Raw genomic sequence first — 55,548 nt, forward strand, 5'->3', positions numbered from 1 at the left:
TCTCAGGTTCCCCTGGCTCCGTGGGGTTTTTTGGTGTTTGGGGGTGGACCCGGGTTTTCCCCCCCCCCCCCCCCCCCCGCCACCACGTCCTCCGTCAGCACGGGGGGAACGGGGTTGTCCGGGGGCAGTGCCCGCCCCGCCGAAGCGAGCAGGACCGCCCACCGCTCGCGCAGGACCGCGAGCAGCGCGGCCCGCTCGCGCGGGTCCGTCGCGCCGAACTTCCGTGTGGCATCGGCGATTTCGTCGAGTCGGGCCGCCAGGGCCGCGTCGGCCCTCCCGTCGTCCGCGCCGCCTTCGCGGCCCGCCCGTCGCAGCCAGGCGGCGAGAGCGCCCAGCGGATCGGGATCCTGCGGTCCGACGGGCGCTACCGGGACCAGCAGACCGGCGTCCACGAGCTGGTCCACGTACGCGAGGGCGGCCGCGCGGTCCTGCGGCGCGGCCAGCGCGTCCGCCAGTTCCGCGGGCGTGGCGGGCGTCCGGCACAGCTCGGCCACCCGCTCCAGCGGCGCGCTCGCCACGACTTCCACCTCATCCTCGTCGGTGACGAGGAAGCGGCCGACGGTGGAGGGGCCCCGGGTACGGGCGAAGGTGGCGCGCCCGTCGGCGGTACGGGCCGCACTCGCCATCCGGTGCGGGAGCCGGCCCCGCCTGCGCGGGTCGGCGAGCAGCGCCTCGCACAGCGCCGCCACCAGGCTCCGGCTGGTGCGGACGTGGTTGCCGGTCGGGCCCAGCAGATCGCCGTCCCCCCAGTCGGTGCCGGCCCGCTCCGCCGGGTCGGGACCGCCCGCGAGGGGCCCCCAGCCGACCGCGGTGAACCAGGACACGGGGCTGCTCCGGGTGGCGGCGCGCACGGCGTGCCGCAGGACCCCGGGCTCCTCCTTGCGGGCGCGGCGCCCGCCGGCCCCGGCCCCGGCGCCCGCCCGTTCGACGGCGGCCAGCAGGTCCGCGCCGGTGGCGGAGGCCGCGAGGGCGAGGGCGGGCTCGCGGCACCAGGCGGCGAGGGCGTCGCGTTCCGCCGCCAGCGCGGCGGGCGCCGATCCGGCGAGCCGGGCCCGTGCCGAGGCGAGACGCTCCCGTAACTCCAGCCACTCCCGCAGTTGCGGCACCCGCTCGGGCAGGTCGCCGAGGCCGGCCAGAACGCCGGCCCGGGGCTCCCGCCCGTTGTGCAGGGCCCGGCGCAGGGGCAGGACCACGTCCCGGTGGAAGGAGTCGGGGTGACCGCCGCGGCTCGCGTACAGGGCCTCGGTCAGTCCGGGCAGCAGGCGGGCCGACTCCCTCGCCAGATGCGTCAGCCGCTCCAGTCCCTCGCGGAAGCAGGCCGCGTCCGGGGACTGTGCGGGGTGGCTCAGCGTCGTCGCGCGCACCAGCGCGTACGGGGCGGTGCGCACGACGGGCGAAGGGGGTGTCATGGCGTCCCGGTCCTTCCTGTTCGGCCCGGTCGGGGAGGGGGGCGGCGGCGCAGTGCCCGTCCCGGCCGCTGCGCACGGGGCCGGGACGGGCGTCAGCGGGTCACGCTCAGACCACGCCGGGAAGGTGGGGCTGCTGGTGGCTGCACTGACAGGCGGTGGCGGTGGGAATGCCACAGGTGGAGGTGGACGAGGCCGCCGCGAGGGCCGAAACGCCCGCGGTGTCGCGCATCGCGGTGACGGTGATGCCGCCGAGGTCCAGGTCGTGGGCCTCGAAGGACGTGGCCGCGTCGAAATCTGCCATGAGAACTCCCAGGGTCGTGGGACTACGTGTGATGGCTGGATCCATATGACGGACGAGCGAGCGCAACGGTAGCTCCCGGGGTGATCCGGGCGCAGCGGACGCATTTCGACATTCCGATGTAACTGGACGTGAAGTCGAGGAAGTTGACCGAAAGGTGGTGGATTCGCGGGCCGGTCGGGGGCGGTCGAGGGGGACTCCGCCGGGCTTCCGTCGATATTCGGCCACCCGGTCTCGATCCGCCCCGGCCCAGGCTCCGTGGAACCCCGCCGTCCCCGGCGGGCGGACCGCGTGGACGCTCCGCGACGGGGTACACGCGCGGTCCCGGGGCAGCCGCCCCGCCGGAACCGGAACGACCCGGAGGGAGTGGACCAGTGGACGTGCCGAAGGACACCGCCACCTCCGCGAGGCGGGGCCGCGCCCGGCGCCGCGGAGTGCGGAAGGCCGCCGCCCCGCCGCCGTCGCAGCCCCCGCCCGCCCGTCCGCTCGTGCGCGCCCTGGCGATGCTCGCCGCGTTCGCCGGAACCGTCCTGTTCGGCATCGCCCTGGCCCGCGTCACCCTCGAACCGTCCGCGGCGTCGGCCGGCCTCGTGCACGGCAACGTCCGCCCGGGTGCGTCGATCAGGGCCTACCTCGACGGCGCGCCGGCCCGGGAGGCCGCCGAGCAGCTCGGTGGAAACCTCCTGCTCGGCGTCCCGTTCGGGGTGCTCCTGCCCGTCCTCCTGCCGCGGACCCGCGGTCTGCTGCGCGTGGCGTTCCCGACGGCCGTCGTGATGACGCTCGTGGAGCTCATCCAGGGCGCGCTGGTGACGGGCCGGGCCTTCGACGTCGACGACGTCATCCTCAACACCGGTGGCGCGCTCCTCGGTTATCTCCTCCTCGGCCGCCGCGCGAGCCGCGCGGTCCACCCGCGCCGCCACCACTGGTGGCAGCGCCGGCCCCGTCGCGGCCCCGCGGCGCCCGCGCTGCCGCCCCCGTCCGCGACGGGTGACGGCGAGCCCTGAGGGCCGAGCGGGGTCAGGCGCCGGGAACCGGCCCGATCATGCGCTTGCTGATCCACTCCAGGGGTCCCTGGAACAGGCCGTCGGCGTACTTGTAGCCGTCGTGCCCGGCGTTGGGGATGATGTGCAGGTCCGTCTCGACGGGGCCCTTGCCGATCTTCTCCTTGAAGGCCTTCACCTTCGCCCCCTCCTCCTTGTCGCCGAGCAGGAAGGAGATGTGGACCTTCGGGCCGCTCTTCTTGGCGAGCTGCTCCGCGAGCCGGCCGGGGTCGTTGGCGAGCCTCTCCGGCTCGTGGTCCTTCCAGAACGGCGAATCGGGCGCGGTGTCGGGCCCGCCCGCGACCGCCGTGCTGAACCGGTCCGGGTACTGCAGGACCATCTTCATGCCGACGTAACCGCCCGCCGAGGAGCCGAAGAAGCCCCACCCCTTGGGGTCCTTGTAGGTGCGGAAGTTCTCGCGCGCCAGGTCCGGTACGTCGTCGGACATCCAGGTGCCCATCTTCGGCTGCCCGGGGATGTCGCTGCCGTCCCAGTACTGGTCCAGCTTGGCGTTCAGGACCGGCATCATCACGATGAACGGCAGGGACTTGCCCGCCTCGACCTGCTGCGCGATCCGCTCCTGGAGTTTGAAGTCGGCCCCGAACCAGTAGTTCGTCGGATAGCCGGAGGCGCCCGGCAGCGCCGTCAGCACCGGGAACGCGCTGTTCTCGTACTTCTTCTCCTTGTACTGCTTCGGCACCCAGGCCCACACCCGGCCCTCGAAGCCCGACTTCGGCCCCTTGAGCGTGGTCCACATCACCTGCGTGCCGTCACTCAGCTCGCGCTGGAGGTTCCACTTGCGGACGTTCGTCGGCATCTGGACGTTGGAGGGCACCTGCGGCGCCGCGCTCTGCCCGCCCTTGGACTCCTTGGCGGGGGCCTTCCCGTTGAACGAGGCCTCCGTGGGGCCGCTGGAGCAGCCCGCCACGAGCAGGGAGGAGGCCAGGAGGGCGGCGGGCGCCAGGAATGTGGACCGGGACTTCACTCGATGACTCCAAACCCGTCAAACATCACCAAAACTACAATCGGGGAGGAAGAGTCATTTCCGCGCCGGGCGGTTCCGCCCCGGCCCGCGGGGCGCGGCGTGATCAACACCACGCCGGCGCCCCGCCGCGCACTACCGCTCGGTGTCGAAGGTGTAGAACTTGCGGTGGTCCATCAGGTCCGCCGGCGTCACGTCGTTCCACGGCCGCAGCTTGCCGTGGAAGTCCACCACGTTCGCCGTGGGTGCGGCGGGCAGGTACGCGGACTTGGGGTTCCGGCGCTGCCACTCCGACCACAGCATGTCGATGAAGGCGTGGTGCATCCAGAACACCGGGTCGTTGGGCGACGCCGCGCTGGCCATGTGCCCGCCCACCCACACGTGCACCTTGTTGTGCAGACCGGGGCCGCGCCAGCCCTCCAGGTGGTTGCGGAACCCGCCCGAGGTGCTGTTCCACGGGGCCGAGTCGTACGTCGGCATGGCGAGCACGGAGTTGACCTCGTCCTTGGTCGGCAGCTGGGCGCCGCCCGCGCCGAGGGTGCGCCGCAGGTACGTGCGCGCGTCCACGCCGACCGTGATGGCCCACTTGCCCCCCGCGTACGCGAAGGGTCCGTCGAGCACCTGCCCGTCGCGGGCCCGGTTGGTGCCGCCGAGGAAGTCGGCGGCCCACAGGGAGGAGGACGCCGTGCGGTCCACGGTCCAGTCCCAGTACGGCAGCGAGACCTTCGGGTCCACCTTCTGCAGGGCCGACTCGAAGTCGAGCAGGAAGCGGCGGTGCCAGGGGAGGAACGAGGGGGCGCGGTGGCCGACCCGGTCGCCGAAGTCGCTGTCGCTCATCAGGAAGCTGTTGTGGGCGTTCACGTAGCGGTCGTAGACGCCGGTGCGCTTGAGTTCGAGGAGCGCGTTGGTGAAGGCGCGCTTCTCCTCGGCGGTCAGCTTCGACTGGCTCTTGCGGACGGTCACAGGGCCTCTCCCTTCGGGGTGAAGGGGATCAGGTTCGCGCCCTGGAGGTCGCGTACGGCGGCCTTGGCGGCCGAGACGGGATCGGCGAAGGTCTCGTAGTGGTTGACCACGGTGACCCAGCTGTTGTCGGCGTTGCGCATGAGGTGCAGCTCTTTGCCGTCGATCTTGATGGTCGGCAGTCCCGGCATGTGCTGGCCGTCGTGGTGGGCGCCCGGGTCGAGGGTGATCTGGATGCGGCGGCCCTCGTAGACCTCGTCGATGCCGCCGGTGGGTATGGAGAGCGCCGAGCCGGAGGCCTTGGCGTTCGGGGAGGCGCTCGCCGCGGCGGAGCCGGAGCCCCCCTTGTCGCAGGCCGTCAGCCCCACGGCGGCGGCCGCGCCGACGGCGATGCCGAAGGCTTGTCTTCGAGTGATCATGTCCATGGCTTGTAGAAGTATCAGAAGCCCGTGCGCGGTTGAGCGGCGCCCCTGCGTAGACCCGGCCCCCGGATCGTCAACTATAGTTACGCGCAACGGGCGTCAACTATAGTTACGCCTGATGAAAGGGAGCGGTACGCAGTGGCGGACTCAGACGTCAGTCCCGAGGGACCGGACGCGACACGATCGGGCCGGGTACCGGTTCCGGGCCCCGGGGCCCCCTTCAGCGACCGCCTCAACTTCCTCTTCGACCGGGTCCGCCCACCGGGAGCGGAGGAGTACACCAACGCCCACGTGGCCCGCACCATCTCGTCCTACGGCGAGGACAGTTACACCCGCTCCCACATCAGCTACCTGCGCGCGGGCAAGCGGACCCCCACCATCACCATGGTTCCCCTGCTCGCCCGGTTCTTCGGCGTCGAGGCCTCCTACTTCGTCGAGGACGAGGTCACCCGCAGGATCACCACCCAGTTCGAGATCCTGCGCAGACTGAAGGAGAACGGGGTCGAGCAGATCGCCCTGCGCGCCATGGGCGTCTCCGCCGCCGGCCAGCGCAAGGTGCTGGCGGCCCTCGAAGCCGTACGGAAAGAGGAAGGTCTGCCCGCCGATCCCGAAAGGGACCTGTCGTGACCAGCGTCCGCCGCCCGTACGGGAAGGGGAAGCCCCATGTGGCCCAGGCGTCGTAAGCGCACCGCCGACCGCGAGGCCGACGAGGTCGAGCGCCGCAACCGCGCGTTCGTGGACGGTCTCGGTCTTCCCGCGGTCGACAGCGTCCTGGACCTCGTCCCGTTCATGGAGGAACGCTTCGACCGCTCGATCAAGCTCATGCCGTTCGCCTCGGACCCGGCCGACCCCGACTCGCTCGACGCCTCCGCCCCCTGCGGCCTGTGGCTCGCCACCGGCGACACGGACTACGTCTTCTACGACACGGCCATCAGCCGCGCCCACGCCGAGATCATCGTCGGCCACGAGTTCGGCCACATGCTGGGACGCCACCGCGGGGACACCCCCCTCGCCGCGGGCAACCTCGGCGGACTCATCACCGACATCGACCCCGCCACCGTCCAACTCGTCCTCGGCCGGACCCGCTACAACGAGCCGCAGGAGTTCGAAGCCGAACTGCTCGGCTCCCTCCTCCAGGAGCGCATCGCCACCCCCGTACGCGCCGCGGACACCCCGGAAGCCGACCCCATAGCCCGCACGCTGCTGCGCTGACCGAATAGGGACCCGTGAAAGACGTACTTCACCCCCTGTGCCTGGCCATCGCCGGTACGGGCTTCCTGATCCTCTTCCGCGATCTGCGGGGGAGCCGCCGCGATCCCGCGCTCGTCGCCCTGGCCTTCACCTACGGCTTCTCCGCGCTCAGCTACGCCGTCTCCCTCACCCCCGTCTGGGTGCGGATCGACGGCCTCCTCGGCGTCCCCAACATCGTCGTGCCGATCGCCCAGGGCTTCGTCATGCTCGTCCTCGCGCTCCAGGCCACCGTCCTGGCCCACTGGTCCAAGCCGCTCGACGCGGCCCGCCGCCGCAGCCGCCACCTGCTCCTCGCCGCAGGGGCCGTCATCGCCGCCATGGCCGTGCTGTTCGCCCTGCTCACCCCGGCCACCACCCGGCCCACCGACTTCTCCCTCTACTACGCCCACGACCCGGTCTTCCAGGCGTACGTCCTCCTCTACTTCGGCATGTACAGCGCCGCCGAGATCTACCTGGCGCGTTCCTGCTGGAAGTACGCCCGCACCGCCACCGACCGCTCCATCGCCTTCAGCCTGCGCCTCGTCGCCGTCGGCGCGGCCATCACCCTCGGCTACAGCGGCATCCGCATCGCCGCCGTCGTCGGGGTCTACACCGGATTCAGCGTCGACGGGCTCAACGGATTCGCCTGGGCCTGCGGGGACATCGGAGCCACCCTCACCCAGATCGGCTACCTCATCCCCACCGTCGCCCGGCGCACCACCAGCGCCGTCGGCTGGAGCACCGCACACCTGCGCTACCGACGCCTGGCCCCCCTCTGGACCGCCCTCGACCGGGCCGACCCCGGCATCACCCTGCGCCGCCCCGCCCGCCAGCGCCAGGACGTCCTGCGGGGCCGCAGCGCCCACTTCCCCCTGCTGCGCCGCCGCGTCGAGATCCGCCAGGGCCAGAAACTGATGCGCCGCTACCTCGACCCGACGGCCCGGGAACACGCCGAGGACCGCCGCCGCGCCGAAGGCCTCACCGGCGCCGAACTCGTCGCTGCCGTCACCGCCGACCAGATCCACGCCGCCCTCGTCCGTCACGGGGCCGACGACCCCGTCGCCACACCCGCCGAGTTCGCCGACGCCGCACTGCCCCTCGCCACCACCGAGGACGAACTGCTCCACCTCCAGCGCGTCGCCTCCTACTTCACCCCGCCCACGCCCGAGCGCCGCGACGCCTCCCGCGGCATCACCTCAGGAGCCCGCTCGTGATCCTCCGCCGCACCCTGATCGTCGCCTGCACGGCCGTCGCCGCGGCGGCGGCCATGGCCGCCACACCCGCGGCCGCGCGCAACCGCGCCGGCGGCGCCGCCCGCCCCCCGCGCGCGGACCTGCACCTCGCGCCCGCCCACGAACAGCTCGGCGCGCTGCGCCGGCGCACCGTCACCAGCCGGGCCCTGCTGGAGCAGACCCTGGCGCACATCGAGCGGACCAACCCCGGCCTGGGCGCCGTCGTCACCCTCGACGCCGACGGAGCACGCGCGGCGGCCGACGCGGCCGACCGCCACCTCGCCGCGACCGGCGAACCGCTCGGCGCCCTCCACGGCCTGCCCATCACCCTCAAGGACGCCCTGGAGACCAAGGGGCTCCGCACCACCTGCGGCTCCCCGGACCTCTCCGACCACGTCCCCGGCCGCGACGCCGACACCGTGGCGCGCCTGCGCGCCGCCGGCGCCGTCATCGTCGGCAAGACGAACGTCCCCGCGATGTGCCAGGACCTGCAGACCTCCAACCCCCTCTTCGGCAGGACCCGCAACCCCCACGACGGCACGAAGACCGCCGGCGGGTCCTCCGGCGGGCCGGCCGCCGCCGTCGCCGCGGGCCTGACCAGCCTCGAAGTCGGCTCCGACCTCGCGGGCTCGCTCCGCCTCCCGGCCGCCTACTGCGGCGTGTACGCGCTGCGGCCCAGCGGCGGGATCGTTCCCACCCGCGGGCACATCCCGCGCCCGCCCGGCTGGCTCACCAGCTCCGACATGCTCACCCTCGGGCCGATCGCGCGCGACGCCGAGGACCTGGACCTCCTCCTCGACGTCCTCGCCGCCCCCTCCCCGGCCGACGCCGCGGCCTGGCGGATCGACCTCCCGGCGCCGCGCCGGAGCCGTCTCGCGGAGTACCGCGTCGGCCTGTGGCAGGACGATCCGTACTGCCACGTCGACGCGGACACCCGGAAGCTCCTGGAACGGGTCGCCGCACTCCTGCGGTCCGCCGGGGCCACCGTCGACGACACCGCCCGGCCGGTGGACCTCGCCGGCAGCGACCGGCTGTTCCAGCGCCTCATGTACGCCACGGCGAGCGCCACCGCCCCCGACGCCGGATTCGACGAGGACGTCGCGGCCGCCGACAAGATCCCCGCCGACGACCCCCGAGGGCTCTTCCTGCACTCGCGGACCATGCGGCACCGGGACTGGCTGCGCGCGAACGAGGAACGCGAGGAACTGCGCGGCCGCTGGACCGACTACTTCGCCACCCACGACGTCCTGATCACCCCGGCCGCGCCGACGGCCGCCGTCGACGACCAGACGGACACGCCCGTCCCGGGCCGGTACATCACCGTCGACGGCGTGAAGCGCCCGTACTTCGACCAGACGGCCTGGCTGAACCTGGCCGGCCACGTCTCGCTCCCGGCCCTGGTCATGCCCGCGGGCCGGACCGCCGAAGGGCTGCCGCTCGCCGTGCAGATCATCGGCCCCTACCTGGCCGACCGCACGGTCGTCGCCCTCGCCGGGGAGTTGGCACGCCGGCTCCCCGATCCCGTGCGTCCGCCCGCCTTCACCGGCTGAGCGGGCCCCGAGACCGGGCTCGTTCTGCCCCCACGGGGGTGGGGCGGGACGAGCCCGCATGACGGAGGGGCCCCGGGTTCTCCCGGGGCCCCTCCGTACTGCCTTCCGCCGGGCCGACGGCCCCGCCAAGACATGAAGGGCCCGGATACCGACGGGGGATGCGGTATCCGGGCCCTGCGATCATCATCCTAGTACCCCGCGTCCCGATGCCGGGAGGCGGTCCCCCGCGTCGGTTCCAGGAACCGCGCCGACGACAGTGCCGAGGACCGCGCCGCCGACCGTGCCCTCGGCCGCGCCGACTGCCGTGGGCCGGGCCGGGCCACGCCCCGTCAGGACTGTTTCGTCCAGCGCTGCGAGGCGTGTCCGGCGCAGGTGGAGGTCACCAGACCGCTGGTCATGCCCAGGTCGAGGCAGCCGCCGCCGAGGTCCGACCGCAGGCTGCCGTCCGCCCCCGACCGCCACACGCGCCCGACGTCCTGGGCACAGTCGCCGACGAAGACGGCCTGGTTGAGACCGTTGGAGTACAGGCACTGCCCGGTCTGCTGGTTGGCCAGCTTGAAGCTGCCGTCGCCCCTGCCGCGAACCGTCCAGCGGGCCGTCGCGTCGGCGCAGTCCCCGGCGCTTGAGGCGCCGAAGACCTGGGTGACGCAGGTGCCGTCGTTGCCGTTGCGGTAGCGGCCCGTACCGGACGGGGCCGCAGGCGGTGCCGGCGGGACCTCGGGTGCCGTCGAGGCGCCACCGGCGGGAGGACGCGACGTGCCGCTCCCGCCCGCGTTCCCGCCGTTCCCGGAACCCCCCGATCCGTCCTGGCCACCGGCGTTGCCCCCGGCCCCGGCCCCGGCCCCGGTGCCGGTCCCCGCGCCGCCCCCGGCCGCGGCCGCAGGAGCGCCCGTACCGGGAGGTGACGCGCCCGCCCCGCCGTCCGGGCCGGGCGATGCTCCGGGGGATCCCGAGGGCGCGGAGGGCCCGGGCGACGCCGCGCCCGACGGACCGGATCCCGACGCCGACGGTGCCGCGCCCGCCGGGGCCGACAGGGAGGGGAGCGCAGTGCGCTCCGCCCCGGCCCGCGGTGAGGCGGTGTACGGAAGGTGCTGGATCGCCAGGGTCGTCCCGCCCGCGACCACCACGACGGGCAGGACGGCGAGGAACACACGGGTACGGCGGCGCCGACCGGGACGTTCCGGCCGCGAACCGGCCCCCGGGGTGACCTCCGGGGCGGCCTCCGCGCCGGGCGCCTTCTCCGGCTCCGTCCTCACCTCCGGCTCCGGCCCGGACGCTTCGCCGGACAGCGGCAGCGTCGGTACGTCGAGTTCCTGTACCCGGGCCGCGAAGGCGGACCGCTCGGCCAGCCGCTCGGCGATCGTTCCCGGCCACGGAGGTCCGTCGCCCGGCGCGTGCCGCGAGGCGCGTTCGAGGAGTTCGGCGGCCGTGGGCCGGCTCTCGGGATCCTTGTCGAGGCAGGAGGCGACCAGCTCGGCGAGGTCCGGATCCACCTCCCGCAACGGCTCCAGGCCGGGTTCCTCGTGCACGATGCGGTACAGCACACCGTGCCCCGACTCCTCACCGAACGGCGGCCGCCCGGAGGCCGCGTAGGCGAGGACGGAACCGAGGGCGAACACGTCGGTGGCGCCGCTCACCGCCCGCTTGCCCGACGCCTGCTCGGGCGCCATGTAGGCGGGTGTGCCCACGACCATGCCGGTCCTGGTCAGCTGGCTCTGCTCGGCCGCCCGGGCCACGCCGAAGTCGATGAGGGTCAGCCCGTCGAGGGTCAGCATGACGTTCGACGGCTTCACGTCCCGGTGCACCATGTCCAGCGCGTGCACGGCCGCCAGGCCCGCCGCCGCCTCCCGCAGCAGCGCCCACAGGGCCGTCGCGGGCAGCGGGCCCCCGTTCAGTTCGACGGCCTCCCGCAGGGTGAGGCCGGGCACGTACGAGGTCGCGAACCACGGCGGCCGTGCTTCGCGGTCGCTCGCGAGCAGCGGCGCGGTGGCACCGGCGGGCAGCCGGGCCAGGTTGTCGAGTTCGTGCCCGAAACGGCGCAGGAAGTCCGCGTCCTCCCCGACCACGGAGGCCAGCAGTTGTTTGACGGCGACGTACCGGCCCTCGTGGACCCCGAGGTACACCCGCCCCATCCCGCCGGCCCCGAGCCGGCCCGCCAGCGCGATCGCGCCGATCCGACGCGGGTCCTCCGCCTCCAGCGGCTCGGCCCCGCTCCCCCTCAGCTCCAACACGTCAGCCCCGTAGCATCGGAATCAGTTGCCAGAAAGCTACCCGATGCCCCGGAAGGACCAACGAGGGTGTGGGGGAGCGCACTTGCGAGGGCCCGCGGGTACGCGCGGCACGGGGCCGCCGGCGCCGCGACACCCGCCGGGGCCAGGTCCGCGCGGCCGGGGCGCGCCACGTATCCTTGGGGCATGAGGATGCACAAGAGCGTCGACGTGCGGGTCGACTCGATGCTCGACGACTTGCGGACGCTGGTCGAGGTCGAGTCACCGTCGCGTGATCTCGACGCCCTGGGCGCGTCGGCCAAGACGGTGGCGGAGGTCATCGAGGGCCGCCTGGGCGGGCGGGCCGTCCTGGTGGAGAGCGAGGCCGGGCCGCACGTGCACTGGTCCGGCGGAGGCGTTCCCCGGGTGCTGATCCTCGGCCACCACGACACGGTGTTCCCGCTGGGCACGCTGGAGCGGCGGCCGTTCCGCGTGGCGGACGGGCGCGCGACGGGACCCGGCGTCTTCGACATGCTCGGCGGACTGGTGCAGGCCGTGCACGGACTGGCCGCGCTGGACGACCTGTCGGGCGTGGAGATCCTGGTGACCGCCGACGAAGAGGTCGGTTCCGGATCCTCCCGCGCGCTGATCGAGGAGCGGGCCCGCGCCTGCGGTGCGGTGCTGGTGTTCGAGGGCGCGGCCGACGGCGGGGGACTCAAGACCGGCCGCAAGGGGTGCGGCACCTTCCAGGTGTCCATCACCGGCCGGGCCTCGCACGCCGGGCTGGAGCCCGCGGCCGGGGTGAACGCGCTGGTCGAGGCGGCCCACCAGGTACTGGACATCGCCGCGCTGAACCGGCCGGAGGCCGGGACGACCGTGACGCCGACCGTGGCATCGGCCGGGACCCTGGACAACGTGGTTCCGGCGGAGGCGACCGTGATCGTCGACGTACGGGTCGAGTCGGACGCGGAGAAGGAGCGGATCGAGTCGGCGTTCGCCGCACTGGTCCCGCACCTGGACGAGGCGCGGATCTCGGTCCGGGGCGCCGTGGGCCGGCCCCCGATGCCGGAATCGGCCTCGGCGGAACTCTTCGAGGTGGCCCGGCGCCTCCAGCCGGGCATCGAGGGCAAGGCCGTCGGCGGCGGCAGCGACGGCAACTTCACGGCGGCACTGGGCGTACCCACCCTCGACGGGCTGGGGGCGGTCGGCGGCGGCGCCCACGCCGATCACGAATACCTGGTGGTCGACGCCATGGTGCCGCGCGCCCACCTCGTCACGGGGCTGGTCGAGGCGATCCGCGCCTCCCGGGAGGCGTGAGCGCGCCACCTCCGGGCGCCGGACACGGCCCGGCGGGTGACGCCCGCTGCGCCGATGTGGGGTAGCTCCGTTGACAGCCCACCGCCCACGTGCGAAAACATCAGTAGGCCGTCTACGGCCCGTGCCCCGCACGACGTGCGACAGCCACCTCGACACGCGCTCGCCGCCCACGCGCCGGGCCCGCCGAGCCCGCCGCGTCGGATCCGCCGCCCCGCACCTGAGACCGCCGACCAGGGCACACACCACCGCATTTCGTGAACGAACGGTTTCCCTATGACCATGTTGCCCGCATCGCGCGTCGCCGGACGGACCTGGACGGTCCGCCTGACCGGCCACGCGGACCACACCGTCTCCGTCACCTGCAGCACGGGGGCGTGCCGTATGCCGCCCCGTTCCAAGGACACCGTGGCCATGCGGCGCTTCGCCGCCGAGCACATCAGGGCGCACGCCCGGCTGGCCACCGTACGTCCGAACGCCGCGTGTGCCTGCCGCGCGGCCGACTGCTCCTACCACGAGGACAGCCGGGCGTCCTGCACCGGATCGCCCCTGCTCGTCCTCATCCACAACCCGGCCGTGGGGCAGGTCTGGACGCTCGCCGAAATCTGCCAGGCCTGCGCACGCCTCATCCACCACATCACCGTCCTCGGGCGGGCCCAGGGCCAGGCGCCCGCGCCGAGGACGCAGCCCTCGGCCGAATCCGCCCCGGCGCGCGTGGCCGTGGCCGGCGGGTTCTCCTCGCCGGAGGCGGCCCCGGAGGCCGTCCCGCGCCGCCGCCCCCAGCGCGGCGGCCCCCGCCGCGCGCGCTGACGCGGGCCGCTCGCGCGGCGGAGGGACAGCGGGCGGCGGCTTCGGCGCCGCGGCGTGGGCCCGTCGGCGTCAGCCCGTGGGCGTGGGCGTCGCCGTGGGCGCGGCCGTGCGGCGGGCGAGGGCGTCCGAGGTCCGGACCGTCATGTAGAGCGAGGCCACGAGGGTGAGCACGAGGACGGCGCCCAGGGCGAAGACGCCGCCGCTCGACACGGCGGCCTCGCTGCCCGCCTCGTTGCGGGCCGAGCCGCCGAGGAAGGGGACGACGGCGAGGACGGCGATCCCCAGGGCGACCTCGCCCCAGATCACCTTCGGGAAGTGCCGCAGCGTCAGGTGCGTGAGCGAGGTCCGGTCGTCGTCGCGGCGGGCCTTGACGATGCGGGGCATGAGCCAGAACTGGTTGACGCCGCCGGCCGTGACCATGCCGAGGACCAGGAGGATCTTGACGAGGAGGAAGAGCCCGTAGGTCGTCGTCCACAGCTGGCTGACGGCCCCGACGTGCTTCCAGCTCATCCACAGGCCGGAGGTGAACACCGCGCCGACGCAGATCAGGGCGACGAGGGAGAAGCGCCGCCAGATGTCGGCCCAGAGCGCGCCGGCGTTCTCGCCCAGCCGGCCGCGGGAGGCGGAGAGCGCCGCGAGGAGCGCGAGGCCGCCGATCCACACCACGCCGCTGATGATGTGGGCCTGGCCGAAGACGAGGTCCAGGACCTTGTCCGCGTCCTTCGGCTTGGTGGCCGGGACCGCCGCGACGAGGGTGATCGCGAGCGTCAGGGGCAGCGCGGTGAGGACCAGGGCGTCCGTGTGCCGGCGTGCCTTGGGGAGGAACAGGGCGATCAGGACGGCCGCGGCGAGGACCAGCACGACGTTCTGGACGAGGTAGAGCGTGCCCTGGGCGATCCACGCCCCCTTCCCGGCGGGCGCCGTGAGGAAGTCCGCGATCCTGCCCGGAGCGAGGGCGTCACCGAACGGCATGCCCTTGCCGGAGCGGGCCACCCGGCCCGCGAGCTGGAAGTAGCCCGCGACGAGCAGGACGACTCCGGCCCAGGCCAGGTAGCCGGCGGTTCTGTGTCTGGTCACCTCGGCGTCCTCGTGCGGGACGTCGGCCCCCTTCAGGGCGGGGCGCACCGACGCGGCGTACGTCACCGTCGCGCCGATGGTTGCGCAGAGGCCGGCGAAGTAGCCGCTCTTGGTGAGGACGCGCCACAGGGGAGGTGTGGTGTAGCCGGTCGAGGCAGCCAGGTGTATGAGATTCATAAAGGGCAGGCTAACCTAACTTCCAACGGTTTCCGGCAGATGGGTTCAAGCCGTTATCTGATGAATCATCCGCAGTTGTGCGGGGCCGGCGGTTTGCTCCGCGGCCGGATCGGTGTGGTGTGGTTTGGGCCGGAAACCTGCTATCGGGAACGGATGTTCGGGCCGTACTAATTGCTCCTGGCCCGACCGGCCGTCCATCACCCGAAGGAGTCACCACCCATGACCCGCCTCCGCACCACCGGCATGGCCCTGGCCGGCGCCGCAGCGATGTTCGCCCTGACCGCGGCCCCCGCCCAGGCGGCCCCCGGGGACGTCACGACCTCCTGCGCGAGCGTGGTCACGCCCACCGGCTACGTCGACGTGAGCTGGGGGTACAGCGCGAGCTGCGGCACGCAGAGCTTCAACCCGAACATCAAGCAGATCAAGCAGCTGACCGGCCTCCCCGTCGGCACGGTGGTCCAGGCCTGCGCCTCCACCTACCAGCCCGTCGGCTGGATCCAGACCGGCTCGTACTACAGCGGCAGCTGCGTCTACGCCGCGAACGGCGGCTTCAACAACAACGCGTGGACGTTGAAGCGCGTCTCCTGACCCCGTCGACGCGCCGGCGCCCGCCCCCTCCGGTGACGGAGGGGGCGGGCGCCGATGCGTGGGGCGGGCGCGGAGCGGCGTCCGCTGCGCGCCGTCCCGGTCAGTCGCGGACGTCCGGGACCGGATCCGCGCTGCTGCGCTGGAGCGCGGCCTTGGAACCGGCGGCCGCGCCGAGGGCCCAGTCGGACAGGGCCATGGAGTCGGCGTAGCGTTCCTCGTCGTTCAGCAGGACGCCGATGATCGTCTTGCCGTTGCGGTTCACCGCGAAGACGAGGCACTTGCCCGCCGCCGTGCCGGTGCCGGTCTTGACGCCGATCGCGCCCGGGTAGCCGTATCCGGTGGGGCGCGGTTGCACCAGGAGGTTGGTGTTGCTCCAGGTGCCGAGGGCGGAGGTGCCGCCGCTGCTGTACGACGTGGTCTTCACCAGGCTCTGGAACAGGGTGTTGGTCATCGCGTACCGGGTGAGCCTGGCGAGGTCGCGCGGGGTGGTGCGGTTGTTCCCGGTCGGTGAGATGCCGTCGAAGGTGTCGTAGAGGGTGTTGGTCATGCCCAGTGCCTTCGCCTTGGCGTTCATCTTCGCGATGAAGTCCGCCTTGCGGGCGGCGATGGTGGAGCCCGAGCCGAACGTGTCCGCGAGCGCGTACGCCGCGTCGCAGCCCGAGGGCAGCATCATGGCGTACAGCAGCTGACGGACCGTCGGGGTGGCGCCCGCCTTGAGCTGGGCCGAACTCGCCCCTTCCCGGTAGACGTAATCGAGGTACTCCTGCTTGACGGTGACCCTCCGGTCGAGGTTCAGGCCGGGCAGGGTGGTCACCACCGCCGCCGTCATGATCTTCGTGGTGCTTGCCATCTGGCGCCTGGTGTCGGGGGCCTTGGAGGTGAGCGTGGCCCCGGTGGACGCGTCGAGGAGGAAGGCGCCGGCGGCGGTGAGGGGCGGCGCGGCTGCGGCGTGGGCCGGCACGGACACCGTGAGCAGGGCTCCGGCGGCGATGGTGACGGCGAGTGCCCCGCGTGCGCGGCGGAGCAGATGTGTGATCAAGTCGGCCCCCGTGGTGGGAGAAGAGAGGGAGGGGCGGAGCGCCGCTGCGCCCGCGCCCACCGGGAGGGTACGCAGTCGGGCACGGTCTTGGGCATACCGCTGCACCGGCGGATCCGGATCGGGCCCCCGCGGAGCTCCGTTCGCCGAAAGGGCGACCGCTGTCCGCATGAACTTTCGGGATGTCCGGACCGGGGTGCCGGGGGCCCCCGCGCTCGACCGGTACCTCTGGTGCGTCGTGACGGTGGCTGCCCGGCAGCCGGCCCCGGAACCGAGGATGAGGGAACCGCACATGAAGAACCGACTCCTGCTCGCCGGATCCGCCGTGGTGGCGGGCGTCGGCCTGTGCGCCGCGCCGGCCCCCGCCGCGGCGGCGCCGGCCCCGCTGAGCATCGGCGTGGCATGCGGTGACTCCGCGGGACTCGTCACCGCGGTCAACCGGGCGAACGCCCGGCCCGAAGGCGCCACGATCACCCTGGCGGAGAACTGCGCCTACCGCTTCGAGGACGGCTACGGGAACTCGGGCACCGCCCTGCCCGCCGTCACGGGCAGGATCTCCCTCATCGGCGAGCACACGACCCTGATCCGCTCCGTACGCGGGGGAGTGCCCCGCTTCCGGATCCTCGCGGTGAACGAGCGCGGCCGGCTCACCCTGAAGGGCGTCACCGTGACCGGCGGCCACACCGACGGCGACGGCGGCGGCATCGCCAACGAGGGAACGCTGTGGGTGGAGAACAGCAAGGTCGTCGGCAACCGGGCCGGCGGGGACGGCGGGGGCATCTCCAACGAGGGCGGCGAGGTGACGCTCGTCCACAGCGAGGTGCTCACCAACGTGGCCACCTCCACCGCCACTTCCGCATCGTCCGGATCCGGCCACGGCGGCGGCGTCGACAACGGCGGGACCGGCCTGCTCACGCTCAGGAAGAGCATCGTCGCGGGCAACACGGCGGACGGGGACGGCGGCGGCGTGCGGAACCGGGGCACGCTGATCGTCGAGTCCAGTCACTTCAAGCAGAACGAGGCCCGCGACGCCGGCGGAGCCATCGGCAACCTGGGCTCCGCCCGGATCGAGGACAGCAGGTTCCTGGAGAACCGTGCGGGCCTCGACGGCGGAGCCGTGGACAACGGCGGGATCGCGACGCTGGAAGTCCACGGGACGGCCTTCGTGGACAACAAGGCGGGCAGGGACGGCGGCGCCCTCGGCAACGAAGGCGCCGCGATGCTGAAGGAGAGCGAGGTCGAGGGGAACCAGGCCGGCCGGGACGGCGGAGGCATCCGCAACCTCCAGGAAGAGGGCTCCGTGTCCACCCGCCTGACGCTCGACCACACGAACGTCTCGGAGAACCGCGCCGCCCGCACCGGCGGCGGCACGCACAACTCGGCCGGGGCCGAGGTGGTCCTCACGGAGAGCGACATCACCGGCAACGCGCCGGCGAACTGCGCCGGCACGGTACCCGGCTGCTCCTGACGCCGGCCCGGGGGGAACCGGCCGCTCCGGGCCGCCGGTTCCCCCCGGGCCGGGGCCGCCGTGCCCCGGCACGGAACGGCGGGTTAACGTATCCCTTCATTCGAAGGGGACTGTGATGTCGCACAACACGGGGTGGGAACACCACCACCCGGGACAGCCCGCGCCGCAGTGGGGAGGCGGCTGGACGCCGCCTCCGCCTCCGCCGCAACCGGGCGTCATACCCCTGAGGCCGCTCGGGCTGGGCGACTTGCTCGGCGGAGGCTTCTCCGCCTTCCGCCGCTACTGGAAGCCCCTGACCGGGGTCATCCTCGGTGTACAGGGCATCGGGATCCTGCTGGTGGCCGCCGCGATCGGGTTCGCCGTCCTCGGCGCGGGCACCCGGTTCGACGCGGTCTTCGACCTCGGACCGGACGAGCGGCCCGCGGGCGCCGACGTGATGGCCCTGCTGGCGTACTTCGTACCGGCCGTGGTGCTCATGCTGGTCACCATGACACTGGGCATGGGGATGATCGCCGCCCTGTGTCCCGCGCTGATCCAGGAGGCGGTGCTCGGCCGCCCCACGACCTTCCGCGCGATGTGGCGGCGGTGCTGGTCCCGGCTGCCGTCCGTACTCGGCGTCGTCCTGCTCATCGGGCTGATCGCGGGCGGACCGGTCATCGTCCTCTACGCGATCTCCTTCCCCCTGATCATCATGGGCGCGGACGGCTCCGGCCCACCGCCCGCCGTGTTCCTGCTGTTCCTGGGCGTGCTGCTCTGGACGCCCGTGTCGGTCTGGCTCACGATCCGGTTCAGCCTCGCGCCCGCCGTGGCCGTGTGCGAGGGGCTCGGCCCCGTCGCGGCGCTGCGCCGCTCCGCCCGCCTCGTCAGCGGCGGCTGGTGGCGCGTGTTCGGCATCTCGCTGCTCGCGTACCTCCTGGCCACGGTCGTCGGCTACATCATCCAGCTGCCGTTCACCCTGATCGGCATGTTCGCGCTGTTCCCGGCCATGCTGACGGCGGGCGACGAGGCCTCGGACTTCACCGCGCTGGTCGTCGGCATCGTCGTGTACGCGCTCTTCGTGCTGCTCGGCGTGGCGATCAGCGGGGTGTTCCAGTTCGGCTACCCCCAGTTGGTCCTGTCCCTGCTCTACGTGGACCAGCGGATGCGCAAGGAGAACCTCGCCGAGGGCCTCATCGCCTCGGCCCACGCCGCTCCGGCGCCCGGCCGGGGCTGACGCCGGGCACCGCCCGCCCGGAAGCACGGTCCCGGGCGGGCCGGTTCATTCCTCCCCGTCGAAGCTCCAGGACTCGATGTCCCGGTAGTGGATCGGTCCCGGACCGCGCCCGATGTTGCTGCCGACCAGGTGCAGGCGTTCGGCCGGCCACGGGCGGCCGGTGAAACCGGTCAGCCCGGCGGCGGCCTCCACCGCGGAGGAGTGCGCGCCGCGCCGTGACCGGGCGAGCGTCAGGTGGGGACGCAACGGCCGTTCCTGGAAGGCGATCCCGCACTCCCGGACCAGGGCCCGCACGTCGGTGGCGAGCCGGTGCAGTCCTCCGAGCTCCCCGTCGATCCCGGTCCACAGCACCCGCTCGTCGAAGTGCCCGCTGCCGCGCAGGGCCAGCCGCAACGGCCGTCGGGCGGCCGCCAGCGCGGCGAGCGCCGGCCGCAGCGGCGGAACGGCCGCCACCGGGAGCTCTCCGAGGAACGCCAGCGTGATGTGCCAGTCCTCGATCCGGTTCCACCTCATGCGCGGGTGGGCGTGGTGGGCCGGACCCAGTTCCCGCTCCAGCTCTTCCTTCGCGTCGTCGGGCGGGGCGAGGGCGATGAACACGCGGACGGTCGGGGCCGGGCCCCGTCCGTCCGCCGGGGACTGCGTCGGGTGCTCGGGCGTTTCGGTCATCTTCTGTTCCGTACGTGCGGTGCGGCCGGGGCCGGGCAGCGCGGTGCCCCCGCGTCCCCACGCGGGGAGCCTACCGGGGCCCCCGGACCCCACACCTGCCGGGGCGGCCCGCCGGGGGAGCGGGACGGTGGCCGGGTCCCGCCGGTACCCCTTCCGTCCTCGGCCCCCGACGGCTATTGCTTGAGGCGACACGGCGGCGGGGGAGGACGGTGCGCGATGACGGGGCCGGCGGACACCAGCGGGAACGGCATGCGGCACGGCGGAGGGGGAGGCCGGGAGGCGGACCGGGCGGCGGCGCCGGACGACGGGCCCGCGATGACGTCGTTCGACGAGATCTACGACCGGCCGGACCCGAGGGACTTCTTCCGCGGCCTCGGCCGCTGGCGGTACCGGACCCCGCACCACGCGCAGGACGTCTTCCGCCGCCTGACGGCCGCACGCCGACGGGCCGCGGCCTCCGGGCCCCTCGCCGTCCTGGACATCTGCTGCTCCTACGGGATCAACGCGGCCCTGCTCAACCACGACCTGACCCTGGACGACCTCTACGCCCACTACACGTCGCCGCGGGCGGCCGGGCTCACCACCGCGGAGCTGATCGAACGGGACCGGGCCTTCTACGCCGCCCGGCGGCGCCCCGACGCCGTGCCGGTGATCGGGCTCGACCCGGCCGCCGGTGCCATCGCCTACGCGTGCTCCGTCGGCCTCCTGGACGAGGGGTTCGCCGTGAACCTGGAAACGGAGCCTGCCGATGCCCGTCTCCTGGCCGCCGTACGCCCGGTGGGGCTGATCACCGTCACCGGCGGTGCGAGCTTCCTGTCCCCCCGCACCTTCCGGCCGCTCCTCGGCGCCGTGCGGGAGGAGGTGTGGGTCGCCGCGTTCGTCCTGCGCACCGGCTCGTACCGGACCATCGCCGACGGGCTGGCACCCTTCGGACTGATCACCGAGAAGGTGGCGGAACCCACCTATCCGCAACGCCGGTTCACGAGCGCCGCCGAGCAGCGGCGCGCCGTCGACGCGGTGACCGCCCTCGGCGAGGACCCCCGCGGCAAGGAGGACGCCGGCTGGTTCCACACCGCCTTCCACCTCTCGCGCCCCTCACCGGACACCACGGCCGTCCCGCTCTCCACCTTCCTGCGCGACGTGTGACCCGGCGCCCGGCAGCCGACCCCCGGACGGACGATGGCATGATCGGCCCGTGACCAGCGAACACAACCGGCCCGCCGACCGCCGGACCCACGTCCTGTTCGACGTCGACGGCACACTGATCGACGCCCTGGACAACCAGCGCCGCGTCTGGCGGACCTGGGCGGAGCGCCACGGACTGGATCCCGACGAGGTGCACCGGATCGCCCTGCGGACACGGCCCGTGGAGACCTTCGCGCAGGTCGCTCCGGACCGCGATCCGCGGGAGTGCCTGGCGGCCCTGCACGAACTGGAGGACGAGGACGTCCGGTCCGGCGCCTACACGGCGTTCGACGGCGCGGCGGAGCTGCTGTCCCGCCTGCCGTCCGCGTCCTGGGCGTTGGTGACCTCGAACTACGAGCACCGGGTGCGCGGCCGCTTCGCCCGGACCGGCCTGCCCGTCCCGGCCCTGATCGTGGACGCGGCCGCCGTCGACGAGGGCAAACCCTCACCGGCCCCCTACCTCAGTGCCGCCGCCCGGCTGGGCGCCGACCCGCGGGACTGCCTGGTCGTCGAGGACGCCCCGTCGGGAGTGCTGTCGGGACTGCGCGCCGGGATGACGGTGTGGGGCGTCAACACCCCGGCCGCGGTGGAGGGCGTCCACCGCCACTACCCGACCCTGCGCGCAGCCGTCCCCGACATCCTCGCGTTCGCCTCCGGAGCGCGCGGGGAGGCGTCGCACCCCTCCCGGTAGCCCGCCGGCCCGCGGCGCGGCGGCTCAGCCCGTGAAGAGGGCCGTGAGACGGGCGTCGAGGACGTCCTGGGCCGCCCGGGGGGTGAGGTGGCCGATCAGGACGTGGGTGGTGAGCCCGTCCGCGAGGGCGAGGAGGGTGCGGGCCTCGCGCCGCGGGTCCACGGGGACGGCGCGGGCGGGGTCCTCGACGGCCTCCGCGACGAGACCCGCGAAGGACTCCTCCAGCGCGGCGTAGCTCGCCCTGAGGGTGCCGGCCAGGGCCTCGCTGACCGCTGCCTGGGCGACGAAGGCGAGCCAGACCCTGGCCTCGGCGCGGTGTTCCTCCCGCAGCAGGGCGACCTCCGTGGCCGCGTGCCCCAGGGCGGTGGCGGCCGACTGGGCCGGGCTCCTGACGAGGCGGGCCCGCACGCGGCGCCCGATCCGCTCGCCGATGTGCCCGAGCGCGAACACGAGCATCTCCTCCTTGGTGCGGAAGCACCGCTGCACGGCGCCCATCGACACCTGGGCGCGGGCCGCGACGTCGCGCAGGGTCACGCCCTCCAGCCCGTGCTCGTCGGCGAGTTCGCAGACGGCCTCGGCGACGATGCGGCGCCGGTCCGCGTGGTCCACCTGTCTGGGCATGTCCGCCGCCTTTCCCGGGAGGGGTCCTCTTCCGCTCCGGACTTTATCCGATGCGGGCGCATCGGTTCGCGGGCTACAGTTCCGATGCGCACGCATCGGAACGTGTGCGCGAACGTGCACGTGAAGGTCAACGGGAAGGAGGCGTGCCATGCGGGACGCCCTGTGGAGGATGTCGGCCGGCGCACAGGCGAAGGCGGTGCGCGACGGGGAGGTCTCGGCCCTCGAACTGGTCGACGCCCACCTGGAACGCATCGCCGAGGTCAACCCGATGGTCAACGCCGTGACCCGCACCCTCGCGGACCGTGCCCGGGAGGCCGCCGAGCGGACGGACCGCCGCCGGGCCGCGGGCGAGGTGCTCGGGCCGCTCGCGGGCGTGCCGTTCACCGTGAAGGAGAGCACGCCGGTCGAAGGCGTACCGACCACCTTCGGCGTCGAGCGCTTCCGCGACCTCGTCGCCCCGGCCGACGCGATCCCCGTGGCGCGGCTGCGTGCGGCCGGCGCCGTCCCCATCGGGCACACCAACATCCCGACCCTGATCCTGGCCGGGATGCACACGCGCAGCGAACTGTTCGGGGACACGGTCAACCCCTGGGACCCCGCCCGGACCCCCGGCGGCAGCAGCGGGGGCGACGGGGTCGCCGTCGCCACCGGTATGGCGGCCCTCGGGCTCGGCAACGACTCCGGCGGATCGGTCCGCATCCCCGCCCAGTTCTGCGGGGTGGCCGCGCTGAAGCCGACCACCGGGCGTTTCCCGGCCGACCGGCGCGTCCTCGGCCCGGACGACCCCGGCCCAGCGTCCCAGTTCCTGGTCACCGACGGCCCGCTGGCCCGCAGCGTCGCCGACCTGCGACTGGCCTACGAGGTGCTGGCCGGCCCCGATCCGCGCGATCCGCAGGCCGTCCCCGTGCCCCTCTACGGGGAGCCGCTTCCCGGCCCCGTGAAGGTCGCGGTCGTCGCGGACCCCGGGGGACACGGCGTGCACCCCACGGTCCGCGCCGCCGTCGAGGCCGCGGCCGCCGCCCTGCGGGACGCCGGATACGACGTGCGGGAGGTGCCGGACGTCCCCAGGCTGGACGAGGCCCTCGACGCCTACGGGCGGATCACCGTCACCGAGTTCGCCCCGGCCTGGCCGGTGGTGCGCGGGCTGCTCGGCGAGGGCGGCGACCGCTACATCGCCATGGCGATGGAACGTACCCCGCCCGCGACCGCGGACGAGCTGGTGAAGCTGATGGGCACCTGGTTGGGCATCCGCCGCTCGTGGGCCGCATTCCTCGACGAGCACCCGCTGTTGCTGGGCCCGGTGTTCACCGAGCCGCCGGTCGGGCCGGGCCTGGAATCCCGTGACCGGGCCGGCCGGGACCGGGTGGCCACGGCCATGCGCCTGTGTACCGCGACCAGTTTCGTCGGCGTGCCGGCCGTGGCCGTTCCCACCGGGGTGACGGACGGGCTGCCCTGCGGAGTCCAGATCGTCGGGCGCGCGTTCCGCGAGGACCTGTGCCTGGCCGCGGCCCGTGCGGTCGAGGAACGGCTCGGGGGCCTGGCCCCGGTCGATCCGCGCCGGCCTGTGGGAGCCCCGGCTCCTACGGGTACCGGATCCGGCCGGGGCCGGTGCGGCCCGGACGCTCGTCCGTGAGGGAGACCGTCAGGCCCCGGTGGACGGAAGCCGGTTCGCGAAGCCGGTCCGCCAGGGTGGCGAACGCGAGGCCGGAGGCCCCCGGCGGGGACGTCCGGCACACCGCGTCGGGACCGCTTTCCGGCGGGTCCGGCGCCTGGCGGCCGCGGCCGGTCAGTGCGGCCGGTCAGTGCGGGAGGTCGACCGACACGTACGGGGCCAGCGCCCGCAGGAAGTCGGCCGCGTCGAACACGGCGCCCGCCGAGGCCACGCCCGTGGTCCGCGCCCGGCCCGTCAGCAGGCGCTGGACGGCCTCCACCGCCAACGGGGCGGTGACCGCGTAGATGTCCCGCCCGCGGGCCGTGACGCGCCGCTCGACGCCGTCCGCGCGGACCAGGACGTCGACGGCGAAGAGCTGGTCCGAGCGCCCCAGCGCGTCCACCGCCTCGGGAGCGGGAGTGTCCTGTGAGGCCAGGTCCCCGGCCGCCTCGACGCTCATGTACGTCCGCACGTCCGGCACTTCCAGGTGGCTCGGCACGGTGACGACATCGGCCATCGTGAACTCCGCGATCACCGACCGCCGTCCGAGCGGTCCGGGGAAGTCCCAGTCCACCACCTTCGGTTCGTCGTCGTGGTACCGGAGCGCACCGTCCGCGAAGCGCACCCGACGCCCCGCGCGGCGCTCGTGGGACACCGCCCCGGCCGCCCGCGTGCCCTCCGTGGGGTGCCAGCTGCTCAACCCGTACGCCACGTGCACCTCGTCCGCCGCCGTCCTGTCACCCAGGGCCGCGGTCACCAGGAGGTCGCCCAGGCCGCCGTAGAACGCCATCGCCGGCACCACCGCCACCCCGGCCTTCCGGGCGGCCTCGGCGTGCTCGGCGAACGTGGCGGCGTTGGCCTCGATCTCCGCCGCCACGTCCACGTACGGGATGCCCGCGCGCAGCGCCGCCTCCACCACCGGGCCGGCCGTCACCGCGAACGGTCCGGCGCAGTTGACGACCGCCGCCGCACCCGCCAGGGCCCGGTCCAGGGAATCCGGGTCGTCCACGGCGGCCGGCCGCACCGCCACCCCGCCCCACTCGGCGGCCAGCTCCTCCAGGCGCGCCGCGTTCCGCCCCGAGACCACCGTGGTGATCCCGCGCCTCAGGAGCTCGGCCACGACGAAACGCCCCGTGTGCCCCGTCGCCCCGTACACCACCACTGCCGCCGCTGTGCTCATCGTTCCCCCTGCTCTCGCTGTGCCGATGCGGTAAGTCTCGTCGCGGGGGAGGCCGGGGTGTGATGGTCCGGAACGACACCGCCCGTACACTTTCGGACATGCCCACTGTCGCGCTGCTCGCCGCTGGTGACCTGCTCCACTTCGAACTGGGGGTGGCCTACGAGATCTTCGGGAATCCCCCGCGCGAGGCCGTGGACGGCTGGTACGACGTACTGCTCTGCGGGCCGGGGCCGGTACGCGTCGGGCCGTTCCGGGTCGAGCCGGACCACGGGCTGGAGCGCCTCGCCGCCGCCGACACCGTGATCGTGCCCGCGTGCGCCGACATCGACGTGCCGCCGTCCCCGGAGCTGGTCGAGGCCGTACGCGCGGCCCACGAGGCGGGTGCCCGGGTGGCCTCCCTGTGCACGGGGGCGTTCCTGCTCGGCGCCGCCGGCCTGCTGGACGGCCGCCGGGCCACGACCCACTGGGCGCACGCCGAGGAGCTGAGCGCACGTCATCCCCGAGCCGTGGTCGACCCGGACGTGCTGTACACGGACAACGGCAGCGTCCTCACGGCGGCGGGGAAGGCCGCAGCCGTGGACCTCTGCCTGCACCTGGTCCACCTCGACCACGGCGCGCTCATCGCCAACTCCGTGGCCCGGCGCCTGGTCATGCCGCCCCACCGGCCCGGCGGCCAGGCCCAGTTCGTGGCCTCGCCGGTGCCGGTGAAGGGCGACCACGTGCTGGCGGGCCTGCTCGCCTGGGTCCTGGAGCGGCTGGACCGGCCACTGACCGTGGCCGACATGGCCCGCAAGGCGAACACGAGCCCGCGCCACCTCGGCCGGCAGTTCCGGTCGGTGACCGGGCAGACGCCGCTGCAGTGGCTCCTGACCCAACGGGTGCGGCGTGCGCAGGAGTTGCTGGAGGCCACCGGCATGAGCGTCGAGTCGGTCGCCCTCGCCACCGGGATGGGCACCGCGACCACGCTCCGCCGCCAGTTCAAACGCACCGTCGGGGTCCCGCCGGACACCTACCGCCGCTCGTTCCGCAGCGCCAACCCCTCGCGGATCCCATAGCCTCCCGTACGTCGTGCTTCATGTGAAATGGTGCATAAGTGATGAGGTGATGAGAACGGTCTCAACGGGGGGCGTCCCGTGATGAGATGGTCCATCCCGGGTACCTCGCCCCGGGCAGGCACCCCGATTTCGTGACAGTGATCGTTGCTCTCTGGTGGGCGCCGGTTCCGACGTGTAGCGTCTGCGGCAGCTGTCGTGGTTCGCAGTACCTGCCCGCGCCCTGGCGTGGGCGCTTTGCTGTGCAGTGCAGGACCAGGGCGATCACCTCCGGGTCCGCGCGGTGCGGATCCGACATCGACTGAGAGGCACGGCCATGGCCAGCGGCATCGTGAAGTGGTTCAACTCCGAAAAGGGCTTCGGTTTCATCGCGCAGGACGGCGGCGGTCCGGACGTCTTCGCGCACTACTCCAACATCAACTCCACCGGCTACCGCGAGCTCCAGGAAGGCCAGGCCGTGACCTTCGACGTCACGCAGGGCCAGAAGGGCCCGCAGGCGGAGAACATCACCGTCGCCTGACCTCGGTCGCAGGCACACCCCACCGCCCCGGAGCACCTGCTCCGGGGCGGTTTGGGTGCCGGGTCCTACCGGAGCCCGGTGACCGGCAGCTCCCGCAGGGCGCGGAACCTGAAGGTGCTGTGCCAGCGGAGCCGGTCCGGCGGGCAGGCCGCCCGCAGGCCGGGGAACCGGTCCACGATCGCCCCCAGGGCCAGCGTGAGCTGCAGCCGGGCCAGGGGCGCCCCCAGGCAGTAGTGCATGCCCTGTCCGAGGGCGAGGTGGGCCTTGTCGGCGCGGTCGATGTCGAAGCGGTCCGGGTCCGGGTAGCGGTCCGGGTCGCGATGGGCGGAGGCCAGGGCGAACAGCACGGTGTCCCCGGCCGGGATCCGTACGCCGCCGATCTCCACCGGCTCCGTGGGGAACCGGCGGATCGCCGTCTGGTTGGGGCTCGTGTACCGCAGGAGTTCCTCGACCGCGTCCGCCGTGCGCGCGGGTTCGGCCCGCAGGCGGGCCGCCTGCTCGGGGTGGTCGAGGAGGGCGAGCACACCGGCGCTGATGACGTGCTGGACGTTCTCGCTGCCCGCCCCCAGGATCAGGAAGGCGAGCGAGACGAGCTCCTCCTCGGTGAGCCGGTCCCCCTCGTCGCGGGCCGTGATCAGGTCCGAAAGCAGGTCGTCGCCGGGTCGGGCGCGCCGCACGGCCACGAGGTCGACCAGGAAGCGGTGGACCTCGCCGATGGACCGGACCAGGTCCTCGCCGGAGGCAGGGGTGAGCATCGCGGAGATCCAGCCGGAGAACCGTTCCCGGTCGTCGGACGGGACGTCGAGCAGGGCGCCGATGACCCGCAGCGGCAGCGGCCGGGCGAACTCCGCGACCAGGTCGGCCTCGCCGCCGCCGTCGAGCCGCGCGGCGAGGTGCGCGGTCCGCTCCTCGACGGCGTCCCGGACGGCGTCGCGCAGCCGGTCCACGTGCCGGGGGGTGAAGCCGTGGGCCACCAGCCGGCGCAGGCGCAGGTGGTCCTCGGGTCCGACGTTCAGCAGGTTGCTGTCGAGCGCCGGCGGCAGGGAGAAACCGCTGAAGCCCGTGGCCGAGTGCCTCTTGTCCACCGAGAGGCGCTGGTCGGACAGCCCGGCGCGGACGTCCGCCTCGCGGACCACCAGCCACACCGCGGAGCCGTCGGGCAGCGCCACCCGGTGCACCGGTCCGGCGGCGCGCAGGGCCGCGTAGACGGCGTGGGGGTCGTGTGCGAAGGGTTCTCCGAACGGCTGCGGCAGGGTGACGTCTTGCGATATCCGCGTCATGCGCGTTCCTTACGTGCCCGGGGCGGCCGGCCGCGGCCGCCGGTCGGCGCCGCGGTCCGGATGATCATCTCCATCATCGTCGACGACGCATCCTCTCGACCGTCTCCCGCGGGGCGGGCGAGGAGCGACGGCCCGCCGGACGGCCGCCCGGCTACGCTGGCGCCGTGGCCAGCGCGGGAGTGAGTCGTCGACGGGTGATGGGCGCCGGGTGCGGCGCGGTCGCGGCGGCGCTGGCCGGATGCTCCGGGGCGTCCGTCCCGGCACGGCGGCTGCGGTTCGCCACCGGACCCGAGGGCGGCCCGTACAACGCGTTCGGGCAGGCCCTGGCCCGGGCGGTCGCCGCGTACGGCGACCGCGGGGGCGGCCCGCCGGTCCTCCCCGTGACCACCGCGGCGAGCGTGGACAACCTGCGGCGACTGGACGAGGGCACCGTCGATCTGGCCCTCGCGATGGCCGACGCGGCCGAGGACGCCGTCCTCGGCCACGAGCCGTTCTCCCGGCCCGTCACCGGCGTGACGGCGCTGGCCCGGGTCTACGTGAACTACACGCACCTGCTGGTACCGGCGGACGGCCCCGTGCGCGAGGCCGGAGCCCTCGCGGGCCGGCCGGTCGCGACCGGCGCCGCCGGGTCGGGGGTGCAGGTGGTGGCGGGCCGGATCCTGCGGGCCGCCGGTCCGGGCGCGGCCGCCGCGGCACCGCTCGAACGTCCCCTGGGCCTGGCCGAGTCCGTGCGCGCCCTGCGCGGCGGCGAGGTCGACGCGCTGTTCTGGTCCGGCGGCGTACCCACACCCGCCCTGACCGGGCTGGCACACGAACTGCCGCTCCGCTTCCTGCCGTTGGACGCCCATGTGGGGCCGCTCCGGGAACGCTACGGTCCCGTCTACACCGCCGTCACCCTTCCGGCCGGCGTGTACGGGCTCACGGAGCCGGTGGGCACCATCGGGGTCGGAAACTACCTCCTGGCCCGCGACGACGTACCGTGCGACACCGTCGAGGCCCTGCTGCGCGTGGTGTTCGACCGGTGGCGGGACCTGCTGCGCGAGGTCACCGCCGGGGTACGGCTGGAGCCCCGGTTCGCGATCTCGACGGGCAGGGTGCCGCTCCACCCGGGCGCCGTCGCCTACTACCGGTCGGTGTACGGCTGACCGCTCACGGGGGCGGCAGCCGGAGCTCGACGGCCAGGCCGCGCGGCTCGTTCGCGCCGGCCGTCAGCCGGCCGCCGCTGGTGCGGGCGAGCTCATCGGCGATGGCCAGCCCCAACCCGCTGCCCCGCACGTTCTGGTGCTCCGGTGAACGCGTGAACCGGCGGAGCAGCGAGGGAAGCTGGTCCGGCGCCACGCCGGGGCCGTCGTCGGCGACGCGCACGACGGCGTCCCCCGCGGCGGCCTGCCGGACGCTCACCTCGACGCGTCCGCCGCCGGGCACGAACTTCACGGCATTGTCGAGGAGGGCGTCCAGTACCCGGCCCACCGTGTCCGGCAGGGCCCGCACCCCCAGGGTGTCCGGGAGGCCGTGCGCGGTCAGCTCCAGTCCGGCGTCGCGGAACACCGGATGCCAGGCCGCCACCCGGTCCCGTACCGCACGCGCGGCGTCCTGGTCGCGCAGCTCCGCCGTGCCGGACTCCACCCGGGCCAGGGCCAGCAGTCCGGCGAGCAGCTCCTCCAGGCGTTCCGCCTCGTCCAGGGCGCGCGCGTGCTCGGTGCGGCCGGGTCCGGGGGCGATGTACGGCTCGACGTTCTCCATCTGCAGTACCAGCGTGGCCAGGGGGTTGCGCAGCTGGTGGGAGGCGTCGGCGACGAAGTCGCGCTGGCGGCCGAGGGAATCGGCCAGGGCCTGCGCCATCGTGTTGAAGTGCCGCCTCAGGTGACGCAGTTCGGGCGGCCCGGTGTCGGACACCGCCCGGGCCTGGAGGCGGCCCGCGGTCAGCCTCCCCACCGCCCGGTCGAGATCGCGGACCGGGCGCAGCAGCCAGCGCGCGATCCCGACCGCGACCAGGGCGGCCGCGGCGAAGGCGGCGAACGCCCCCACCGCGATGAGGGACCAGCGGACCGTCACGTCCCGGCGGGCCGCTCCGGTGGGCAGGGTCATCAGCACGGCCCCGCTCACCCGCTCGTCGCGGCCCACCGGCTCGGCCACCACCACGGTCGCGGGCCCCCAGGGGCGGACGGCCGGCAGCCGGTCGGTGGACCGGCCGGTGAGCGCGCGGGCCAGGGCGTCCGCCGCCGGTGAGGGCGCCCGGCCCGCACCACCCTCCGGGGGAGCGGCCGTACCGGCCCGCGCGACCGGCCCGCCGGCCGTGTCGACCACGGCCACCGAAGCCCCGTAGAGCTGCGCGTACCGCTCGATCTCGTCGGACAGCTCGCGGCGGTCGGCCGCGGTGCGCATCCGTTCGGCGAGATCCGCGAACCGTACGGCCTCCGAGCGGCGTTGCAGCAGCAGGTGTTCGGTCCGCCCGCGCGCGTAGGCGTCGGCGAGGGGCAGGCAGAGCAACAGGGTGGCCGCGCCCATGAGCACCAGCAGCACGGCGAGGAGCCGACGCCTCACCGGGCGCGGTCCGCCCCGCCGTGGGCTCCGTCGTCGGCCGTGTCGTGGGCCCCGTCGTCCGCCGGGCCCCACGCCCCGTCCCGCGGGCCGCCGTCGCCGGTGGCGGGGCGGCCGAGCCGGTACCCGTACCCGCGGACGGTGCGCACCAGACCGGAGCGGCCGGTCTTGGCGCGGATGCCCGCCACGTGGACGTCCAGGGAGCGGGAGGCGCCGAGGAAGGCGTCCCCCCAGATCCGGTCCATGATCTCCTCGCGGGAGTGCACCTCGTCCGGGCGTACGGCCAGGAAGGCCAGCACGTCGAACTCGCGCCGGGTGAGCCGGACTTCGGCTCCCGCCACCGTCACCGTCCGGCCCGCCGGATCCACCTCGACGTCCCCGGCGCGCACGGGACGGTGGCGGTGGTCGCCGTGCCCGGCGTCGGCGTCCCGGAGGCCGGTGCGCCGGTCCGTACGGCGGCGCACGGTGTCGACGCGCGCCATCAGCTCGGCCATCCGGAACGGCTTGACGACGTAGTCGTCGGCGCCGGCCCGCAGGCCCTGCACGATGTCGCGTTCCTCGCAGCGCGCGGTCACCACGATCAGCGGGGCGTCGCAGACGGTGCGCAGCCGCCGCAGCAGTTCGAGCCCGTCCAGGTCGGGCAGGCCGAGGTCGAGCAGGACGAACTCGGCCTCGCGCAGGTGCAGCAGGGCGTCCAGGGCCCGGCCGACCCGGCGGACGGTGTGGCCGCGCTGGGTGAGGGCGGTGCCGAGGGCCTGGGCCATCCGGTCGTCGTCCTCGACGAGAAGCGCGTGCATGACCGGTTCCCCTCACCCGATGACCCGTGCCGTGGCCGGGGACAGCAGCCTACGGGAGCGGCCGCCCCGGGTCACCGGTCCGTGTCAGCGTCCGGCCCCCACCGACGGGGCCCGGGAATCCCCGGTGCCCGGCCGGGCACCGGCACCGGTATCGCCATCGGCTTCGGCCTCGGCGCGGCTGAGTGCGGCATCGCGGGTGTCGGGCATCAGGAGGTAGGTCACCAGGGAGACCAGCGCGCACCCGGAGACGTACCAGAAGAACAGCTTCTCGTGGCCGCCGCTCTTGAACCACAGCGCCACGTACTCGGCCGTGCCGCCGAAGAGCGCGTTGGCGATGGCGTACGGCAACGCCACACCGAGGGCCCGGACCCGGGTCGGGAACAGCTCGGCCTTGACCGCGGCGTTGATGGAGGTGTAGCCGGTGACGATCACCAGCGCCAGGAGGGACAGACCCAGGGCGGACCAGTACGAGGACGCCGAGCCGAGGGCCGTCATGATCGGGTACGTGCCGAAGGTGCAGCCCACGGCGAAGGTGATCAGCAGGGGGCGCCGTCCGATCCGGTCGGACAGCATTCCGGCGAAGGGCTGCAGTGCCGCGAAGAGGGTGAGCGCGGTGAAGCTGACGAGGGTGGCGGTCGTCTTCGCCATGCCGGCGCTGCCGACCAGGTACTTGGTGAGGTAGGTGGTGTACGTGTAGTAGGCCACGGTCCCGCCGAGGGTGAGTGCCATGACCAGTCCGGCCTGCCGCCGGTGCTGCCACAGGACCTTGAGTGTGCCCCGCGTGCTGTCGTCGTCGCCGGCGTCGTCCCCCTGCGACGCCTGCTCGGCGAAGGCGTCGGTCTCCTGGAGACGCCGCCGCAGCCAGAAGACGACGACCGCGAACAGGGCGCCGAGGACGAAGGGGATCCGCCACCCCCAGCTCTCCAACTGGGCGGTGGTCAGCGTGTGCTGCATCGTGATGAGGATGCCCAGTCCGAGCAGCTGGCCGCAGGTCATCGACACGTACTGGAACGAGGAGCCCAGGCCGCGCCGGTTCCGGGCGGAGACCTCGGTGAGGTAGGTGGCGCTGGCGGCGTACTCGCCGCCGATGCTCATGCCCTGGAGCAGGCGCGCGAGCAGGAGCACCAGGGCGCCGAAGTAGCCGGCCTGTCCGTAGGTCGGGGCGACGGCGATGAGCAGGGCGGCCACCGACATCATGGTGACGGTGAGCGTGAGCGCGCTCTTGCGCCCGCGCCGGTCGGCGGCGCGGCCGAGGATCCACCCGCCGACGGGGCGCATGAGGAAGCCGACGGCGAAGATCCCGGCCGTGTTCATCAGCTGCGTGGTCGGGTTGTCGCCGGGGAAGAAGGAGTCGGCGAAGTAGATCGCGAAGCTGGCGTAGACGAACCAGTCGTACCACTCGACGAGGTTGCCGAGCGAACCGCCGATCAGGGCCGTGCGCCGCTTCCTGCGGAGGTCGGCGCCCTGCGGCAGCGGCGGGGGCGGTGCGGGGACTGCGGTGGACGAGGGCATGACGCCTCCAGTCGGAGGTCCCCGCGAGGGGACGGGGGAGGGGCCCCGGCGGTGGGGAGTGCCCAGAGCATGCGTCCGCGGCCGCCCCCGTACAACGCCCGGCCCGCAGATCTAACGTGCCGCTAAGAAAGGACGGCACGGGACCGGCACATTGCGCGGAAGCGGCCACCGGGCCTCACATTTCCGGGGCCTGCCTCGTCGGACTCTCGGACACCGACGAGGGATCGACGAGGGGACCGGGCCATGGCCACACAGATGACGACAGGACGACGCGGCCTCACGTTCGTGCGGACGGCGATCGCGCTGCAGACCGCGGCCGTCTTCTTCCAGGCTGCCACCGCCGGGCTGTTGCTCGCCTCGTCGCACGGCGAGCTGCTGCACGGCGTCGGAGCGCGCGTGATGTACGGCGCGTCGATGCTGTACCTGCTCGCCGCGATCCTGGCCTGGCGGCCCGGCGGCGGTCCCTTGCGCCCCGTCCTGCACGCGTCCGGATTCCTCGTCCTGGCCTCGGTGCAGGTGGTGCTCGGCATCGCGCACGTTCCGTCGGTCCACGTCCCCCTGGGCGTCCTGATGTTCGGCCTGAGCCTGCTGGACCTGGGCCGGGTGGTGACGGCCCGTCCGTAGGCGCCGCGCGGAACCGGGAGAAGGGTGGTAACAACGTTACCTCTGGGTTATGTTGTTACCCATGATCACGCTCTACCAAGACGCCCTGCGGGCCGGTCAGGAAGCCGCGCGGACCGCCGTTCTCGACCGCGCCATCGGGCTGCTGGTCGAGGAGGGGGCCGCCGCCCTGACCGTCCGGCGGATCGCCACCGAGATCGGCACCTCGACCAAGGTCCTCTACACCGTGTTCGGCGGAAAGGAGGGCCTGGCCGACGCCCTGTACCGGGAGGGCTTCGCACGGCTGCGCCGGGCCCAGGAACAAGTCCCGCCGACCGACGACCCGTTGGCCCACCTGAGCAGCCTCGGCACGGCCTACCGGGAGCACGCGCTGGCCGAACCGGCCTACTACCGCGTCATGTTCGAAGGGGCCATCCCCCACTACACCCCCGGTGCCGAGGCCCTCGCCGTCGCCGAGACCGCCTTCGACGCCTCGGCCGCGGCCGTCGCCGCCTGCATCGGCTCCGGGGTGTTCCGGCCGGACGGCGACGCCCACGAGATCTCGAAGCTGTTCTGGGCCGCCGCGCACGGCGCGGTGAGCCTCGAACTCGCCGGCCACTTCCCGCCCGACACCGCGGCCCGCCGCTACACCACCCTCATGACCGCGCTCGGCCAGGCCTTCCTGGCCACGCCGGCCCCGTCCAGCGACCCGGAACGGACCCCCCGATGACACCCCCGACGACGCGTACGACGACCAACCGCTACCTCTCGGGGAACTTCGCACCCGTCACCGAGGAGACCACGGCCCACGACCTGCCCGTCACCGGCCGGATACCCGGCCACCTCAGCGGCCGCTACCTGCGCACCGGCCCCAACCCGCTGGGCATCGAGGACGCCGCCGCGCACCTGTGGACCCTCGGCGAAGGCATGGTCCACGGCGTCCGCATCCGCGACGGCCGCGCCGAGTGGTACCGCAACCGCTGGGTCCGCTCCTCCTCCGTCGCCGACCGGCTCGGCGAACCGCGCCGCGGCGCCCCCGTCGACCCGCGGACGGACTTCGCCCCGAACGTCCAGGTGGCAGGCCTGGCCGGCCGCACGTTCGCTCTCATCGAGGGAGGGTTACGCCCGTACGAACTCACCTACGACCTGGACACGCTCGGCCCCTGCGACCTCGGCGCGACCCCCGAGGGCTACAACGCCAACGCCCACTCCCTCTTCGACCCCCGCACCCGCGAGCTCCACTCGCTCGCCTTCCGCTACGGCTCCGAACACGTCCAGCACATCGTGATGGACGACACCGGCACCGTGCTGCGCGCCACCACCGTGCACACCCCCGGCCGCCCCTACATGCACGACTTCGCGCTCACCGACCGCCACGTGATCCTCTTCGACGGCCCCGTGGTCTTCAGCGCGGCCCACCTCGCCACCGGAGTCCCCTTCCGCTGGGACGACACCCATCCGGCACGCGTGGGCGTGATGCCCCGCGAGGGCGGCCCGGTGCGCTGGTTCCCCGTGGCCCCGAGCCTGGTCGGCCACACCCTCAACGCCCACGAGAACGGCACGGACGTCGTCGTCGACCTCGTCCGCCACCCCGAGGGCTTCGACATCCGCGACTTCGGCACCAGCCGCCCCACCCTCTACCGCTGGACCATCGACCTCGCCGCCGGGACGGTCCGCGAGGAGCGGCTGGACGACCGCACCCAGGAGTTCCCCCGCGTCAACTCCCGCTACACCGGGCTCCCGTACCGGTACGGCTACGCCGCCGCGGTCGAGCTGTACGCCCCGCCGGCCGGCCCCGGGGACCGGCGACCCGACGCGGGCTTCAGCAACGCGCTCCTCAAACACGACCTGTCCCGCGGCACCACCGAGGCGCACGAGTTCGGACGCTTCGCCGCCGTCGGCGAAGGCGTGTTCGTCTCCGCCGAGACGCCCGGGGCCGAGGACGACGGTTACGTGATGGCGTACGTCCACAGCCCGGAGCGCGGCGCCGCCGATCTGGTCATCCTCTCCGCCCGGGACTTCACCGGGGAACCGCTCGCCCGCGTCCACCTGCCCGTACGCGTGCCCCTCGGCCTCCACGGGAACTGGGTCCCGGACGAGGACCCGGCCGCGCGGCCCGCCGCCCGGCCGCCGGGGGCCGGGCGCGGCTGACCCAAAGGGCGGGCTCCCCGGCGCGGACTCCAGAAGTGCCACGCGGCCCCCGGCCGGGGCGGTGTATGCAGGAGGGATGGACCTTGGGCGCCCGCGTGCGAGCAGTCATCCGGCAGGGGAGCAGGGCCACGCGCTCCTGGCGGTCCCGCTCGCGCTGATCACCATCGTGACCGTGGTCGACATCCTGGCCCCGCCCGAGGTGCACCTCGGGCCCTTCCTGGTGGCCGCCCCGGCCGTCACCGCGTCGTTCGCCGGCCCCTGGACCACCGCGGCCGTCGGAGCCGTCGCCGTCGTCGCCCAGGCGGTGACGGCGACGGTGCGCAGCAGCCTGACCGACCTGAACCACACCTTCCAGATCATCGCCCTCATCCTCATCTCCGTGATCGTGACGCTCTTCGCCCACCTGCGCGAAGTCCACGAGAAGGAGCTGACCCAATTGCGCTCGGTCGCCGAGACCGCGCAGCAGGTGGTGCTGCGGCCGCTCCCGGAGCGGATCGGCCCGCTGCGCCTGGCATCCGTCTACCTCGCCGCCGAGGCCGAGGCCCAGATCGGGGGAGACCTGTACGCCGTCGCCCGCACGGCCCGCGGAACGCGACTGATCATCGGTGACGTCCGGGGCAAGGGGCTGGAAGCGGTCGGGGACGCGGCCCTCGTCCTCGGCGCGTTCCGCGCCTCCGCCCACCAGGAGGCCGACCTGGCGGGGCTGGTCGCCTACCTGGACGGATCCGTGGCCCCGGGCCCGGACGGGTCACGGGTGCCCGACGGCTCTCCGGACGACCTGGGCGAGGGGTTCGTCACCGCCGCCGTCCTGGAACTCCCCGACCAGGAGCGGGCCCTGCACCTCATCAACTGCGGCCATCCGCCACCGCTGCTGTTCCGCGGTCCCCGGGTCACCGCGCTGGAGGTGGACCATCCGGCACCGCCCCTGGGCCTGGCCGGGCTGGTGGACGCGCGGGCCACCGCGCAGACCTTCCCCCTGGCGCCCGGGGACATCGTCCTGCTCTACACGGACGGGGTCATGGAGGCCCGCGACCGGGACGGGACGTTCTACCCGCTGACGGAGCGGGCCGCGGCCTGGACCGGGGCGGACCCGCACGCCCTGCTGGAGTACCTGCGCGCCGACCTGCTCGGCCACGCGGCCGGCGGCGTCCTGGGGGACGACGCGGCCATGGTCGCCATCCAGCGGTTCGTGCCGCCCTGAGACGGACGCGGAACGGCCGCCGCCCCGGCGGAACGAAGTCCACCGGGGCAGCGGCCGCCGACGCGCGTACGACGGTCGGTCCGTCCGTCAGTCCGTGCCGGACTCCATCGCGGCGCGGTCCAGCATCGTCTCCTCGTCGGTGGCCTCGCCACGGGAGGCGATCGCCTCGGCGCCGCCCTCGTCCATGGCGCCGATCAGCCCGGTCGCGGCCGCCTGCGCGGCACCGATCGGGGTCGGGTGGGGAGTGCCGACCAGGCCGAGCCCCACGTACTGCTCCAGGCGGGCGCGGGAGTCAGCGATGTCGAGGTTGCGCATGGTGAGCTGACCGATCCGGTCCACCGGGCCGAACGCCGAGTCCTCGGTCCGCTCCATGGAGAGCTTGTCCGGGTGGTAGCTGAACGCCGGGCCCGTGGTGTCCAGGATCGAGTAGTCCTCGCCGCGACGCAGCCGCAGCGTCACCTCGCCGGTGACGGCCGTGCCGACCCAGCGTTGCAGCGACTCGCGGATCATCAGCGCCTGCGGGTCCAGCCAGCGGCCCTCGTACATGAGGCGGCCGAGGCGCCGGCCCTCGTTGTGGTACGCGGCCAGGGTGTCCTCGTTGTGGATCGCGTTGACGAGGCGCTCGTAGACGATGTGCAGCAGCGCCATACCGGGCGCCTCGTAGATGCCGCGGCTCTTGGCCTCGATGATCCGGTTCTCGATCTGGTCGGACATGCCCAGACCGTGCCGGCCGCCGATCGCGTTGGCCTCCATCACGAGGTCGACGGCGGAGGCGAACTCCTTGCCGTTGATGGTGACCGGGCGGCCCTGCTCGAAGCCGACCGTCACGTCCTCCGTGGCGATCTCCACCGACGGGTCCCAGAACCGCACGCCCATGATCGGGTCGACGGTCTCGATGCCGGTGTCGAGGTGCTCCAGCGTCTTGGCCTCGTGGGTGGCGCCCCAGATGTTGGCGTCCGTGGAGTACGCCTTCTCCGTCGAGTCCCGGTAGGGCAGCCCGTGCGCGAGCAGCCACTCGGACATCTCCTTGCGGCCGCCGAGCTCGGTGACGAAGTCGGCGTCCAGCCAGGGCTTGTAGATCCGCAGGTGCGGGTTGGCGAGCAGCCCGTACCGGTAGAACCGCTCGATGTCGTTGCCCTTGAAGGTGGAGCCGTCGCCCCAGATCTGCACCCCGTCCTCGAGCATCGCGCGCACCAGCAGCGTGCCGGTCACGGCACGTCCCAGCGGCGTGGTGTTGAAGTACGGGCGCCCGCCCGACCGGATGTGGAACGCGCCGCACGCGAGCGCCGCCAGGCCTTCCTCGACGAGGGCGGCACGGCAGTCGACGAGCCGGGTGATCTCGGCGCCGTACGCGGAGGCGCGGCTGGGCACGGAGGCGATGTCGGGCTCGTCGTACTGGCCGATGTCGGCGGTGTACGTGCAGGGGACGGCGCCCTTGTCGCGCATCCAGGCGACGGCGACCGAGGTGTCGAGCCCGCCGGAGAAGGCGATGCCGACGCGCTCGCCGGCGGGAAGGGACGTGAGGACTTTAGACATAGGAAGATTATGCAGCACCTCGCATGGTCATGCAACGCGGCGTCGGGGTGGACTTTCCGGAACCGGTCCGCCGGGGCCCTCCCGGGTCCCTGCGTGCCTGGTCGGAGCCCTGGGCGCGCCGGCCACTCGTACATGCGTCCCCGTGACCGGCGTGACGCGGCCGACGGCGCTACGCTGGACCCACCAGTGATCATCCGCGGCCGGGCGGGGGAGCACGGGGGGTGCCGGCCCGCCGGGACAGGGGAGCGGGCGCCCCGCCCGTCCCCGCTCCGCCACCCCACCGGAGGCGCCATGTACCGCGCGTCACTGCTGTGCGCCGCGGCGGCACTCGTCGCGACGGCCCTCGCGCCGGTCGGAGACGGCACCACCGCGCCGGATCCACAGGACCCGAAGCTCGCCCGCTTCTACCGGCAGCGGATCGACTGGGGCCGCTGCCCCTCCGGCTACCCGGCGTCCATGCGGTGCGGCCACCTCGACGTCCCGCTCGACTACACCGACCCGGCGAAGGGCACCGTGGCCCTCGCCGTGGCGCGCCGCCCCGCCACCGGGCGGCACCGCCTGGGCTCCCTGGTGCTCAACTACGGAGGTCCGGGAGGCGCCGGCCTGCCCTCCCTCGCGAAGGGGCTCACGGAGCCCGAGCGGGCGCTGCGCTACCGGAACCTCGCCGCCTCCTACGACCTGGTGACCTTCGACCCCCGCGGCGTCGGCGGCTCCGCCCCGATCAGCTGTGCCGGCGCGCTGCCCGTGCGGCGCACCGAGTCGATGGACGCGGCGGCCCTGCTGCGCGCCTCGGACGCCGCCGTACGCTCCTGCAGAGCCCACTCGGGGCCCGTCCTGCCCCACGTCGGCACCGTCAACGTCGCCCGGGACATGGACGTGCTCCGCCAGGCCCTCGGCGAGCGCAAGCTCGACTACCTGGGCTGGTCCTACGGGACCAGGCTGGGCGCCGTGTACGCCGCCCGGTTCCCCGAGCGCGCCGGCCGCATGGTGCTCGACGGGGTCGACACCCTCTCCGAGCCCCTCGCCGACCAGGAACTGGAGACGGCGCGCGGCCAGCAGATCGCCTACGACGCCTTCCTCGACTGGTGCGCCCGGCAGCCGGGCTGCGTGTACGAGGGCGTCGACCGGGCCCGGGCGAACCGGCGGACCGGGGAACTCGTCGCGCGGCTCGACGCGAACCCGCTCCCGGTGCCGGGCGGTGGCAGGTTCACCGGCGCGGACCTGGCGCTGGCGATCGAGAACGACCTCTACTCGCCCTGGGACTGGCCCGACCTGGAGCGCGGCCTGGGCACCCTCGTACGGCACCGTGACCCCGCGGGGCTGCTGGAGGCCGCCCAGCCCGAGAAGGACAACGAGGGCGCCGCCTGGGCAGCCGTGAGCTGCGCGGACTATCCCGACCGCGGAGCCGGCGGGGACCCTCGGGCCCTCCAGCGGCAACTGGACGAGCTCCGGCCGCGGTTCCTCGAAGCCTCCAGGATCTTCGGGCCGGGCGAGCTGAGCGAGATCGCCTACTGCCACGGCTGGCCCACCCCCACCGACCCCACCTCGGGCCTGACGCCGGAGAACGTCCCGCCGATGCTCCTGATCGGCGTGCGCGGCGACCCGGCGACCCCGTACGCGTGGACCGAGGAGACGGCCCGGCTGCTCGGCCCCCGGGCGATCGTCATCGACTACAAGGGCCAGGGGCACACCGGGTTCCGCCACTCCGCCTGCGTCAAGCGGCACGTCGAGCGCTTCCTCCTGGACGGCCGGCTCCCGCGGGAGAGCACGTCCTGCCCGGCCCTGGGCATCGACGCCCGCGGCCACGAGGTGACCACCCCGGCCCCCCCAGCCGTGACGGCGCCCCCGAGCCCCGCCCCCCGGCGACGGGGGGCGGCCCCGCGCGGGCGCCCGGCGGAGGCTAGCGTGTGCGCACGTGGCCGATGTCTTCGAACTCATGCTGGCGCTGGACCTGCGCGCCGACCCGCCGGAACCCGAACTCGCCGAACTCCGCTGGCACCTCGGTCTGGGCCCGGAACCGCGGGCGCTCCGCATCGTGACCGGGTTCCCCTGGGTGGTGGAGGACGACGAGGGGCGGCCCGTCGTCGAGAACCACCCCGAGCCCCTGCTCGCCCAGCGGGGCGAGGCGTACGCGATCGGCGGCGCCCTCGTCTCGCTCCTGGTCCCCCGGGAGCGCGCCGGACGCGGCGCCTGGGCTCTGACCAGCCGCCAGGAGATCCATCCCGACGGCTTCGAACGCACCGGTGAGCTCCTCGCCTGGCTCGCCACCAGGGCGGCCGACGCCCACCGCCGCCACGACGGCGGCGTCGACCTGGGCTGGACCCGCTTCCACGAGGAGCGCCGGCCCACACCCCTGACGGTCCGGGACGGCGTGGTCGTCTGGCCCTCCTGAGCCACGGCCCGGGGGCGGGCCCGCGGTCACGACGCGGACGCGGGCCCGCCGGGGTCGTTGGGGTGGGGCTCAAGGGGGGTGACTACGTGGGTCATCCACGCCCGCAGCGGCAGGGTGCCGAGCACCTCCTCCCGCAGCGCGGCCTCGTCGGCGGCCCGCCACAGACCGATGCTCCGCAGCTCGCCGACCGGGCGCCACAGCCGTACGAGGTGTCCCGCGGCGGCCAGTTCCCGCGCCCGGACCGCTTCGGCGGCGCGACGCTCGTCCACGAGGGACGGGTCGGTGCCCTCGGGGATGGTGGTGGTGATCTCGACCAGGAACTCGCGCATGCTCCCTCTTCCTCCGCAGGGCCGCTGGCCAACAGGCTACGGCCGCCCCGGCCGGCGCGCGTGCCGGCGGGTACCGGCCGTCCGGGGGAGGGCCCCGCTTCGCGACCGCCCGCTCCCCGCCCCGCCTCCGCGCCCGCCCGGGCCCCCGCGGCGGATCCGGGCGGTGCCGACACTCTTGACGGATGGTCTGGACCAACTTTACGTTGTGGCGCACCGGGCCGCGCACGCCGCCGCCGGGCCCCATCCCGTCGGCGACCGCCCTCGCGGCCCGCTCCGCACCCCGGCCCGCTCCGCACCCCGGCCCGCCCCGCTCCTCCCCCCACTCAGCCCCCGTCCTCCCGCCCCGGGCGCCCCGGGCACCCGCGCGGAAGCGGCACGAAGGGAGCACTCCATGATCCGCCGGACCATCCGCCTGCTCGGCGCGGGACTCGCGGCCGCGCTCCTCGCGCAGTTACCCGCCGCCGCAGCGGCACCGCCACCCGCCGCGCCCGCCGCGGCCGACACCTGCCCGGTGAAGCCCAGGCCCGCGGGCAAGGTCCTCCAGGGCTACTGGGAGAACTGGGACGGCTCGGCCAACGGCGTCCACCCGCCCCTGGGCTGGATACCGATCACCGACGCCCGCATCCGCGCCCACGGCTACAACGTCGTCAACGCGGCCTTCCCGGTCATCCGTTCCGACGGCACCGTGCTGTGGGAGGACGGCATGGACAGCACCGTGAAGGTGCCGACCCCCGCCGAGATGTGCCAGGCCAAACAGGACGGCCTCACCGTGCTGATGTCCATCGGCGGCGCGGCGGCCGGCATCGACCTCGGCTCCGGTGCCGTCGCGGACCGGTTCGTGGCGACGATCGTGCCCATCCTGCAGAGGTACAACTTCGACGGCATCGACATCGACATCGAGACCGGCCTCGTCGGCTCCGGCTCCATCACCCAGCCGTCCGCGTCGCAGGCCAACCTGATCCGCATCATCGACGGCGTTCTGGCCCGGATGCCGGCCGGCTTCGGCCTGACGATGGCCCCCGAGACGGCCTACGTCACCGGCGGCAGCGTGGCCTACGGCTCGATCTGGGGCGCGTACCTCCCGATCGTCAAGAAGTACGCGGACAACGGCCGGCTGTGGTGGCTGAACATGCAGTACTACAACGGCAGCATGTACGGCTGCTCCGGGGATTCCTACTCCGCGGGCACCGTCGCCGGCTTCAGGGCGCAGACGGACTGTCTCGACCGCGGTCTGGTCGTCCAGAACACCACCGTCAAGGTGCCGTACGACAAGCAGGTGCCGGGGCTGCCGGCCCAGCCGGGCGCGGGCGGCGGCTACATGTCGCCGAGCCTGGTCTCCCAGGCGTGGAACCCCTACGGCGGCCGGCTCAAGGGACTGATGACCTGGTCGCTCAACTGGGACGGATCCAGGAACTGGACCTTCGGCGACAACGTCCGGGCGCTGCAGGGCCGTTGACGGCGTGCCCCCTGGGCGTGACATGTGGCCGAGGGGGCCTCCCTTGTTGGAGAGCTGCACTATCTTACTTCCGTGGAGCAGCTGATCGCCGAAGATCCGGCGCGCATCGGTCCGTACCGTCTGATCGCCCGGCTGGGCGCGGGTGGGATGGGCCTGGTCTACCTCGGGCGTTCCGAAGCCGGACGCACCGTCGCGGTCAAGGTCGTGCAGGCCGAGTACGCCGGGCACCCGGAGTTCCGCCGGCGTTTCGCCCGCGAGGTGGCGGCGGCGCGCAGGGTGGGCGGAAGCTGGACGGCGGCGGTCCTCGACGCCGATCCCGAGGCCGCCGTGCCCTGGGTCGCGACGCAGTACGTGCCGGGACCCGACCTGCACACGGTGGTCGCCAGGGACTTCGGGCCGCTGCCCGAACACTCGGTCCACGTGCTCGCCAACCGGCTCGCCCTCGCCCTCGGGGCCGTGCACGGGGCGGGCCTGATCCACCGCGATCTGAAGCCGTCCAACGTCCTCGTCACCGTCGACGGCCCCCGCGTCATCGACTTCGGCATCGCCCGCGCGATGGACAGCCTGGGCGGGGACAGCCTGCACACGCGCACCGGCATGCTGATCGGATCTCCGGGCTTCATGTCGCCGGAACAGGTCCGCGGTCTCGCGCTCACCCCCGCCAGCGACGTCTTCTGCCTGGGCGCCGTCCTCGTCTACGCCGCCACCGGCCGGTTCCTGTTCGGCGCCAGGGACACCGGCCTCAACGTCCACCTCTTCCGGGTGGCCGAGGAGGAGGCGGACCTGACCGGCGTACCGCCACCGCTGGCCGAACTCGTCGGCGCCTGCCTGGACAAGGACCCGGCCCGGCGGCCCACCCCGGCGGAGGTGGCCGCCCACACGGCGACGGACCCGGCGGCGGAGTGGCTGCCGGGCCCGGTGCTGGCCCAACTCGGGCGCCATGCCGCCCGGTTGCTGGACTACGCCCCCGCGCAGCGCGCCGGGACACTGGCCCCGGCCGCCGAGACCGCCCCGGCCGCCCCGGCCGTCACCCCCGTCGCACCGCCGCCCGTGCCCGACCCGCGGGCGCGGTCCCCGCACGCACCTCCCGCGTACGCCCCGACCCTCCCGGTCCCGGCCGGTCCCCCGCCCGGATTCGGTCCGGCCCCGGGCCCGGTCGGCGTCCCGGCGCAGGGCGTGCCCGCCGCCACCGCCCAGGACCAGCCGCCCCCGCCCGCCGGACGGCGCCGGAGCCTCGTGGTGGCCGCCATGGCGCAGCTGGTGGTGGTGCTCGACGGAGCGGTCTTCCGGTCGGCCCGGGCCGACCTGGGCCTCTCCTCCGACGGCCTGTACGTGCTCTTCTGCGTCTACCTCCTCGCTTTCGGGGGGCTGCTCCCGCTCAGCGGACGCGTCGTGGACCTCGTGGGCCGCAGACGGGTCATGCTCGTAGCCCTGGCCGGGTTCGCCACGGCGGCCGTGCTCGGCGGCCTGACCAGTGTCCCGGCCGTGCTGATCTGTTCCGCCGCCCTGCAGGGCGGCGCCGCGGCGTTCCTGCTGCCGGCCGCCCTCGCCCTGGTGGTCGCGGGCTCCACCGAGCCGAACGCGCGCCGCCGGGCCCTCGGGATCTACGCCGCGGTCGCCGGCAGCGGCTCCGCCCTCGGGGTACTGCTGGTGGGAGTGCTCGTCGAGGACGTGTCGCGGCGTTGGTCCCCGTTCGCGGGCGCGCTCTTCGCCGTGATCGCGGCCGTCACCGCGCTCGGCCTGCCGGCGGACCGTCCGGGCCGCCCCGGGACCCGACTCGACGTGCCGGGCGCGCTGCTCGGGGCCGGCGGCCTCGGCGGTCTCACTTTCGGCTTCGGCGAACTGAGCCGCCGCCATGGGTTCGTGCCCCCCGTCACGGCCTCCCTCGTGCTCGGCGTCATCCTGCTCGCGGCCTTCCTGAGGCGGCAGACACGGAGGCCGGAGCCCCTCCTGCCGCCGTACCTCTTCGGGGCTCCGGGCCGCACCGGCTGCCTCGTGACCTCGGTCCTGGCCGGCGCGGGCCTCCTCGTCATCGTCCCGGTGTTCGAGGCCGTCCTGGGCCCCTACCTCGGCTACCGGCCGGAGATGGTCGGGGTCCTCCTCCTCCCGCTGGCCGCCGCCGTCGCCCTCGGCTCCACGCAGGTCTCCGCCCGCCTCCTGGACCGCGTCGCGCCCCGCGTGCTGATCGTCGGCGGTCTGCTGACCACGACCCTCGGTCTGCTCCTCTTCACCAGGGCGAGCGACGCGGGGTACGCCGGCTGGGTGCTGCCGGGCATGCTCCTCGCCGGCGGCGGCGCCGGCGTGGCCCTCGTGCCGGTTCTCGCCGTCATGACCGAGGCCGTCCCCGAGGGGCACTCCGGTGCGGCCTCGGCGGCACTCGCCGCGGCTCAGCACACGGGCGTCTCCCTCGGCACCGTGCTGCTCGGCGGCCTCGTCCACGTCGACGACCAGGTGCTCGCCTTCCCCTTCACCATCTGGTGGGCGTGCGGATTCCTGCTGCTGGCGGCCCTCGTCGCCGGGTTGACGATCAAGGTCAAGGCGCCCGGGGGAGCGCAGGTCCGCCCCTGACCCGCGGGGAGCGCGGTCAGCCGACGCCGTAGCGGGCCGCGATGCCTGCCAGAACCAGTTCCAGGCCTTCCTCGAAGCCCTCGTCGTAGTCCTGGAAGAGGTCGGCGCCGGCGGTCGCGGCGAGCGGGTAGTCGGCCAGCCGGGCGGCGCGTTCGTCGATGTCGTAGCCCTCCCGGCGCTGACCCGGCAGGGGTTCCACGCCCTGTTCCTCGGTGACGAAGCCCAGGGTGAAGAAGTAGGCCGTGGAGGTGGCGCGGACCGCCTGGGGAAGGGCGAAGCCGGCGTCGACGAGGGCGCGCAGGTTCGCCTCCATCTGGGCCGCGTGCTCGGTGCCCGTGAAGCGGGAACCGCTGAAGACCTTCGCGCCGTCGCGGTACCCCAGCAGGGCCGCGCGCAGGCTCCGGTTGCCCTCCAGGAGACGCTCCCGCCACGTGGCGCCGGGGGCGAGCCGCGCGTCGGCGTCCGCGGCCATCCGCCGGTACATCTCCGTGGCCATCTCGTCGAGCAGCTCCTGCTTGCCCTTGAAGTGCCAGTACAGGGCGGGTGCCTGGACGTTCAGCTCCTTGGCGATGGCGCGCAGGGTGAGGCCGTCGAGGCCGGTCTCGTTGAGGAGCCGCAGCGCGGTCTCCACGACCTGCTTCTTGTCGAGTCTGGGAGCTTTCCGGGTCGTCACGCTTGACAGCTTAACAGCGTTAAGGCAATGCTGTGCGGAGACGGAACTTAACAGCGTTAAGGGGAATGTCATGCGCAAGGACGAATGCGACGTGCAGGACGTGCAGGATGTAAAGGACGTACTGGTCATCGGCGCGGGTCCCACCGGCCTCGCCCTCGCCGTGGACCTCGCACGGCGCGGTGTGCGGGCCCTCGTCGTGGAACGGGCCGAGGGCCTCTTCCCCGGTTCGCGCGGCAAGGGCGTCCAGCCCCGTACCCGGGAGGTCTTCGACGACCTGGGCGTGGGGGAGGCCGTCGGCGCGGCCGGCGGTCCGTACCCGGTCGCGGTGATCTGGCGGGACGGCGTGCGCCAGGGCGAGCACCGGATGTTCGACGAGAGCGAGGAGACGGAGGACTCGCCGTACCGCGAGCCCTGGATGGTCCCGCAGTGGCGCACGCAGGAGATCCTCGCCGCCCGCCTCGCGGAACTGGGCGGTGAGGTCGCCTTCGGCCGCGAGCTGGTGGGCATCACCCAGGACGCGCAGGGGGTGACGGCGCAGTTCGCCTCGGGCCCGCCGCTGCGCGCCCGCTACGCCGTCGCCGCCGACGGCGGCCGCTCCACCGTGCGGCGGGCGCTCGGCATCGGCATGGCCGGCGAGACCGTGGACCCGAACCCGGTCCTGGTCGCCGACGTCCGTGTCGACGGCCTCGACCGCGAGAACTGGCACGTCTTCCCGCCCGCCGCCGGCGAAGGCGGGTACCTCGCGCTCTGCCCGCTCGCCGGGACGCGGGACTTCCAGCTCACGGCCCAGTTCCCGGAAGGCGCGGACATCGACCTCTCCCTCGAGGGGATCCGGGCCGTCGTCGCCGCACGCTCGCACCTCGCCCCCGAAGCCGTGACGCAGGTGCGCTGGGCCTCGGACTTCCGGCCGCGCGCCGCACTGGCCGACTCCTTCCGGCAGGGGCGGATCTTCCTGGCCGGGGACGCCGCTCACGTCCACTCGCCCGCGGGCGGCCAGGGGCTCAACACCAGCGTCCAGGACGCGTACAACCTGGGCTGGAAGCTCGGCGCGGTACTGGGCGGGCGCGCGCCCGAGTCCCTCCTGGACACCTACGAGGAGGAACGGCGGCCCGTCGCCGCCGAGATGCTCGGCCTGTCCACCCGGATCCACCGGGGAGAGGCCCGGCGCGGTGCGGCCACGCGTCAACTGGGCCTGGGCTACCGGGAGTCCTCCCTCGCGGTGGAGACCCGTACGGACCTGCCCGAGGACGCGGTGCGCGCGGGCGACCGCGCGCCGGACGGCGAAGCGGGCGACGGCGGACGGCTCTTCGGCGCGTTCCGGGGCCCGCACTGGACCCTGCTGGCCGTGGGTACCGCGCCGGGGGCCGCCCTGCCGGCGCTGCCCACCGTCCGCACGGTGCGGGCGCCGTCGCAGGCGGCGTACGGGGACGGCCTCTTCCTCGTCCGGCCCGACGGCTACGTCGGCTGGGCGGGCACCACGGCCGCGGGGGCCGCGCGGTACGCGGTCCGGACCGGCCTGTAGGCCGGCCCGGTCCCGCCCCGGGCGCTCTATGCTGAACGGATGATCATCTCCCTGCCGCCCGGCGAGTTCCGCGCCTACCTGTTCGACTGCGACGGCACCATCGCCGACTCCATGCCCCTGCACTACCGGGCCTGGACCCAAGCCCTCGGCGAGTGGAACTGCACGTTCCCGGAGGACCTCTTCTATGCCTGGGGAGGCCGGCCGGTAGCGGAGATCATCGCCTCGCTCAACGAGGCCCAAGGGCTGTCCATGCCGGTCGGAGCCGTCGCGGACCGCCGGGAGCACCTCTACCGGGAACTCCTGCCCCAGCTCACGGCCGTCCCGGGAATCCTGGCGCACATCGAGGACTCCCGCGGACGCATACCGACGGCCGTGGTGTCCGGCAGCACCCGCGACTCCGTCACGGCGTCGCTGACCGTCCTCGGCCTCCTCGACTCGTTCGACGTGCTGGTGTGCGCCGGTGACTACAGGAGGGCCAAGCCCGACCCCGAGGCGTTCCTCAGGGCGGCCGGTCACCTCGGCGTCCCGCCGGAGCACTGCCTGGTCTTCGAGGACACCGACCTGGGGATCCAGGCCGCCACGGCGGCGGGCATGGCGTCCGTACGCGTCCCACAACCCCGCCTCGGGTGAGCGGCGCGCACCGACGACCGCGGCGGCCGCGTCGCACTCGTCATCGCCGCCTACGACGCGGGGCTCGTGTCACCGTCCCGACGACCGCGGCCGGCCCGGTCCCGGGGCCCCGGCATGGGGCGCGGGCTGCGGGGTATGCGCGCAGCGACGGGCGTCCGAGGGAGGCGTCATGCCCCACGACACCAGGGCCGGGCGGAACGAGACCGTGGAGGAGCGCGCGGACCGGCAGTGGCAGGACCTCCTCCAGGAGATCCGCGTCGCCCAGACCGGCGTCCAGATCCTCTTCGGCTTCCTGCTCACGGTCGCCTTCACGCCCGTCTTCGCGGGGCTCGCGCCGGCCGAGAAAGCGATCTACATCGTCACCGTGGTCCTGGGCTCGCTGGCGACCGGCGCGCTCATCGGCCCGGTGGCCTTCCACCGCCTCGTCACTGGCCGGCGGATCAAACCCGAGGCGGTCGTGTGGGCCGCGCGCCTGATCTCCACGGGCCTCGTCCTGCTCCTGGCCACCTGCACCTCGGCGCTCCTGCTCGTCCTGCGGGTCGCCACCCACAACGCGCTCGTGCCCTGGATCGTGGGCGGGGTGTTGACCTGGTACCTGCTGTGCTGGTTCGTGCTGCCGCTGTGGGCGCGGATCCGCTACACGTCAGAGCGCTGAGCGCGCCCGCGCGCGGCAGCCGCGTCGGTGACGTCCAGGAACATCTGGTCCAGCTCGGGCCAGCGACCGCGCGCCTCGCACCGGATCCGTACCATCGCGTCCTCGACGGTCTCGCTGTCGTACCCCGGCGTCAGATCGATCCGTGCGGCCAGCAGGACGGAGTCCGGCCCCAACCGCATGGTGAGCATGGCGGTGACGGAGTCGATCTCCGGCTGCCGCACCAGGAACTCGCGCACCTGCCGCTGGACTGCGGGGTCGGCGGCCTCGCCGACCAGCTGTACGCGGGCGGCCCGGCCCAGGGCGTAGGCGACGTAGACGAGCAGGACGCCGATCAGGACGGACGCGCCCGCCTCGTACGCGATGTTCCCGGTCACCAGGTGCAGGGTGATGCCGGCGATGGCCAGGAGGACACCGACGCAGGCGGTTCCGTCCTCGGCCAGCACGGTCCGCAGGGCGGGATCGCGGCCCGCCCGGATCTCGGCCGCCACCCCGCGCCCCCGGGCCCGCGCGGACCGGCGGACCTGGAGCAGCGCCCGGGCGAGGGAGGCCCCTTCGGCGGCGAGGGCGAGGAGCAGCACGAGCAGACCAATGACGTAGCCGTCGTGCGACTCGGAACCTCCCGAGCGGAAGGCCTGGACGCCCTGGAACACCGAGAAGCAGCCGCCCGTGACGAAGATGCCGACGGCGGCGAGCAGGGACCAGAAGAACCGCTCCATGCCGTAGCCGAAGGGATGACGCGCGTCCGCGGGGCGTCTGCTGCGCCGCAGGGAGGCCAGCAGGAAGACCTCGTTGAGGCTGTCCGCGATCGAGTGGGCCGCCTCCGACAGCAGCGCCGGGGAGCCCGAGACGACACCGGCGACGGCCTTGGCCAGGCAGATGACGAGATTGGCGGCGAGGGCGACCCACACGGTGCGGCGCGTCTCGCCGTCCCGGCCGGCCGCGTCCGTGGGCGCGACGGGTTCAGGCGTCCCGGCGGTCCCGGGCGTGCCCGCCGTTGCCGTCCCATCCGCCGGCCCGGCCGCCTCCGTGTCGCGGCCCGCACCGGTTCCCGGCCCTGCCTGCGGCTTGCCGCCGGTTGTCTGCGCCATACAGAGCGGCTGCTCGGTGGCGGCGCCCGCAAACCTGCGGATCCCGTCGAGGCATGCGGTGCGGGGCCGCGGGTAGGCGCCGGGCACGCCGGCGGCGGCCGACGCGTCCGCGTCGCCGTCGCCGTCGGGGGCCACGGAACGGCCCCGCCGACGTTGTCCCTCCGGTCCGAGGAGCGACCATGCCCCGTGGTTCCAGTCCCAAGCGCGAACGCCAGTACGAGCACATCAAGGAGAGCGCGGAGAAGCGCGGCGAGAGCACCGAACGCGCCAAGGAGATCGCCGCCCGCACGGTCAACAAGGAACGGGCACGCGCCGGGGAGTCGAAGACGGCCGGTGAACTGTCGCTCCGGGACATGTCCTCGGCCAAGCGCGGCGGGCAGCACTCCCACAGCGGCGCGCGGGGGCCGACGTACGACCAGCTCTACGCGGAGGCCAAGCGCCGCAACCTGCACGGCCGTTCCACCATGGACAAGGCCGAACTGAAACGCAGGCTCGGCAACTGACCGCCCCTCACCGGCGGAAACCGTTGGCGGTCCGCCCCGGCCGCGGGGATCATGGACGACCACGCGCCACCCCGGGGAGGATCCTGCATGACCCTTGAGCCGTTCGTCCGCCGAGTCCTCGGCGACCGTCCGTTCGCCGAGATCGGAGAACCGGCCCTGGCCCTGGTCGACGAGACCTCGCGGCTGGTCGCCGTCGGCGGGGACGTGGGCTCCGTCCAGTGGAGCGGCGGCGCGACCGCGGACTTCGGCTGGACGGGGCACAGGGTCGGGGTCTACGAGCGGGATGGCCTGAGGTGCCGGCACCTCGCCCGGTCCCGCTACCCCGTGCGCTCGCTCGCCTTCCACCCCGTCCTCCCCCTCCTGGCCGTCGGAACGGGACGTTACGACGGCGGCTACTCCTTCGAGGGCGAACTGCTGCTCCTCGACACCGACACCGGCGACGTGGTGTCCGCCCTGTGCGACCGGCGGGAAGTGCTCGGCGTGAAGTGGCTGAGCGGGACGGCGCTGCGCCTGGTGGTGGCACCCCACGACGACTGGGAGAACCCCCTCGCGCACGAGCAGGGGCACGTGGCCGTGGTCGACCGCGCCGACTGGGGCGCGGTGGGGAAGGGGTCGATCGACTCCGAGGAGCTGGACGCCCCCGCGGAGCCGGCCGCCCGGACCGATCGCGGCGCGGAGGCCCGGGGGCTCCTGACGGACCTCGCGGCGGCGACCGGCCGGACCTGGTCCGTACGCCGCCGGGTGTGGGCCGTCGAAGCCCTGGAGGACGGCCGCGCGCTGGCGGCCCTGGACGGGGTCCGCGCGGAGTCGTGGCTTGCGTCGGGGGAACGGCAATGGACGGTCGAGGACGAGGCGGGCGGGCGCCAGCTCCTCCCGGACTCCGACGGCACCTCCCTGTGGACCAACGTGGAACGCGGCCACCTGCGCGCGGGACGCGGGCAGCAGCCGTCCCCGGGGACCGCCCGGATCACCCGCATCGCCCTGGACACGGGCCAGGTACTGGAATCGGTGCTCCCTGACGCGCCCGCGGTGCTGCTCGCGGGGGGCTCCCGGATGGTCCTGCGGACGGTGGACGGGCCCCGCGAGCCCCCCGCACGGCTGGTGATGCTGGATCGGGCCGGTCCGGTGGCCGGGCCGGAGGCCGGCGGGTTCGACGTGTTCAACCATCCGTTCCCGGTCCGTCGCGCGAGCGGCACGTACGCCCTGGTGGGAACGGACCCGGACGAACCGCACCGGGACAAGTGGGTCGTGGCGGTGAGCGCCGACGGAACACCGCGCCGGCTCTTCCCGCACTCCTGGGAGCCGCGGGAACACCACTTCGGCGGCCCGGCGGCCGAGATCGGACCGTCGCTGGTGTACGCGGGGCAGGTCCACGACGGCCGCGGTCCGCAACCCGGAGGGGCCTACGTCGTACGGCGGACGCTGAACGGAGACGTGCGGTGGCAGTACCGCACCGACAGCCCCGCGACCGCGCTCGACACCGACGGGGAGACGGTCTACGTGGCCTACAACTCCGGCACCCTGGTGGCACTGGACGCCGAGGACGGCTCCGTGCGGTGGCGCCGGGAGCTGGAGGTCGACGGTGTGCCCACCGTGGCCCTGTCCCTCGTCGTGGCACCGCGGGGCCACCTGCTCGTCGGGACCGTCGACGGCCGCCTCCTGGAGTGCGCCGGTTCCCCCGCGGGACGGCAGGGCGCGTCGTGAGCGCCGTCGGCGGGCCGTACGAGCCCGGACCGGGTCCGGGTCCGGCCGCGCCCCCCTTCGACCCGGAACTGGGCAGCGCCCTCGCCGCGTTGGGGGACGCCGTGCGGGAGCCGTTCACCCCCGGGAACCTGGTGGCCCGGCAGGAACGCGACGCCGCCGTCCGGCCCAGGCCGTCGCTGCGGGACCTGCGGGCCGACGGCCGCTTCGAGGTGGACGAACTGCGCGTGCCGGGAGCGGCGGGCGAGCCCGACGTGACGCTCGTGAGCGCCCGGCCGGCCGGGACCGCGGGCCCCCTGCCCCTGCTGTACTACATGCACGGCGGCGGCATGATCATGGGCAACGCGTGGTCCGTGCTCCCGCAACTGCTGCGCGCGTGGGCCCTCCCGCTGGGGCTGGCCGTCATCTCGGTCGAGTACCGGCTCGCGCCGCGGGCGCGCTACCCCGCACCGCTGGAGGACTGCTACGCCGGGCTCGTCTGGGCGGCCGCGCACGCCGCCGGGCTGGGCATCGACGCCGACCGCATCGTGATCGGGGGGAAGAGCGCCGGGGGCGGACTCGCCGCGGCGCTCGCCCTCCTCACCCGGGACCGGGGCGGACCCGCCCCGATCGGGCAACTGCTCCTGTGCCCCATGCTCGACGACCGCGACCGGACCTTCTCCGGCCACCAGATGGCCGGCGTCGACACCTGGGACCGCACCTCCAACACGACCGCCTGGCAGGCGCTGCTGGGCGACCGGCAGGGGGCCGCCGACCTGCCGCCCTACGCCGCTCCCGGCCGGGCCACGGACCTCTCCGGGCTGCCGCCGGCCTATGTCGAGGTCGGCTCGGCCGAGACCTTCAGGGACGAGGACGTGGCCTACGCCAACGCGATCTGGCAGGCCGGCGGCGAGGCCGAACTGCACGTGTGGCCGGGGGCCTTCCACGGCTTCGACACCCTCGCACCCCGGGCGGCCCTCAGCCGCGACGCCCGCGAGGCCAGGACCCGCTGGCTGCGCCGCACCCTCGCGCGGCACGCACCGGCGTCCGAAGGGCCGTAGACCACCGAGGGGTCGCCGGGCCCGCACGCCGCAGGGGCGGCCGACGTGGTGGTCGGCCGCCCCCGCGGTGGTGCCGGCGTGTCAGTGGGCGCCGAGGTGGGCGAAGTCGGCCCACTCCTTCTCGCCCTCCTTGGCGCAGGAGGCGGTGTAGACGGGGCCGAACGCGGCCGGGATGGCGGCGGCCGACGAGCAGTTGGACGCGAACGCGGCGTGGCCGCCGGAGAACTGCTCCAGGTCGACGCCGTCGTTCGCCAGGGCGGCGCCGGCCCCGCCCAGCAGGATGCCGGCGGCCAGGACAGAGGCGGTCAGGGCAGAGCGCATACGCATGACTACTCCTACAAGATCACTGGAAGACGTGCCGATGAGGTGGCGCGTCGGCCGGTTCAACATCGTCGGAGGGGCACGGGATACGGCATGTCACTCCAATGCAGGGCATCCGGAGCACCGCCGCCGGCGCTCGAAGGTCACTGCGCCGCCGTCGCGGCCGGAATGTCGATCCGGGCGGCCCTGCGGGCCGGCCAGAGCGAGGCGAGCAGCGCGCCCGCCAGCGCGATGAGCACGCCGACGGCGAGGCGCCCCCAGGGGAGGACCAGCGTGTAGCCCGCCACGCTCTCCTGGAGCGTGCGCCCGAGCGCCCACCCCAGGAAGACGCCCAGGGCCGTGCCGAGCGTCGCGCCGAGTCCGCCGAGGAGCAGGGCTTCCAGGCGGATCATGAGGCTCACCCCGGAGCGGTCCACGCCGAGGGCGCGCAGCGTGCCGATCTCCTTGTGACGTTCGAGGACGGACATCGCGAGGGTGTTCGCGATGCCCAGCGCGGCGATCGCCAGGGCCATGCTCAGCAGCGCGTAGAACACGTTGAGCTGGTCGCCGATGTCCCCGCTGTCCTGGGCGCGGATGCCGTCACGGTCGAGGACGGCCAGGGCGGGGTTGTCGCCGAGGGCGCGGGTGACCTCGCCCAGTGACGCCCGGCCCGCTCCGCCGGGCGTGGCGACGAGGACGCCGGCGGTGCTCGGGGCGGAGTCGTACCGGCCCACGAGGGAGTCGGGTGCGGTGATGCTGGGCAGCAGGTTGCTCTGCTCGTCCGCCCGGTACACGGCGCCGATGGTGACGCTGCCGCGCCGGCCGTCCCGCTCCAGGGGGAGGGTCTGGCCGACGTGCCAGCCGGCCGGACCGGCCTTGAAGTCGGCCACGGCGATCCGGCCCTCGGCGAGCGAGTCCAGGGAACCCTCGACCACGTCGTACCGCAGGAGCCCGCCGATGGTGGCCGGGTCCACGCCCGTCAGGACGGAGGAGACACCGCCCAGTCGGTAGTCGGTGGACTGGTCGAGCTGGCTGAACCGGGCGCCCGGGAGCTTCTTGAGGGGCGCCGCGGTCTCCGGGGTCATCCGCATGCCGCCCTCGGCGGGCTTCACCAGGTAGTCGGCGGTGAAGTCGTGGGTGGTCGCGCGGTCGAGGTACCGGGTGGCGGAGGCGCCGAGGACGGACAGGCCCGAGGCGAGGGTGAGCGCGATGGCGAGCGCCGCCGCCGTGGCACCCGTACGCCGGGGGTCGCGCACGGTGTTGCGGGCCGCGAGGGTGCCGTGCACCGGGTGGAGGCGGGTCAGCAGAGGCAGTACGAGGGCCACGAACGGCCGGGCCAGCAAGGGGATCAGGCCGATCGCGCCGGTCAGTGCGAGGGCCGCGCCGACGCCGATGACGGTCCGGGCGTCCCGCCCCGGGTCGAGGGCACCGCAGACGGCGGCGCCGACACCGCTGAGCAGCAGCGCGGCGCAGAGGCCGGTGCGCAGGGAGCCGGTCCGCGCCGGCTCCGCGGGCTCGGCCGCACCGAGCGCCGCGACGGGCGGGATCGCCATCGCCCGGCGGATCGGGAGCCACGCGGCGGCCATGGGCAGGAGGGTTCCGACCAGCAGGGACGTGAGCACGGTGCCCGGGGTGAGGACCAGCGGGGCGGCCGGGGCGTCATCGGCGGCGAAGACCGTCTGCAGCAAGGCCGCGACCCCGGTCCCGACGGCGAGGCCGGCCGCCGAGGCGAGCGCGCCGACGACGAGCGACTCGGTCAGCAGCACGCGGCGCACCTGGCGGCGCGAGGCGCCGACGGCCCGCATCAGGGCCAGCTCCCTGGTGCGCCGGGAGACCAGCATGGTGAAGGTGTTGGAGATGAGGAAGGTGGCGACGAACAGGGCGACGGCGGCGAAACCCACCAGGATCTGGCTCATGGTGTCGCTGTCGTTGCCGGCGAGGTTCGCCTGGATCGCGGCGAGCCGGGCGCCGGTGGCCGCGCCGGTGCCCGGGGGCAGCGCCGACTCGACCCGCCCGGCGAGTTCCCCCGCGTCGGTGCCGGGCGCCGCCGTGACCTCGGCGTTCCGGTAGCGGCCGGGCTGCAGGAAGAGCCGCTGCGCGGTGGCGTCGGTGAACAGCGTCAGGCTGCCCCCGGCGGGAAGGGTGGTCCCGTCGGTGCGGAAGGTCCCGCTGAGCGTGTACGAGGAGGCGCCCTGGTTCGTGCCGACGCGCACGGTGTCCCCGACGCGGTAGCCGCCCTTCGCGGCCGTGGTCTCGTCGAGGGCGATCCCGTCGTCGCGGGTCGGGCCGGAACCCCGGGTGAACCGGTAGGCCGGATCCTTGCCGTCGGCGCCGGGCGCGAAGTTGCCGCCCTTGTGGGAGGGGCCGTGGCCGAGGAGGCGCCCGTCGCGGTCGGCGACGGCGGCGAAGCCGTCGACCCGTCCCGTGACGGAGGCGACGCCCGCGACCTTGGCCAGCGCGGCCACGGTGGCGGCGTCGACTCCGGGCGGACCAC

50 protein-coding genes (1 of these 50 only partly in view) are annotated in these 55,548 nt (G+C 74.1%); 29 read left to right on the forward strand and 21 right to left on the reverse strand.

Features of this window, described 5'->3' with window-relative positions:
* Positions 1-2 precede the first annotated feature (2 nt).
* Complete coding sequence (locus ACZ5D2_RS34690) at positions 3-1,409, reverse strand: lantibiotic dehydratase (protein WP_468935004.1); 1,407 nt, start codon at positions 1,407-1,409, stop codon at positions 3-5.
* Between the two features lie 106 nt (positions 1,410-1,515).
* Positions 1,516-1,710 carry a thiopeptide-type bacteriocin gene (locus ACZ5D2_RS34695; protein ID WP_280916048.1) on the reverse strand — a complete coding sequence of 65 codons (195 nt, stop codon included), beginning with the start codon at positions 1,708-1,710 and terminating at the stop codon, positions 1,516-1,518.
* A 371-nt stretch (positions 1,711-2,081) separates the two neighbouring features.
* Between ACZ5D2_RS34695 and ACZ5D2_RS34700 the strand changes: the two genes are divergently transcribed.
* The gene (locus ACZ5D2_RS34700) at positions 2,082-2,711 is read left to right on the forward strand and encodes a VanZ family protein (RefSeq protein ID WP_371680554.1); all 630 of its coding nucleotides are present in this window, start codon (positions 2,082-2,084) and stop codon (positions 2,709-2,711) included.
* Positions 2,712-2,724: 13 nt separating this feature from the next.
* Here the strand turns inward: ACZ5D2_RS34700 and ACZ5D2_RS34705 are convergent, their stop codons facing one another.
* The 3 genes from ACZ5D2_RS34705 to melC1 all read right to left on the reverse strand — a co-directional run bounded on the left by ACZ5D2_RS34705 (position 2,725) and on the right by melC1 (position 5,108).
* The gene (locus tag ACZ5D2_RS34705; protein ID WP_371680556.1) at positions 2,725-3,732 is read right to left on the reverse strand and encodes an alpha/beta hydrolase; all 1,008 of its coding nucleotides are present in this window, start codon (positions 3,730-3,732) and stop codon (positions 2,725-2,727) included.
* A gap of 132 nt (positions 3,733-3,864) precedes the next feature.
* Positions 3,865-4,692, reverse strand: coding sequence for a tyrosinase MelC2 (melC2, locus tag ACZ5D2_RS34710; RefSeq protein WP_371680557.1), 828 nt, complete (start codon positions 4,690-4,692; stop codon positions 3,865-3,867).
* Positions 4,689-5,108, reverse strand: coding sequence for an apotyrosinase chaperone MelC1 (gene melC1 / locus ACZ5D2_RS34715; RefSeq protein WP_371680558.1), 420 nt, complete (start codon positions 5,106-5,108; stop codon positions 4,689-4,691). Before melC1 ends, melC2 begins: the two co-directional genes overlap by 4 nt.
* 141 nt (positions 5,109-5,249) lie before the next feature.
* Between melC1 and ACZ5D2_RS34720 the strand changes: the two genes are divergently transcribed.
* Genes ACZ5D2_RS34720 through ACZ5D2_RS34735 form a run of 4 tightly spaced genes read left to right on the forward strand, consistent with a single transcriptional unit; the run spans position 5,250 to position 9,123 of the window.
* Positions 5,250-5,738: a hypothetical protein gene (locus ACZ5D2_RS34720; protein WP_371680559.1), complete on the forward strand. Its 489-nt coding sequence runs from the start codon at positions 5,250-5,252 to the stop codon at positions 5,736-5,738.
* A 36-nt stretch (positions 5,739-5,774) separates the two neighbouring features.
* The gene (locus ACZ5D2_RS34725) at positions 5,775-6,323 is read left to right on the forward strand and encodes a hypothetical protein (protein ID WP_371680560.1); all 549 of its coding nucleotides are present in this window, start codon (positions 5,775-5,777) and stop codon (positions 6,321-6,323) included.
* 14 nt (positions 6,324-6,337) lie between these two features.
* On the forward strand, positions 6,338-7,555 hold the full coding sequence (locus tag ACZ5D2_RS34730) for an MAB_1171c family putative transporter (RefSeq protein WP_468935012.1): 1,218 nt from the start codon (positions 6,338-6,340) through the stop codon (positions 7,553-7,555).
* Positions 7,552-9,123: an amidase gene (locus ACZ5D2_RS34735; protein WP_371680562.1), complete on the forward strand. Its 1,572-nt coding sequence runs from the start codon at positions 7,552-7,554 to the stop codon at positions 9,121-9,123. The genes ACZ5D2_RS34730 and ACZ5D2_RS34735 overlap by 4 nt, the downstream gene beginning before the upstream one ends.
* A gap of 329 nt (positions 9,124-9,452) precedes the next feature.
* Here ACZ5D2_RS34735 and ACZ5D2_RS34740 read toward each other — a convergent pair whose 3' ends face one another.
* The gene (locus ACZ5D2_RS34740; protein WP_468935016.1) at positions 9,453-11,354 is read right to left on the reverse strand and encodes a serine/threonine-protein kinase; all 1,902 of its coding nucleotides are present in this window, start codon (positions 11,352-11,354) and stop codon (positions 9,453-9,455) included.
* A gap of 183 nt (positions 11,355-11,537) precedes the next feature.
* On the opposite strand from ACZ5D2_RS34740, the gene ACZ5D2_RS34745 reads away from it, so the two are divergent.
* Together ACZ5D2_RS34745 and ACZ5D2_RS34750 are read left to right on the forward strand one after the other, a co-directional pair.
* Complete coding sequence (locus ACZ5D2_RS34745; protein ID WP_468935018.1) at positions 11,538-12,647, forward strand: M20 family metallopeptidase; 1,110 nt, start codon at positions 11,538-11,540, stop codon at positions 12,645-12,647.
* Positions 12,648-12,926: 279 nt separating this feature from the next.
* Positions 12,927-13,454 carry a hypothetical protein gene (locus ACZ5D2_RS34750; protein ID WP_371680565.1) on the forward strand — a complete coding sequence of 176 codons (528 nt, stop codon included), beginning with the start codon at positions 12,927-12,929 and terminating at the stop codon, positions 13,452-13,454.
* 69 nt (positions 13,455-13,523) lie between these two features.
* Here ACZ5D2_RS34750 and ACZ5D2_RS34755 read toward each other — a convergent pair whose 3' ends face one another.
* Positions 13,524-14,708 (reverse strand): copper resistance D family protein, encoded by a 1,185-nt coding sequence (locus ACZ5D2_RS34755; protein WP_371680566.1) that lies wholly within the window; start codon positions 14,706-14,708, stop codon positions 13,524-13,526.
* A 219-nt stretch (positions 14,709-14,927) separates the two neighbouring features.
* Between ACZ5D2_RS34755 and ACZ5D2_RS34760 the strand changes: the two genes are divergently transcribed.
* Positions 14,928-15,296, forward strand: a complete 369-nt coding sequence (locus tag ACZ5D2_RS34760) for a hypothetical protein (protein ID WP_371680567.1) — start codon at positions 14,928-14,930, stop codon at positions 15,294-15,296.
* A 100-nt stretch (positions 15,297-15,396) separates the two neighbouring features.
* On the opposite strand, the gene ACZ5D2_RS34765 is transcribed toward ACZ5D2_RS34760, so the two are convergent.
* A complete protein-coding gene (locus tag ACZ5D2_RS34765) occupies positions 15,397-16,335 on the reverse strand; it encodes a D-alanyl-D-alanine carboxypeptidase family protein (protein ID WP_468935022.1) in 939 nt (312 codons plus the stop codon).
* A 289-nt stretch (positions 16,336-16,624) separates the two neighbouring features.
* Between ACZ5D2_RS34765 and ACZ5D2_RS34770 the strand changes: the two genes are divergently transcribed.
* Together ACZ5D2_RS34770 and ACZ5D2_RS34775 are read left to right on the forward strand one after the other, a co-directional pair.
* Positions 16,625-17,800, forward strand: coding sequence for a hypothetical protein (locus tag ACZ5D2_RS34770; RefSeq protein WP_371680569.1), 1,176 nt, complete (start codon positions 16,625-16,627; stop codon positions 17,798-17,800).
* A 115-nt stretch (positions 17,801-17,915) separates the two neighbouring features.
* Entirely contained in the window at positions 17,916-19,013 is a 1,098-nt protein-coding gene (locus ACZ5D2_RS34775; protein ID WP_371680570.1) for a hypothetical protein, read from the forward strand.
* Positions 19,014-19,058: 45 nt separating this feature from the next.
* Here the strand turns inward: ACZ5D2_RS34775 and thpR are convergent, their stop codons facing one another.
* Positions 19,059-19,679 carry an RNA 2',3'-cyclic phosphodiesterase gene (gene thpR / locus ACZ5D2_RS34780; RefSeq protein WP_371680571.1) on the reverse strand — a complete coding sequence of 207 codons (621 nt, stop codon included), beginning with the start codon at positions 19,677-19,679 and terminating at the stop codon, positions 19,059-19,061.
* Between the two features lie 216 nt (positions 19,680-19,895).
* Between thpR and ACZ5D2_RS34785 the strand changes: the two genes are divergently transcribed.
* Entirely contained in the window at positions 19,896-20,825 is a 930-nt protein-coding gene (locus ACZ5D2_RS34785) for a hypothetical protein (protein ID WP_468935027.1), read from the forward strand.
* Between the two features lie 49 nt (positions 20,826-20,874).
* Complete coding sequence (locus ACZ5D2_RS34790; protein ID WP_468935030.1) at positions 20,875-21,555, forward strand: HAD-IA family hydrolase; 681 nt, start codon at positions 20,875-20,877, stop codon at positions 21,553-21,555.
* Positions 21,556-21,579: 24 nt separating this feature from the next.
* On the opposite strand, the gene ACZ5D2_RS34795 is transcribed toward ACZ5D2_RS34790, so the two are convergent.
* Positions 21,580-22,176 (reverse strand): TetR/AcrR family transcriptional regulator, encoded by a 597-nt coding sequence (locus ACZ5D2_RS34795; protein ID WP_371680575.1) that lies wholly within the window; start codon positions 22,174-22,176, stop codon positions 21,580-21,582.
* 148 nt (positions 22,177-22,324) lie between these two features.
* On the opposite strand from ACZ5D2_RS34795, the gene ACZ5D2_RS34800 reads away from it, so the two are divergent.
* Positions 22,325-23,809 (forward strand): amidase, encoded by a 1,485-nt coding sequence (locus ACZ5D2_RS34800; RefSeq protein ID WP_468935034.1) that lies wholly within the window; start codon positions 22,325-22,327, stop codon positions 23,807-23,809.
* Between the two features lie 166 nt (positions 23,810-23,975).
* On the opposite strand, the gene ACZ5D2_RS34805 is transcribed toward ACZ5D2_RS34800, so the two are convergent.
* Positions 23,976-25,007 (reverse strand): saccharopine dehydrogenase family protein, encoded by a 1,032-nt coding sequence (locus ACZ5D2_RS34805; protein WP_371680578.1) that lies wholly within the window; start codon positions 25,005-25,007, stop codon positions 23,976-23,978.
* A gap of 98 nt (positions 25,008-25,105) precedes the next feature.
* Between ACZ5D2_RS34805 and ACZ5D2_RS34810 the strand changes: the two genes are divergently transcribed.
* Positions 25,106-26,062, forward strand: coding sequence for a helix-turn-helix domain-containing protein (locus ACZ5D2_RS34810; RefSeq protein ID WP_371680579.1), 957 nt, complete (start codon positions 25,106-25,108; stop codon positions 26,060-26,062).
* A 313-nt stretch (positions 26,063-26,375) separates the two neighbouring features.
* Entirely contained in the window at positions 26,376-26,579 is a 204-nt protein-coding gene (locus tag ACZ5D2_RS34815) for a cold-shock protein (RefSeq protein WP_030230186.1), read from the forward strand.
* A gap of 65 nt (positions 26,580-26,644) precedes the next feature.
* On the opposite strand, the gene ACZ5D2_RS34820 is transcribed toward ACZ5D2_RS34815, so the two are convergent.
* On the reverse strand, positions 26,645-27,859 hold the full coding sequence (locus tag ACZ5D2_RS34820) for a cytochrome P450 family protein (protein WP_468935040.1): 1,215 nt from the start codon (positions 27,857-27,859) through the stop codon (positions 26,645-26,647).
* A 164-nt stretch (positions 27,860-28,023) separates the two neighbouring features.
* Here ACZ5D2_RS34820 and ACZ5D2_RS34825 point away from each other — a divergent pair, with 164 nt between their 5' ends.
* Positions 28,024-29,004: a TAXI family TRAP transporter solute-binding subunit gene (locus tag ACZ5D2_RS34825; protein ID WP_468935043.1), complete on the forward strand. Its 981-nt coding sequence runs from the start codon at positions 28,024-28,026 to the stop codon at positions 29,002-29,004.
* 4 nt (positions 29,005-29,008) lie between these two features.
* Here ACZ5D2_RS34825 and ACZ5D2_RS34830 read toward each other — a convergent pair whose 3' ends face one another.
* The 3 genes from ACZ5D2_RS34830 to ACZ5D2_RS34840 all read right to left on the reverse strand — a co-directional run bounded on the left by ACZ5D2_RS34830 (position 29,009) and on the right by ACZ5D2_RS34840 (position 32,709).
* Positions 29,009-30,403 carry a HAMP domain-containing sensor histidine kinase gene (locus tag ACZ5D2_RS34830; protein ID WP_468935046.1) on the reverse strand — a complete coding sequence of 465 codons (1,395 nt, stop codon included), beginning with the start codon at positions 30,401-30,403 and terminating at the stop codon, positions 29,009-29,011.
* On the reverse strand, positions 30,400-31,197 hold the full coding sequence (locus tag ACZ5D2_RS34835; RefSeq protein ID WP_468935049.1) for a response regulator transcription factor: 798 nt from the start codon (positions 31,195-31,197) through the stop codon (positions 30,400-30,402). Before ACZ5D2_RS34835 ends, ACZ5D2_RS34830 begins: the two co-directional genes overlap by 4 nt.
* 84 nt (positions 31,198-31,281) lie before the next feature.
* Positions 31,282-32,709, reverse strand: coding sequence for an MFS transporter (locus ACZ5D2_RS34840; RefSeq protein ID WP_468935052.1), 1,428 nt, complete (start codon positions 32,707-32,709; stop codon positions 31,282-31,284).
* A 243-nt stretch (positions 32,710-32,952) separates the two neighbouring features.
* On the opposite strand from ACZ5D2_RS34840, the gene ACZ5D2_RS34845 reads away from it, so the two are divergent.
* From ACZ5D2_RS34845 to ACZ5D2_RS34860, 4 genes are all read left to right on the forward strand, one after another.
* Positions 32,953-33,333 (forward strand): hypothetical protein, encoded by a 381-nt coding sequence (locus tag ACZ5D2_RS34845; RefSeq protein ID WP_371680585.1) that lies wholly within the window; start codon positions 32,953-32,955, stop codon positions 33,331-33,333.
* Positions 33,334-33,394: 61 nt separating this feature from the next.
* Positions 33,395-34,039: a TetR/AcrR family transcriptional regulator gene (locus ACZ5D2_RS34850; protein ID WP_468935056.1), complete on the forward strand. Its 645-nt coding sequence runs from the start codon at positions 33,395-33,397 to the stop codon at positions 34,037-34,039.
* Positions 34,036-35,460, forward strand: a complete 1,425-nt coding sequence (locus ACZ5D2_RS34855) for a carotenoid oxygenase family protein (RefSeq protein ID WP_468935059.1) — start codon at positions 34,036-34,038, stop codon at positions 35,458-35,460. The genes ACZ5D2_RS34850 and ACZ5D2_RS34855 overlap by 4 nt, the downstream gene beginning before the upstream one ends.
* A 76-nt stretch (positions 35,461-35,536) precedes the next feature.
* Positions 35,537-36,661, forward strand: coding sequence for a PP2C family protein-serine/threonine phosphatase (locus tag ACZ5D2_RS34860; RefSeq protein ID WP_371680588.1), 1,125 nt, complete (start codon positions 35,537-35,539; stop codon positions 36,659-36,661).
* An 87-nt stretch (positions 36,662-36,748) separates the two neighbouring features.
* Here ACZ5D2_RS34860 and argG read toward each other — a convergent pair whose 3' ends face one another.
* Positions 36,749-38,197 carry an argininosuccinate synthase gene (gene argG / locus ACZ5D2_RS34865; protein ID WP_280916087.1) on the reverse strand — a complete coding sequence of 483 codons (1,449 nt, stop codon included), beginning with the start codon at positions 38,195-38,197 and terminating at the stop codon, positions 36,749-36,751.
* Between the two features lie 291 nt (positions 38,198-38,488).
* Here argG and ACZ5D2_RS34870 point away from each other — a divergent pair, with 291 nt between their 5' ends.
* The gene (locus ACZ5D2_RS34870) at positions 38,489-40,444 is read left to right on the forward strand and encodes an alpha/beta hydrolase (RefSeq protein ID WP_468935064.1); all 1,956 of its coding nucleotides are present in this window, start codon (positions 38,489-38,491) and stop codon (positions 40,442-40,444) included.
* A 171-nt stretch (positions 40,445-40,615) separates the two neighbouring features.
* Here the strand turns inward: ACZ5D2_RS34870 and ACZ5D2_RS34875 are convergent, their stop codons facing one another.
* Complete coding sequence (locus ACZ5D2_RS34875; protein ID WP_468935067.1) at positions 40,616-40,918, reverse strand: muconolactone Delta-isomerase family protein; 303 nt, start codon at positions 40,916-40,918, stop codon at positions 40,616-40,618.
* 394 nt (positions 40,919-41,312) lie between these two features.
* Here ACZ5D2_RS34875 and ACZ5D2_RS34880 point away from each other — a divergent pair, with 394 nt between their 5' ends.
* The gene (locus tag ACZ5D2_RS34880) at positions 41,313-42,374 is read left to right on the forward strand and encodes a chitinase (protein WP_371681395.1); all 1,062 of its coding nucleotides are present in this window, start codon (positions 41,313-41,315) and stop codon (positions 42,372-42,374) included.
* Positions 42,375-42,446: 72 nt separating this feature from the next.
* Complete coding sequence (locus ACZ5D2_RS34885; RefSeq protein WP_468935070.1) at positions 42,447-44,942, forward strand: MFS transporter; 2,496 nt, start codon at positions 42,447-42,449, stop codon at positions 44,940-44,942.
* Between the two features lie 16 nt (positions 44,943-44,958).
* Here ACZ5D2_RS34885 and ACZ5D2_RS34890 read toward each other — a convergent pair whose 3' ends face one another.
* Complete coding sequence (locus ACZ5D2_RS34890; RefSeq protein WP_371680594.1) at positions 44,959-45,615, reverse strand: TetR/AcrR family transcriptional regulator C-terminal domain-containing protein; 657 nt, start codon at positions 45,613-45,615, stop codon at positions 44,959-44,961.
* A gap of 70 nt (positions 45,616-45,685) precedes the next feature.
* Here ACZ5D2_RS34890 and ACZ5D2_RS34895 point away from each other — a divergent pair, with 70 nt between their 5' ends.
* The 3 genes from ACZ5D2_RS34895 to ACZ5D2_RS34905 all read left to right on the forward strand — a co-directional run bounded on the left by ACZ5D2_RS34895 (position 45,686) and on the right by ACZ5D2_RS34905 (position 48,422).
* Entirely contained in the window at positions 45,686-47,137 is a 1,452-nt protein-coding gene (locus ACZ5D2_RS34895; protein WP_468935074.1) for an FAD-dependent oxidoreductase, read from the forward strand.
* Between the two features lie 39 nt (positions 47,138-47,176).
* Positions 47,177-47,767, forward strand: a complete 591-nt coding sequence (locus ACZ5D2_RS34900; protein WP_468935077.1) for an HAD family hydrolase — start codon at positions 47,177-47,179, stop codon at positions 47,765-47,767.
* A gap of 169 nt (positions 47,768-47,936) precedes the next feature.
* Positions 47,937-48,422, forward strand: coding sequence for a DUF6328 family protein (locus ACZ5D2_RS34905; protein ID WP_371680597.1), 486 nt, complete (start codon positions 47,937-47,939; stop codon positions 48,420-48,422).
* Here the strand turns inward: ACZ5D2_RS34905 and ACZ5D2_RS34910 are convergent.
* Positions 48,404-49,510, reverse strand: coding sequence for a cation diffusion facilitator family transporter (locus ACZ5D2_RS34910; RefSeq protein ID WP_468935103.1), 1,107 nt, complete (start codon positions 49,508-49,510; stop codon positions 48,404-48,406). The genes ACZ5D2_RS34905 and ACZ5D2_RS34910 overlap by 19 nt on opposite strands.
* A gap of 179 nt (positions 49,511-49,689) precedes the next feature.
* Here ACZ5D2_RS34910 and ACZ5D2_RS34915 point away from each other — a divergent pair, with 179 nt between their 5' ends.
* The 3 genes from ACZ5D2_RS34915 (at position 49,690) to ACZ5D2_RS34925 (ending at position 52,754) form a co-directional block, all read left to right on the forward strand.
* Positions 49,690-50,013: a plasmid stabilization protein gene (locus ACZ5D2_RS34915; protein WP_371680598.1), complete on the forward strand. Its 324-nt coding sequence runs from the start codon at positions 49,690-49,692 to the stop codon at positions 50,011-50,013.
* 87 nt (positions 50,014-50,100) lie between these two features.
* Positions 50,101-51,717, forward strand: coding sequence for an outer membrane protein assembly factor BamB family protein (locus tag ACZ5D2_RS34920; RefSeq protein ID WP_468935082.1), 1,617 nt, complete (start codon positions 50,101-50,103; stop codon positions 51,715-51,717).
* On the forward strand, positions 51,714-52,754 hold the full coding sequence (locus ACZ5D2_RS34925; RefSeq protein WP_468935085.1) for an alpha/beta hydrolase: 1,041 nt from the start codon (positions 51,714-51,716) through the stop codon (positions 52,752-52,754). Before ACZ5D2_RS34920 ends, ACZ5D2_RS34925 begins: the two co-directional genes overlap by 4 nt.
* 81 nt (positions 52,755-52,835) lie before the next feature.
* Here the strand turns inward: ACZ5D2_RS34925 and ACZ5D2_RS34930 are convergent, their stop codons facing one another.
* On the reverse strand, positions 52,836-53,081 hold the full coding sequence (locus ACZ5D2_RS34930) for a hypothetical protein (RefSeq protein WP_371680601.1): 246 nt from the start codon (positions 53,079-53,081) through the stop codon (positions 52,836-52,838).
* 137 nt (positions 53,082-53,218) lie between these two features.
* Positions 53,219-55,548, reverse strand: partial view of an FtsX-like permease family protein gene (locus ACZ5D2_RS34935; RefSeq protein WP_468935089.1) — the 3' portion only. It continues 220 nt past the right edge of the window; the window shows 2,330 of its 2,550 coding nt (coding positions 221-2,550); its start codon lies off the right edge, out of view; it ends in the stop codon at positions 53,219-53,221.

Source organism: Streptomyces sp. NPDC031479 (assembly GCF_055581065.1).

Excerpts from the sequence above, each read along its gene's own strand:
- ACZ5D2_RS34755 (WP_371680566.1), bottom strand. The coding sequence starts at position 14,708 with ATGAATCTCATACACCTGGCTGCCTCGACCGGCTACACCACACCTCCC.
- ACZ5D2_RS34900 (WP_468935077.1), top strand. The coding sequence starts at position 47,177 with ATGATCATCTCCCTGCCGCCCGGCGAGTTCCGCGCCTACCTGTTCGAC.
- ACZ5D2_RS34745 (WP_468935018.1), top strand. The coding sequence starts at position 11,538 with ATGAGGATGCACAAGAGCGTCGACGTGCGGGTCGACTCGATGCTCGAC.
- ACZ5D2_RS34750 (WP_371680565.1), top strand. The coding sequence starts at position 12,927 with ATGTTGCCCGCATCGCGCGTCGCCGGACGGACCTGGACGGTCCGCCTG.
- ACZ5D2_RS34910 (WP_468935103.1), bottom strand. The coding sequence starts at position 49,510 with ATGGCGCAGACAACCGGCGGCAAGCCGCAGGCAGGGCCGGGAACCGGT.
- ACZ5D2_RS34695 (WP_280916048.1), bottom strand. The coding sequence starts at position 1,710 with ATGGCAGATTTCGACGCGGCCACGTCCTTCGAGGCCCACGACCTGGAC.
- ACZ5D2_RS34875 (WP_468935067.1), bottom strand. The coding sequence starts at position 40,918 with ATGCGCGAGTTCCTGGTCGAGATCACCACCACCATCCCCGAGGGCACC.
- ACZ5D2_RS34800 (WP_468935034.1), top strand. The coding sequence starts at position 22,325 with ATGCGGGACGCCCTGTGGAGGATGTCGGCCGGCGCACAGGCGAAGGCG.
- ACZ5D2_RS34920 (WP_468935082.1), top strand. The coding sequence starts at position 50,101 with ATGACCCTTGAGCCGTTCGTCCGCCGAGTCCTCGGCGACCGTCCGTTC.
- ACZ5D2_RS34690 (WP_468935004.1), bottom strand. The coding sequence starts at position 1,409 with ATGACACCCCCTTCGCCCGTCGTGCGCACCGCCCCGTACGCGCTGGTG.
- ACZ5D2_RS34840 (WP_468935052.1), bottom strand. The coding sequence starts at position 32,709 with ATGCCCTCGTCCACCGCAGTCCCCGCACCGCCCCCGCCGCTGCCGCAG.
- ACZ5D2_RS34725 (WP_371680560.1), top strand. The coding sequence starts at position 5,775 with ATGTGGCCCAGGCGTCGTAAGCGCACCGCCGACCGCGAGGCCGACGAG.
- ACZ5D2_RS34895 (WP_468935074.1), top strand. The coding sequence starts at position 45,686 with ATGCGCAAGGACGAATGCGACGTGCAGGACGTGCAGGATGTAAAGGAC.
- argG (WP_280916087.1), bottom strand. The coding sequence starts at position 38,197 with ATGTCTAAAGTCCTCACGTCCCTTCCCGCCGGCGAGCGCGTCGGCATC.
- ACZ5D2_RS34810 (WP_371680579.1), top strand. The coding sequence starts at position 25,106 with ATGCCCACTGTCGCGCTGCTCGCCGCTGGTGACCTGCTCCACTTCGAA.
- ACZ5D2_RS34775 (WP_371680570.1), top strand. The coding sequence starts at position 17,916 with ATGTCGCACAACACGGGGTGGGAACACCACCACCCGGGACAGCCCGCG.
- ACZ5D2_RS34860 (WP_371680588.1), top strand. The coding sequence starts at position 35,537 with ATGGACCTTGGGCGCCCGCGTGCGAGCAGTCATCCGGCAGGGGAGCAG.
- ACZ5D2_RS34845 (WP_371680585.1), top strand. The coding sequence starts at position 32,953 with ATGGCCACACAGATGACGACAGGACGACGCGGCCTCACGTTCGTGCGG.
- ACZ5D2_RS34770 (WP_371680569.1), top strand. The coding sequence starts at position 16,625 with ATGAAGAACCGACTCCTGCTCGCCGGATCCGCCGTGGTGGCGGGCGTC.
- ACZ5D2_RS34855 (WP_468935059.1), top strand. The coding sequence starts at position 34,036 with ATGACACCCCCGACGACGCGTACGACGACCAACCGCTACCTCTCGGGG.
- melC1 (WP_371680558.1), bottom strand. The coding sequence starts at position 5,108 with ATGATCACTCGAAGACAAGCCTTCGGCATCGCCGTCGGCGCGGCCGCC.
- thpR (WP_371680571.1), bottom strand. The coding sequence starts at position 19,679 with ATGACCGAAACGCCCGAGCACCCGACGCAGTCCCCGGCGGACGGACGG.
- ACZ5D2_RS34915 (WP_371680598.1), top strand. The coding sequence starts at position 49,690 with ATGCCCCGTGGTTCCAGTCCCAAGCGCGAACGCCAGTACGAGCACATC.
- ACZ5D2_RS34805 (WP_371680578.1), bottom strand. The coding sequence starts at position 25,007 with ATGAGCACAGCGGCGGCAGTGGTGGTGTACGGGGCGACGGGGCACACG.
- ACZ5D2_RS34760 (WP_371680567.1), top strand. The coding sequence starts at position 14,928 with ATGACCCGCCTCCGCACCACCGGCATGGCCCTGGCCGGCGCCGCAGCG.
- ACZ5D2_RS34850 (WP_468935056.1), top strand. The coding sequence starts at position 33,395 with ATGATCACGCTCTACCAAGACGCCCTGCGGGCCGGTCAGGAAGCCGCG.
- ACZ5D2_RS34795 (WP_371680575.1), bottom strand. The coding sequence starts at position 22,176 with ATGCCCAGACAGGTGGACCACGCGGACCGGCGCCGCATCGTCGCCGAG.
- ACZ5D2_RS34905 (WP_371680597.1), top strand. The coding sequence starts at position 47,937 with ATGCCCCACGACACCAGGGCCGGGCGGAACGAGACCGTGGAGGAGCGC.
- ACZ5D2_RS34930 (WP_371680601.1), bottom strand. The coding sequence starts at position 53,081 with ATGCGTATGCGCTCTGCCCTGACCGCCTCTGTCCTGGCCGCCGGCATC.
- ACZ5D2_RS34870 (WP_468935064.1), top strand. The coding sequence starts at position 38,489 with ATGTACCGCGCGTCACTGCTGTGCGCCGCGGCGGCACTCGTCGCGACG.
- ACZ5D2_RS34815 (WP_030230186.1), top strand. The coding sequence starts at position 26,376 with ATGGCCAGCGGCATCGTGAAGTGGTTCAACTCCGAAAAGGGCTTCGGT.
- ACZ5D2_RS34785 (WP_468935027.1), top strand. The coding sequence starts at position 19,896 with ATGACGGGGCCGGCGGACACCAGCGGGAACGGCATGCGGCACGGCGGA.
- ACZ5D2_RS34835 (WP_468935049.1), bottom strand. The coding sequence starts at position 31,197 with ATGCACGCGCTTCTCGTCGAGGACGACGACCGGATGGCCCAGGCCCTC.
- ACZ5D2_RS34820 (WP_468935040.1), bottom strand. The coding sequence starts at position 27,859 with ATGACGCGGATATCGCAAGACGTCACCCTGCCGCAGCCGTTCGGAGAA.